At 73.0% G+C, this 57,671-nt stretch carries 44 protein-coding genes and 1 pseudogene (2 of these 45 running past the window's edge); 28 read left to right on the forward strand and 17 right to left on the reverse strand.

Annotated features, from left to right (window positions below; genetic code table 11):
* The 6 genes in view from ACFYX3_RS08490 to ACFYX3_RS08515 are tightly spaced (at most 37 nt apart) and all read left to right on the forward strand, a layout consistent with a single transcriptional unit that may run on beyond the window.
* A protein-coding gene (locus tag ACFYX3_RS08490) for a DUF6603 domain-containing protein (RefSeq protein ID WP_389009727.1) crosses the window boundary here: on the forward strand, positions 1 to 1,365 show its 3' portion. The gene continues 1,302 nt to the left of window position 1, outside the view; 1,365 of the gene's 2,667 nt are visible here — the last part of the coding sequence; its start codon lies beyond the left edge, outside the window; the stop codon is at positions 1,363 to 1,365.
* The gene (locus tag ACFYX3_RS08495; protein WP_389009731.1) at positions 1,362 to 4,907 is read left to right on the forward strand and encodes a hypothetical protein; all 3,546 of its coding nucleotides are present in this window, start codon (positions 1,362 to 1,364) and stop codon (positions 4,905 to 4,907) included. The genes ACFYX3_RS08490 and ACFYX3_RS08495 overlap by 4 nt, the downstream gene beginning before the upstream one ends.
* 14 nt (positions 4,908 to 4,921) lie before the next feature.
* The gene (locus tag ACFYX3_RS08500) at positions 4,922 to 9,586 is read left to right on the forward strand and encodes a hypothetical protein (RefSeq protein WP_389009734.1); all 4,665 of its coding nucleotides are present in this window, start codon (positions 4,922 to 4,924) and stop codon (positions 9,584 to 9,586) included.
* A 2-nt stretch (positions 9,587 to 9,588) separates the two neighbouring features.
* Entirely contained in the window at positions 9,589 to 11,310 is a 1,722-nt protein-coding gene (locus tag ACFYX3_RS08505) for a hypothetical protein (RefSeq protein WP_389009737.1), read from the forward strand.
* On the forward strand, positions 11,310 to 12,398 hold the full coding sequence (locus ACFYX3_RS08510) for a WD40 repeat domain-containing protein (protein WP_389009740.1): 1,089 nt from the start codon (positions 11,310 to 11,312) through the stop codon (positions 12,396 to 12,398). Before ACFYX3_RS08505 ends, ACFYX3_RS08510 begins: the two co-directional genes overlap by 1 nt.
* A gap of 37 nt (positions 12,399 to 12,435) precedes the next feature.
* Positions 12,436 to 13,836, forward strand: coding sequence for an Ig-like domain-containing protein (locus ACFYX3_RS08515; RefSeq protein WP_389009744.1), 1,401 nt, complete (start codon positions 12,436 to 12,438; stop codon positions 13,834 to 13,836).
* On the opposite strand, the gene ACFYX3_RS08520 is transcribed toward ACFYX3_RS08515, so the two are convergent.
* From ACFYX3_RS08520 to ACFYX3_RS08530, 3 genes are all read right to left on the reverse strand, one after another.
* Positions 13,803 to 14,129 (reverse strand): hypothetical protein, encoded by a 327-nt coding sequence (locus tag ACFYX3_RS08520; protein WP_389009746.1) that lies wholly within the window; start codon positions 14,127 to 14,129, stop codon positions 13,803 to 13,805. The genes ACFYX3_RS08515 and ACFYX3_RS08520 overlap by 34 nt on opposite strands.
* Positions 14,116 to 15,330, reverse strand: a complete 1,215-nt coding sequence (locus ACFYX3_RS08525) for a neprosin family prolyl endopeptidase (RefSeq protein WP_376586671.1) — start codon at positions 15,328 to 15,330, stop codon at positions 14,116 to 14,118. The genes ACFYX3_RS08520 and ACFYX3_RS08525 overlap by 14 nt, the downstream gene beginning before the upstream one ends.
* 251 nt (positions 15,331 to 15,581) lie before the next feature.
* Entirely contained in the window at positions 15,582 to 15,980 is a 399-nt protein-coding gene (locus ACFYX3_RS08530; protein ID WP_389010558.1) for a hypothetical protein, read from the reverse strand.
* Between ACFYX3_RS08530 and ACFYX3_RS08535 the strand changes: the two genes are divergently transcribed.
* Positions 15,868 to 16,965, forward strand: coding sequence for an MFS transporter (locus tag ACFYX3_RS08535; RefSeq protein ID WP_389010536.1), 1,098 nt, complete (start codon positions 15,868 to 15,870; stop codon positions 16,963 to 16,965). The two genes, ACFYX3_RS08530 and ACFYX3_RS08535, sit on opposite strands and share 113 nt — an antisense overlap.
* A gap of 53 nt (positions 16,966 to 17,018) precedes the next feature.
* Positions 17,019 to 17,809, forward strand: a pseudogene (locus tag ACFYX3_RS08540) (IS5 family transposase).
* 52 nt (positions 17,810 to 17,861) lie between these two features.
* On the opposite strand, the gene ACFYX3_RS08545 reads toward ACFYX3_RS08540, so the two are convergent.
* The 4 genes from ACFYX3_RS08545 to zapE form a co-directional block, all read right to left on the reverse strand.
* Complete coding sequence (locus ACFYX3_RS08545) at positions 17,862 to 18,098, reverse strand: hypothetical protein (protein WP_389009750.1); 237 nt, start codon at positions 18,096 to 18,098, stop codon at positions 17,862 to 17,864.
* 182 nt (positions 18,099 to 18,280) lie between these two features.
* Positions 18,281 to 19,645: a M1 family metallopeptidase gene (locus ACFYX3_RS08550; RefSeq protein ID WP_389009753.1), complete on the reverse strand. Its 1,365-nt coding sequence runs from the start codon at positions 19,643 to 19,645 to the stop codon at positions 18,281 to 18,283.
* 44 nt (positions 19,646 to 19,689) lie between these two features.
* Complete coding sequence (locus ACFYX3_RS08555) at positions 19,690 to 23,598, reverse strand: Pls/PosA family non-ribosomal peptide synthetase (RefSeq protein ID WP_389009756.1); 3,909 nt, start codon at positions 23,596 to 23,598, stop codon at positions 19,690 to 19,692.
* 307 nt (positions 23,599 to 23,905) lie between these two features.
* Positions 23,906 to 24,997: a cell division protein ZapE gene (gene zapE, locus ACFYX3_RS08560; RefSeq protein ID WP_389009760.1), complete on the reverse strand. Its 1,092-nt coding sequence runs from the start codon at positions 24,995 to 24,997 to the stop codon at positions 23,906 to 23,908.
* Positions 24,998 to 25,476: 479 nt separating this feature from the next.
* Between zapE and ACFYX3_RS08565 the strand changes: the two genes are divergently transcribed.
* Entirely contained in the window at positions 25,477 to 26,079 is a 603-nt protein-coding gene (locus tag ACFYX3_RS08565; protein ID WP_389009763.1) for a hypothetical protein, read from the forward strand.
* Positions 26,080 to 26,143: 64 nt separating this feature from the next.
* Here ACFYX3_RS08565 and ACFYX3_RS08570 read toward each other — a convergent pair whose 3' ends face one another.
* On the reverse strand, positions 26,144 to 26,719 hold the full coding sequence (locus ACFYX3_RS08570; RefSeq protein ID WP_389009766.1) for a TetR/AcrR family transcriptional regulator: 576 nt from the start codon (positions 26,717 to 26,719) through the stop codon (positions 26,144 to 26,146).
* Between the two features lie 128 nt (positions 26,720 to 26,847).
* Here ACFYX3_RS08570 and ACFYX3_RS08575 point away from each other — a divergent pair, with 128 nt between their 5' ends.
* The 7 genes from ACFYX3_RS08575 (at position 26,848) to ACFYX3_RS08605 (ending at position 35,283) form a co-directional block, all read left to right on the forward strand.
* Complete coding sequence (locus tag ACFYX3_RS08575; protein ID WP_389009769.1) at positions 26,848 to 27,693, forward strand: SDR family NAD(P)-dependent oxidoreductase; 846 nt, start codon at positions 26,848 to 26,850, stop codon at positions 27,691 to 27,693.
* 314 nt (positions 27,694 to 28,007) lie between these two features.
* Positions 28,008 to 28,775: a GntR family transcriptional regulator gene (locus tag ACFYX3_RS08580; RefSeq protein WP_352026420.1), complete on the forward strand. Its 768-nt coding sequence runs from the start codon at positions 28,008 to 28,010 to the stop codon at positions 28,773 to 28,775.
* Positions 28,776 to 28,901: 126 nt separating this feature from the next.
* Complete coding sequence (locus ACFYX3_RS08585; protein WP_389009773.1) at positions 28,902 to 29,129, forward strand: ferredoxin family protein; 228 nt, start codon at positions 28,902 to 28,904, stop codon at positions 29,127 to 29,129.
* Positions 29,130 to 29,143: 14 nt separating this feature from the next.
* Positions 29,144 to 30,490 (forward strand): ABC transporter substrate-binding protein, encoded by a 1,347-nt coding sequence (locus ACFYX3_RS08590; RefSeq protein ID WP_389009776.1) that lies wholly within the window; start codon positions 29,144 to 29,146, stop codon positions 30,488 to 30,490.
* On the forward strand, positions 30,487 to 31,446 hold the full coding sequence (locus tag ACFYX3_RS08595; protein WP_389009779.1) for an ABC transporter permease: 960 nt from the start codon (positions 30,487 to 30,489) through the stop codon (positions 31,444 to 31,446). Before ACFYX3_RS08590 ends, ACFYX3_RS08595 begins: the two co-directional genes overlap by 4 nt.
* Entirely contained in the window at positions 31,443 to 32,183 is a 741-nt protein-coding gene (locus ACFYX3_RS08600; RefSeq protein ID WP_389009782.1) for an ABC transporter ATP-binding protein, read from the forward strand. The genes ACFYX3_RS08595 and ACFYX3_RS08600 overlap by 4 nt, the downstream gene beginning before the upstream one ends.
* A 136-nt stretch (positions 32,184 to 32,319) precedes the next feature.
* Complete coding sequence (locus tag ACFYX3_RS08605; RefSeq protein ID WP_389009785.1) at positions 32,320 to 35,283, forward strand: fumarate reductase/succinate dehydrogenase flavoprotein subunit; 2,964 nt, start codon at positions 32,320 to 32,322, stop codon at positions 35,281 to 35,283.
* 30 nt (positions 35,284 to 35,313) lie between these two features.
* Here ACFYX3_RS08605 and ACFYX3_RS08610 read toward each other — a convergent pair whose 3' ends face one another.
* Entirely contained in the window at positions 35,314 to 36,267 is a 954-nt protein-coding gene (locus ACFYX3_RS08610; protein ID WP_389009788.1) for an immunity 49 family protein, read from the reverse strand.
* 204 nt (positions 36,268 to 36,471) lie between these two features.
* Between ACFYX3_RS08610 and ACFYX3_RS08615 the strand changes: the two genes are divergently transcribed.
* Both ACFYX3_RS08615 and ACFYX3_RS08620 read left to right on the forward strand, forming a co-directional pair.
* On the forward strand, positions 36,472 to 36,651 hold the full coding sequence (locus ACFYX3_RS08615; protein ID WP_389009791.1) for a hypothetical protein: 180 nt from the start codon (positions 36,472 to 36,474) through the stop codon (positions 36,649 to 36,651).
* A gap of 642 nt (positions 36,652 to 37,293) precedes the next feature.
* Positions 37,294 to 37,908 carry a hypothetical protein gene (locus ACFYX3_RS08620; protein ID WP_389009794.1) on the forward strand — a complete coding sequence of 205 codons (615 nt, stop codon included), beginning with the start codon at positions 37,294 to 37,296 and terminating at the stop codon, positions 37,906 to 37,908.
* A gap of 97 nt (positions 37,909 to 38,005) precedes the next feature.
* Here ACFYX3_RS08620 and ACFYX3_RS08625 read toward each other — a convergent pair whose 3' ends face one another.
* Positions 38,006 to 38,152, reverse strand: a complete 147-nt coding sequence (locus ACFYX3_RS08625) for a hypothetical protein (protein ID WP_389009797.1) — start codon at positions 38,150 to 38,152, stop codon at positions 38,006 to 38,008.
* A 354-nt stretch (positions 38,153 to 38,506) separates the two neighbouring features.
* Between ACFYX3_RS08625 and ACFYX3_RS08630 the strand changes: the two genes are divergently transcribed.
* A complete protein-coding gene (locus ACFYX3_RS08630) occupies positions 38,507 to 39,568 on the forward strand; it encodes an NAD-dependent epimerase/dehydratase family protein (protein WP_389009800.1) in 1,062 nt (353 codons plus the stop codon).
* A gap of 6 nt (positions 39,569 to 39,574) precedes the next feature.
* On the opposite strand, the gene ACFYX3_RS08635 is transcribed toward ACFYX3_RS08630, so the two are convergent.
* Both ACFYX3_RS08635 and ACFYX3_RS08640 read right to left on the reverse strand, forming a co-directional pair.
* Positions 39,575 to 40,687 carry a sensor histidine kinase gene (locus ACFYX3_RS08635; RefSeq protein ID WP_389009803.1) on the reverse strand — a complete coding sequence of 371 codons (1,113 nt, stop codon included), beginning with the start codon at positions 40,685 to 40,687 and terminating at the stop codon, positions 39,575 to 39,577.
* Positions 40,684 to 41,412: a response regulator transcription factor gene (locus ACFYX3_RS08640; RefSeq protein ID WP_389009806.1), complete on the reverse strand. Its 729-nt coding sequence runs from the start codon at positions 41,410 to 41,412 to the stop codon at positions 40,684 to 40,686. The genes ACFYX3_RS08635 and ACFYX3_RS08640 overlap by 4 nt, the downstream gene beginning before the upstream one ends.
* A 115-nt stretch (positions 41,413 to 41,527) precedes the next feature.
* Between ACFYX3_RS08640 and ACFYX3_RS08645 the strand changes: the two genes are divergently transcribed.
* Genes ACFYX3_RS08645 through ACFYX3_RS08655 form a run of 3 tightly spaced genes read left to right on the forward strand, consistent with a single transcriptional unit; the run spans position 41,528 to position 43,544 of the window.
* Positions 41,528 to 42,223 (forward strand): glycosyltransferase family 2 protein, encoded by a 696-nt coding sequence (locus ACFYX3_RS08645; RefSeq protein WP_389009809.1) that lies wholly within the window; start codon positions 41,528 to 41,530, stop codon positions 42,221 to 42,223.
* On the forward strand, positions 42,220 to 42,882 hold the full coding sequence (locus ACFYX3_RS08650) for a DUF2064 domain-containing protein (RefSeq protein WP_389009812.1): 663 nt from the start codon (positions 42,220 to 42,222) through the stop codon (positions 42,880 to 42,882). Before ACFYX3_RS08645 ends, ACFYX3_RS08650 begins: the two co-directional genes overlap by 4 nt.
* The gene (locus tag ACFYX3_RS08655) at positions 42,879 to 43,544 is read left to right on the forward strand and encodes a class I SAM-dependent methyltransferase (protein ID WP_389009815.1); all 666 of its coding nucleotides are present in this window, start codon (positions 42,879 to 42,881) and stop codon (positions 43,542 to 43,544) included. Before ACFYX3_RS08650 ends, ACFYX3_RS08655 begins: the two co-directional genes overlap by 4 nt.
* Here ACFYX3_RS08655 and ACFYX3_RS08660 read toward each other — a convergent pair.
* Positions 43,517 to 43,939 carry a hypothetical protein gene (locus tag ACFYX3_RS08660; RefSeq protein WP_389009818.1) on the reverse strand — a complete coding sequence of 141 codons (423 nt, stop codon included), beginning with the start codon at positions 43,937 to 43,939 and terminating at the stop codon, positions 43,517 to 43,519. The genes ACFYX3_RS08655 and ACFYX3_RS08660 overlap by 28 nt on opposite strands.
* The gene (locus ACFYX3_RS08665) at positions 43,936 to 45,111 is read right to left on the reverse strand and encodes a molybdopterin-dependent oxidoreductase (RefSeq protein WP_389009821.1); all 1,176 of its coding nucleotides are present in this window, start codon (positions 45,109 to 45,111) and stop codon (positions 43,936 to 43,938) included. Before ACFYX3_RS08665 ends, ACFYX3_RS08660 begins: the two co-directional genes overlap by 4 nt.
* A gap of 113 nt (positions 45,112 to 45,224) precedes the next feature.
* On the opposite strand from ACFYX3_RS08665, the gene ACFYX3_RS08670 reads away from it, so the two are divergent.
* Positions 45,225 to 46,625 carry a glycosyltransferase 87 family protein gene (locus ACFYX3_RS08670; protein ID WP_389009824.1) on the forward strand — a complete coding sequence of 467 codons (1,401 nt, stop codon included), beginning with the start codon at positions 45,225 to 45,227 and terminating at the stop codon, positions 46,623 to 46,625.
* Between the two features lie 22 nt (positions 46,626 to 46,647).
* Here the strand turns inward: ACFYX3_RS08670 and ACFYX3_RS08675 are convergent, their stop codons facing one another.
* Positions 46,648 to 47,589 carry a PucR family transcriptional regulator gene (locus ACFYX3_RS08675; protein ID WP_389009826.1) on the reverse strand — a complete coding sequence of 314 codons (942 nt, stop codon included), beginning with the start codon at positions 47,587 to 47,589 and terminating at the stop codon, positions 46,648 to 46,650.
* Between the two features lie 365 nt (positions 47,590 to 47,954).
* On the opposite strand from ACFYX3_RS08675, the gene ACFYX3_RS08680 reads away from it, so the two are divergent.
* The 4 genes from ACFYX3_RS08680 (at position 47,955) to ACFYX3_RS08695 (ending at position 54,481) form a co-directional block, all read left to right on the forward strand.
* Positions 47,955 to 49,496 carry a flavin-containing monooxygenase gene (locus ACFYX3_RS08680; protein ID WP_389009829.1) on the forward strand — a complete coding sequence of 514 codons (1,542 nt, stop codon included), beginning with the start codon at positions 47,955 to 47,957 and terminating at the stop codon, positions 49,494 to 49,496.
* Positions 49,497 to 50,157: 661 nt separating this feature from the next.
* Complete coding sequence (locus ACFYX3_RS08685) at positions 50,158 to 50,340, forward strand: SflA family class IV lanthipeptide (protein WP_352026561.1); 183 nt, start codon at positions 50,158 to 50,160, stop codon at positions 50,338 to 50,340.
* Between the two features lie 2 nt (positions 50,341 to 50,342).
* Complete coding sequence (gene lanL / locus ACFYX3_RS08690) at positions 50,343 to 52,880, forward strand: class IV lanthionine synthetase LanL (protein ID WP_389009832.1); 2,538 nt, start codon at positions 50,343 to 50,345, stop codon at positions 52,878 to 52,880.
* A gap of 92 nt (positions 52,881 to 52,972) precedes the next feature.
* Positions 52,973 to 54,481, forward strand: a complete 1,509-nt coding sequence (locus ACFYX3_RS08695; protein WP_389009835.1) for a DUF4246 domain-containing protein — start codon at positions 52,973 to 52,975, stop codon at positions 54,479 to 54,481.
* A gap of 81 nt (positions 54,482 to 54,562) precedes the next feature.
* Here the strand turns inward: ACFYX3_RS08695 and ACFYX3_RS08700 are convergent, their stop codons facing one another.
* Positions 54,563 to 55,225 carry a deoxynucleoside kinase gene (locus ACFYX3_RS08700; RefSeq protein ID WP_376586608.1) on the reverse strand — a complete coding sequence of 221 codons (663 nt, stop codon included), beginning with the start codon at positions 55,223 to 55,225 and terminating at the stop codon, positions 54,563 to 54,565.
* A gap of 350 nt (positions 55,226 to 55,575) precedes the next feature.
* On the opposite strand from ACFYX3_RS08700, the gene ACFYX3_RS08705 reads away from it, so the two are divergent.
* Positions 55,576 to 57,366, forward strand: a complete 1,791-nt coding sequence (locus tag ACFYX3_RS08705; RefSeq protein WP_389009838.1) for an alpha/beta hydrolase — start codon at positions 55,576 to 55,578, stop codon at positions 57,364 to 57,366.
* Positions 57,367 to 57,385: 19 nt separating this feature from the next.
* Here the strand turns inward: ACFYX3_RS08705 and ACFYX3_RS08710 are convergent, their stop codons facing one another.
* A protein-coding gene (locus ACFYX3_RS08710; protein ID WP_389009841.1) for a CPBP family intramembrane glutamic endopeptidase crosses the window boundary here: on the reverse strand, positions 57,386 to 57,671 show its 3' portion. It continues 488 nt past the right edge of the window; the window shows 286 of its 774 coding nt (coding positions 489-774); its start codon lies off the right edge, out of view; its stop codon occupies positions 57,386 to 57,388.

Genomic DNA, 57,671 nt, shown 5'->3' on the forward strand with positions numbered 1-57,671 from the left:
CTGCGGATCGCGCTGCCCGCCCCGCAGGCGCCGGTGATCGACCTGCGGGCCTCGGTCGCGGGCGTCATCGACGCCGCGAACGGCCTGGTCGAGATCAACGCGAACCTCGCCGGATCCCGGCTGCTCACCGCCTCCGTGGAGGGGGGTCTCGCGCTGCGGGCCAAGTCGGGGCAGGACGCGACGTTCATCCTCAGCGCCGGCGGCTTCCACCCCCGCTACACCCCTCCCGCGGGCTTCCCGACTCCGAAGCGCCTGACGATCCCGATCGCGGACAGCCCGTTCCTGAAGGTCGTGTTCTCCGGCTACTTCGCCCTCACCCCCGGCACCGTCCAGGCGGGCGCGGAGTTGTCCGCCGTCATCGGGACGAGCGGCACCGGCGTGTCCGGGCGGCTCTCCTTCGACGCGCTGGTGCGCTGGGAGCCGAGTTTCGGCGTGATGCTCGACCTCAGCGGCTCGTTCGCGCTGCGCGTCGCCGGGGAGACCCTGTGCTCCGTCGGACTGCGCGTCCACGTGGACGGTCCGACGCCGTGCTGGCACATCGCCGGACGCGCCAGCGTGTCCTTCTTCTTCTTCGACGTCAGCTTCCCCTTCGACGAGCACTGGAACTGCACCGGCCGGGCGGTCGCCCCGACGCCTCCGGACGTCTGCCGGGCGCTGGAACAGGCCCTGGACGATCCCCGCAGCTGGGAGCCGGTCCTGCCGGACGGCGTGCGCACGATGGTCTCGCTGCGCGCCGACGGCGTGGCCGCCGGCCGCCTGCTGCATCCGCTGGGGCGGGTGCGGTTCAGCCAGCGCACGGTGCCGCTGGGGATCGAGGTGGTCCGTTTCGGTCCCGGCCGGCTGCCCGAGCCGAAGGCGTTCGACGTGGCCGTCACGTTCCCCACCGGGGCCGGGACCTCGCAGCCGGTCACGGAGGACTTCGCGCGGGCCGACTTCTTCGACCTCACGGACGATCAGAAGCTGACCCAGCCGGCGTTCGAGCGGTTCCGCTCCGGGTCCGAGCTGACCCCGCCGCCCACCGCGGGCAGCGCCACCCGGACGACGGTGCCGGTCGAGTACGAGACCAAGTGGCTGGGCGGCACGGCCCCCGCCCCTCCCTGGCTGATCAGCGACGCAGCCCTCGAGGCCGCCCTCGCCCACGGTGCCGTCGGCCGCAGCCTCGTCCACGAGCTGAGCGCCCGTTACACCGTGCCGCCGCGACAGCCGGTGCTGAAGGAGCGCACGTACGCGATCGCGAGCCGCGACACGCTCAAGGCGCAGACCGGCTCGTTGAGCACCTTCACCGAAGCCGCCGCCAGGCTGGGGGACACCGCGGGCGGGTCCCGGCTTCTCCAGGTCGTGCCCGCGTACGAGGTGAGGCCATGACCGTGTACACCTTCGCGTCCTGGGACCGGGCGGGCGCCGCCGCCTGTCTCACCGACGCCGACGACCTGTCCCGTACCACCCCCGTACGGGGGTCGCTCGCGGCCACCGCGTCCGTGAACGGCCGTCCCGGCCGACCGGTCCCGGTGCCCGCGCTCCAGCTGTACGGCCCCGGGGACGTCCGGGCGATCGACCCCAAGGAGATCGTGCGGGTCTTCCCGCTGCCCGGCACACCGGACGCGGAGCCGACCCGGTTCCCGCTGGTGGAGTTCGAACGCACCGAGCTGCCCTGGCTGTTCACCCCGCTGCGAGCCGGCGCGACGGGCGAACTGCGTCCCTGGCTGACCCTCGTCTGCGTACCCGTCTCGGCGGGCCGCCCGCAGCGCGAACCCGGTGTGCCGCTGCCGGTCCTCCGGGTCCCGGGCAGCGAGCTGCCCGATCCGAGCACCCTGCACCTGTGGGCGCACGCCCAGACCCTCCCCGGCCACGAGACCGACCCGCGGCGGTCGGTCTCCCGGCTCCTCGCACCCCGCCGGCTCGAGCCGCACACCGCGTACGCCGCCTGCCTGGTCCCCTCCTTCCTCGCCGGAAAGCTCGCCGGACTCGGCAAGGCCGCCGACGGCGCGAGCCTGGCCCCCGCGTGGGACTCCGGCGCGACCGTCCGGTGCGAACTGCCCGTCTACTTCTCCTGGGTGTTCTCGACCGGCGAGGCCGGCGACTTCGAGACCCTCGCGGCGCGTCTCCAGGCCCACCCGCTCCCCCCGCACGCCGGCCGCCGGCCGCTCGACGTCAGCCGCCCCGGCCTGTTCGCGAACGGCCCCGGGCCGGTCGTCCAGGAGGTGGAGAGCGCCTTGCGTCCTCCGGGCGACCGGCCCCGGGACCCGTGGCCCACCGGCGCGCAGAGCGCGCAGTGGCAGCAGCGGCTCGCGAAGGCGCTGGTCCCGGTCTCCGACGGCACCGGCGATGAGGACCCCGACGTCCTGCCCCCGCTGTACGGAGGCTTCCACGCCCTGCGCAAGAGCGCCGATCCGGCCTCGGCGGGCTGGCTCGACACCCTCAACCTGGACCCGCGGTGGCGGGTCCCGGCGGGCCTGGGCGCCCGGGCGGTGCAGGCCGACCAGGAGGCCCTCATGGCCTCCGCGTGGCGCCAGCTGGTGGACGTACAGGCGGCCAACCGGTTCCTCGACCTGGCCCGGTTCGCCCGGCTGGTCTCCGGCCGGCTGCACCTGCGGCACGTGAAGCCGCTCTCCGCCGACGAGGTGCTGCGCCTCGCGACCCCCCTGCAGAGCCGGATCCCCCTGACGGCGAACACCACCCTGTGGTCGTCGGTCCGGGCGAGCCTCCTGCCGAACGCCATGGCCACCACGGTGTTCCACCGCACGGTGCGCCCCATGGGCGTCCTCAGCCGTCGGGTGGGCCTGATCGCCGGGCGGGCGGCGGACGCGCCGGAGCCGCCGCCGTTCGCGACGGTGCTGACCTCGGTCGCCTCCTCCCCCACCGGACTCGCCGTGGCCCGCCGCGACCCGGACGGCACGGTGGCCTTCTCCGTCGCGCCCGAGCGGGTCGTCGGCGCGGAGCGGCTCGACGCCGTACGGAAGGTGTTCGCGCCCGAGGACGGGGCGGCCGACGCCTGGCAGAAGGTGGCGGCCGACGCGATCGCACGCTCCCAGCAGCGCGCCGTCACCACCGCGGAGCTGGCCGCCAAGGCGCCGCTCGCCGCTTCCGGACTCAACCGTTCCTTCCGGCTCGGCGCACTGCCCGAGGTGGAGGCGCCCGAGGACTTCCTGGCCAGGACGAGGGTGGACCCGCACGGCGATCTGGTCTTCCCCACCGAACGGACCGGACCGGCCGGACTCGACCTGTTCACCGGCGCGGTGGGCACCGGGACGGCACCGGGAGAGTTCACCGGCGCCTGGACCGGGCCGTGGGACACCGTGAACGGCGGCAAGGGCGAGCCGGCCGGCGGCTGGCGGGGCACCTGCTCGGGCACCTTGCGGATGGGCCCCGAGCGGTCGGGCACCTGGCAGGGCGCCTTCCACGGCAGCTGGAGCAACAACAGCGGCACCGGCGGCGCCGACCCCACCTGGCTCGCCCTCTACACCGGCACCTGGGAGTCCGGCGGGGAGCTCGGGGTCTGGCGCGGGGTGTGCACCGGCACCTGGGACCCCTGGAACTCCTCCTCCGACGGCGTCTTCACCGGGACCTGGAGCTCCGAGTCCCACCACGGCACCTTCCGGGGCACGTGTCCGGGCGACTGGGACTGGGACGCCGCCAACGGCTACACCGGCGAGTGGAGCGCGGACTGCTACGGCGAGCTCCGTCTCCTGGGCGAGGGCCCCGGCGCGCCGCAGGACCCCTGGGACCCGGAGGCCCTCAAGGGGCTCGTCGACCGCTGGCAGTCCACCGGCACGCTGCCCCTGGACGTCTTCACCGGCGGCGGTCTGCTCGCCGGGCAGCAGGACCGGCTGCCCGCGCCCGCCGTGCTCGGCGCCAGTCCGGAGAACCTCAAGGACATGGTCGTCTCGGCGCACGACCGGGTCCTCGGCCCGTCGGACGCCCCGCCGATCCCGCACCGGGACCCCTTCCCGACCGGCACCTCGCAGAACGGCATCGTGGCCCTGACGGACCCGTCGGTGACGGTGCCCGCGGTCGTGGCCTCCCGGGTGGAGCGGCCCGAGGGCACCGACCCGGAGGCACCGGTGCAGTGGGCGCCGGTCTTCCAGGACGCCATGTGGCCTCCGCTGTCCAGGCAGTCCGACGAGTGGCTCTTCGGCGGCCTCGAACACGTCCCCGCCGACTCGGCGGTCCTCGCGCTCACCAACGCACCCTTCGTGGCCTCCTACATGGTCGGCCTCAACCACGAGTTCGCCCGCGAGCTGCGCTGGCGCGAGTACCCCACCGACCAGCGCGGCACGTACTTCGCCTCGTTCTGGGGGTACGGGAAGGACCTGCCGGAGCTGCACACATGGCAGCGCGACCTCCCGCTGGGAGCGCATCTGACCGCCCCGCCCGACCGGGTGGTCCTGCTGCTGCGCAGCGCCCTGCTGCGCCGCTACCCCGGCGCGATCATCTACGCGGCTCCGCTGCACGGCACGGAACCCGACGAGGCACACGCCCGGCATCCCCTGTTCCGCGGCGGTCTGGACCCCGACACCACCATGGTGGGCTTCGACGTCACCGAAGCCGAACTCAAGGCCTCGCCCTGGTGCTTCGTGATCGCCGAGCAGCCGACCGAACCCCGGTTCGGGCTCGACGACCCCGACCCCGACGCGCTCACCACCCCGCCGCCCGCCGGCGCCTGGGGCGGCCCGTACAACCCGCCGAACACTCCCAGCGAGGCGGACGACTGGAACGAACTGAAATGGAGTCACCTCTTCGACTCCAAGGACGCCTACCTCGCCGCGACGTACGCGCCGGGAACCCTGCGGCCCAACGTCTCGTACGGCGGCCTGGTCTGGGGCAGGAGCGCGGCCGGAACGGCCCGCCAGTGCTTCCAGCAGCCCGTCAGGGTCATCCTGCCCGCCGAACGGCTCCTGGCCCCCTGAGGAGAGAACACCCGATGAGAGATCTCGGCGCACTGCGCCAGGACGTGGCCGAGGCCGAGGAGCACCGCGCCCTGCTCGGCGCCGGGGCCACCGACGCCGAACGCAAGGCCGCTTTCGCCCGCCTCGGCAGGGCCCGGCGCGCGGTCGACGAGGAGCTGCGCGCCCGCACCGGCGACGGTTTCGCCCCGCTGCTGCGCCAGGTGGACCCCGAGGTGCCGCTGATGCTCCTGCCGGTACGGCTCGAGACACGGTTGCGCCTGGACGGTCCGGGACCCGACGAAGTGCTCGTACGCATCTTCCCCGACGACATCCACGTCGAGTCGCACGAGCCGCACCCGACCGACGGCGAGGTCCAGCAGGCCCGGCGGTACTGGCGGACCGTGTGGCGGGCGGGCCGTGCCGACGACGCGGACCAGGACCGCGAACGGCTGCTGCTCGCCGCCTGGGGCCAACTGACGGGGGCGGTCGGCGCACAGCGGGCCCGGTGGCTGGTCCGGCTCATGAAGCCGGTCTCGGACACCCGGCCGCCGACGCCGGTGCCCGACGCCGAGGCGGTGCCGGAACCGCAGTGGCCCGAGGTGCCCGTCCGGGGCCGCGGCTGGAACCGGGCGGCGACCGCATCGACTCTGCCGGACATGTTCGTCGTACGGGCCTACCAGGGCGACCGCCTGGTCGCCGAGCGGTCCGGCAAGGCGGTCCCCGACGTCGTGCACGTCGGCCCCGACCCGGACGCCGAGCCCGCACCGGGCGGACCGCACCTCGATCCGGCGCTGCTCTGGCTGAAGCAGTACGACACGGCCGAGCAGAACGGGCTCGCCGTCACTCTGAGCCTGCTCCCCGAGAACGGGTACGAGCCGGCACGGGAGCCGCTGCTGACCCGCGTGGTCGTGTTCGGCGTGTCGGCCTCGCTCGACCCCGAGGGGGCCGCGACTCGCGTCGCCGGCCTCCTGTCGGGCCGGGACGGGGACGGCGAGGCGGCGTTCGTCCCGCAGGGCATGCCGACCAACAACCTTCCCGACGCCGAGGTCCCGCCGCCCGCGCCACCGGACGTCGACCGGCTGCTCGGCGCCGTCCCGACCGCCCCGGCCGACGCATGGGACAACGGCACCCGTACCGCCGCCGCCCTCGGCCTGCCGCCGGGCGGCCTCGACGCGCTGCCCGGCGCCGACGATCCGGAACAGGCCGACGCGCGCAGCCTGCAACTCGCCCTCTGGAGCGCCACCGGGGACTTCTTCCTCGACGAGCTGATGGATCAGGACAGGGGAGGCGGGCAGCTCGACGTCGACCGGGAGTGGCTGCGCCGCCATCACTACGAGAACGTACGGGCCCGGGGCCCGCTGCCGGTCCTGCGGGTCGGCAGGCAGCCGTACGGGCTGCTGCCCGTCACCGCGACCGCGCGCTGGCGGGCCGACGCCCCGGAGCACGAGCCGTCCGGACTCGCGGGGCTGCACCGCGTCCTGGGCGTCCTGCGCCCGTTCTGGGAGGTGGGTGTCGGCACCCTGCCCCGTGTCGGCGGACCCGACCAACCCGGAGAGACGCTCCCCGTGCCCAAGCCCGAGCGGGACGTGCTGCGGGCCCTCGGCATGGCGCCCGTATCCGCGACGGTGCAGGTGCGGTCCGTCCAGGGCGGCATGCTCGCCTGCTTCCGGGACCTCGGCCTCGGCATCCTCGGCTCCGGCTTCAGCACCGGGGAGCAATGCATGGAGAGCACGCCGGAGGACCGGCAGTCCCGGGCCCTCAACGAGGCCCTTGGCATCCACTACCGGCCGCGCATCACCTACCAGATCAACGGCCGGGCCACCCGGCTCTGGCTGCCGTACGCACGGCCGTACCTGCCTGACGGCACGGATCCGGTGCAAGCACTCTCCGGCTTCCTCGACAGCGTCGTCGAACGCTTCGAACTGCGCAACCTGATCGTCGGCAAGGAGGAGGCGCGCACCCTCCTGGAGGCGCTGCTGCGGCACAGCGCCAACCTGGAGTACGGGCGCGCCGCCGCCGGGGCGAAGGACCCGTCGGCGTTCCGGCCCCGGCTGCGCTTCGCCGAGGTGCTGCTCAACCCCGACATCGCCTCGCAGACGATCGGTTCCGCGGGGCTCAAGGCGAAGCCCTTCACCCTGGGCAAGATCATGCAGTCGCCTGCCGGGGGAATCGGCGGGACGTCCGGGAACGGCACCCCGACCGGCGGCGAGCACGGGACCGACCGGGGTCCGACGGTGCTCCAGGCCATCGTCGACGCCCGCCTGTCCCTCGCCGGGCAGATCTCGGACGCGGCGGTCAACCGCAGGGGCGTCTTCCTGACGCTGGGCACCGAACGCCCGTGGAGCGTGCGGCTCGCGGAGATGGACTCCGCCCTCCAGTACCTCGCCGGGCGGGTGAAGGCGTGGGACAGGCGCGGGGACGCCTTCGGGCCCGTCGAACGGCTCCTCGGCGAGTCCCTCGACCTCGTGTCGCACCGGCTGGACGCGTGGATCACCTCCCTCGCCACCGCCCGGCTCCACGCCCTGCGGAAGCGACGCCCGGCCGGTGTGCAGCTGGGCGCGTACGGGTGGGTGGAGAACCTGTCGCGGCACCCCGGCAGGCGCAGCCGGGGATGGGTGCTCGCGCCCTCGATCCCGCAGGCGGCGACCGCGGCCATCCTGCGCAGCGGGGCCCTCTCCCACCCGACCGACCCCGGGGCCTTCGCCGTCGACCTGTCCTCCCGCCGCATGCGCGTGGCGATGACGGTCGTCGACGGGATGGCCCAGGGCCAGCCGCTGGGCGCGCTGCTCGGCTACCGGCTCGAACGGCGCCTGCACGACGAACGCGAGCGCGCCGACGCGCCGCCCACGGAGCTGGACCGGTTCATCGCGCCGCTGCGTGCCAAGTGGTCGGTGCAGCCCGCGCAGCACCCGGGCGCGGGGGCGCAGGAGTTCATCGGCCCCCACGACGTGACGGACGGCGCGCGGCTCGCCGAGGTGCCGGTCCAGCAGGTCGTCGACCATCTGAAGACGCAGGCGGGCACCACGGCGATGTCCCACGACGAGGAGGTCGTCGTACGGCGGCACCTCGAGGCCCTGCGCGACGATCTCGACGCGGTGGCGGACCTCCTCCTGGCCGAGAGCGTCCATCAGCTGGCCAACGGCAACCCCGACCGGGCGGCCGCCACGATGGAGTCCCTCGCGGCGGGCGGGCAGCCGCCGCCCCGGCCGCAGGTGCTCGACACCCCGCGGCGGGGCGTCCCGGTGGGCCACCGGGTCCTCGTCGTCGTACCGGAGGGGACCGCCCGGGCGGCGGGGTGGGACGGAGCGCAGCAGGTCGCACGGCCCCGCGCGCTGGCCGAACCGCGGCTCGACGCGTGGGCCGGGCACCAGTTGGGGCCGACGGGCCGGATCCGACTGCGGGCCGCCTGGGTACGGCCGGGCCAGGACCCCGGGGCCGGGTCGGCCACGGTCACCGAGCACACCTGGCCGCTCGCGCGGCACTGCGCCCTGGACGTGGTGGCGCTCGCCGCGGCGGGCCGGCTGCGGGCGGTGCTGGAACAGGCGTTGACCGACGAGCGGCCGGCGAACGTGCCCGACGACGCCCTGCCGGTCCTGCGCACCAGCAGGGCCTCGGCCTGGGCCCGTACCACCGTCGGCATCACCCAGGTCGAGGCGCTGGGCGCGGCGGTAGCCTCGGTGCTCGCCTCCGGCAGGGCGGGCACGGCGGCCGATCTGACCGCGGCCCACAACCCCCCGCAACCCGCCGCCGACCAGGAGCTGACGGACCGGGCGGACACCGCGCGCGGCGGCCTCCGGGCGGCGCTCGCGGCCAAGGACCTGGAGGCGCTCGCCGCGTACGGGGTGACCGGCCCGCCGTCGGGCTCCGCCGCGGAGCTCGAGGACCAGCTGGCCGGCGCCCTCCGCAAGGGGCAGGAGCGGCTCGACCGGGCCGACGAGGAGGCGAAGCGGAAGGACCCGGGGGCCGCGGCCGCCGTCCTGGAGTCGGTGTTCGGCGCCGGGTTCCGGGCCGTGGGCCTCGTCCAGGCACCGGAGGCCGACGTGCTGGACGCCTCGTTCGGGTCCGGACTCGACCGGGGCGGCGACGACCGGCTCGTCCCGGGCGACTGGGTGGAGCAGATGGGCACGGTCCGGCCCGGCACCGGCGCCCTGGCGGACCTGCTGCTGCACACCCAGGCCGCCGGGACGGGGGCCGGCCAGGCCCTGCGGATCGGACAGGTCCCGTTCACGAAGGGCGACCGCTGGGTCGGCGCGCGCAGGACGCCCGAGGACGAGAAGAAACCGGCGACGGGCCTGGTGGTGCACGGGTCCGCCCAGCCGTTCGCGACGCACCGGGCGGCCGTCCTCGTGGTCGACGAGTGGTCGGAGCTGATCCCCGCTCAGCGGCACACGGCGGGCGCCACCTTCCACTACGACGCGCCGGGGGCGCGGGCTCCGCAGGCCGTGCTGCTCGCCGTACCACCCGAGGTGGGGGTGGCCTGGACGCCCGACGTCCTGGCCGCCACCGTCGACGAGGCGCTCGACCTGGCCAAGCTGCGGCTCGTCGACCTCGACGCGCTGGGCTGGCTGGGACGCTACCTGCCCGCGGCCTATCTGCCCGACACGGCGCTGCCCTCGGCCCCCTCCGTGAACATGAAGGACCTCATGAAGCGGGCCGAGCTGGAGTCCCTCGTCACCCTGCTGACCGACAAGGAGTCCTGACGGTGTTCGATGTCATGTCCTTCGGCCAGTTCCACCGCGTGGAGCCGGTGGTCAGGCCGAGCGGTACGGGCGGCCGGCTCGACGACGCGCTCGCGGCGCGGGTCGCCGACCCCCTGTTCCTGCTGGCCCGGCAGTGGCAGGTCGCCGAGTTCGCGGGCGAGGACGGCGGCTCGCCCGTCTGGTGCACCCTCAGTACCGAGAGCACCCCGCTCGGTTCCTTCCGTCCGTCCGCCGACGGCACGGCGGTGCCCCTGCCGAAGGGCGTGCCGCTGGAGTTCCTGGCGGAGGCCGGGGCAGCGCCGGGAGAGACCGCACGACAGCTCACGCTGCGCGCCGCCGCCCGGGCCGGCGGGCGGTTCCTCGCCACCCTCCGTACCGTGAACCTGCCCGACGGCGTCCTGGACGACATCGACGAGGCGGTCCTCGCGAAGGCACCGCTGCCCGGACCCGGAAGCGATCCGGAGCAGGACCCGCTGCGCCGCGACCCGGCCGGGCGTGTCCTGCGCGAGGTCCTCGCGGGCCGGGCCCCCGACGGGGCCGCGCTCGCCGGCCATCTCGCCGACGGCTGGCGGCCGCCGGGGCTCACCGGCCCCCAGCGGACCGCCTTCGACAAGGCGGCCGACCTCTGGCTGACCTGGTTCGGCGAGCAGTACCGGCCGCCGGTGACGTCGAGCTGGGCGCGGGAGCGTCTGGAGCACCGCTTCGCGGTCACCGCCGCACCCGGCGGCCGGACGGTGACGCTGACCGCTCCCGAGTACACCGGCGGCGCCGCCGACACGTACCACTTCGACCTCGACACCGGCGGCGGCGCGCTGCCCGCGCCGGCCGGCGGAACACCGGTGGGAGTGCTGCCCACCCGGGTCACGTATCCCGGCATGCCGGCCGAACGCTGGTGGGAGTTCGAGGACGCCACCGTCAATCTGCCCCACATCGACGCGGGCGTCACGGACCTGGCCCGGCTCCTCGTCGTCGAGTTCGCGAACGTCTACGGAAACGACCACTGGATCGTCCCGGTGGAGCTGGCCACGAGCGCGCTGCACCGGATCGCCTCGCTCACGGTCGTCGACACCTTCGAGGAGACGACCGTGATCGAGCCGGCCGACGACGACCGCTGGTCGGTGTTCCGGCTGACGGACGCCGCGACCGGCGCGCCGGCGCCTCCCCTGCTTCCGCTGCTGCCGACGGCCTCGGCCCGCCTCGAAGGCGCCCCCGTCGAGGAGGTCCTGTTCGCCCGCGACGAGATGGCCAACCTGGGCTTCGCGATCGAGCGGATCGTGCAGAGCGCCACCGGCAGACCGCGCGTCCGTGCCGACGAGCCGCCGGACGACGAACCGCAGGTCTCGCCGGCCGATCCCGCGGCGCTCGCCTACCGCCTCCTGACGCCGGTCCCGCCGCACTGGATCCCCCTGGTGCCGGTGCCGCTGGAGCAGGGCGCGGCGGCCATCTGCCTGCGGCGCGGACAGATCCCCCGCTTCAGCGCGGACGGCAACCGGCTCCCGCAGGTGAAGGCGGCCGGCCGAGTCCTGGAACCGGAGGTGAAGCGGGTGTTCTTCCGCGACGAGGAGGTCCCGCGCGCGGGAGTGACCGTCAGCCGCGTGCCGGTCGTGGCGCGCGGCGAGGACGGCCGGATCCACCAGTGGGTGGGCCGCCGTGTCCGGGCCGGCCGGGGCGAGGCGTCCAGTGCCCTCGCGTTCGACGGGGCCGTACCGCCGAAGGGGGCGTGATGGACGCGGAAGCCAGGACGAGCACGTACGCCGGGACGGGCGTGCCGGACGAGGGGGTCGGACTCGGACCGCGCGGCGAACGCCTGCGGCGCGGATCCACCGCCGTGAGGAGCGCCACCCGGGCGGTGGGCGAGATCACCACGCCCAGGGAGTTGATGGTCCTCCACCTGACGTCGGACGATGCCGAGATCGTCGGTGTGGACTACATCGGGTACGTCCACCGCTGGGACAGACTGCTCGGCCGACCGCTGTCCGACCCGGTCCAGGTGCACACACGGACCGTCTTCGCGATGGTGCTCACCCCCGACGACCACGAGATCGTCATCGGCGGCGGCGACGGTGTGGTGCGCCGCTGGGACCGGGTGAACGGCACCCCGCTGGGCGAGCCCCTCATCGGCCATCAGCTCCGTATCCGTGGCCTCGCCGTCACCCGTGACGGGCGGGAGCTCGTCTCCGCCTCGCAGGACGGCACGGTACGCCGCTGGGACCGGGCGGCCGGCTCCCGGCTCGGCGAACCCCTGCGGGGGCACGCGGGAACGGTACGGGCGGTCGCCCTCAGCGCCGACGAGGACGTCGTCGTCACGGCCGGGCAGGACGGCACCGTACGGCGCTGGAACCGGTCGGCCGGCACCCCGATCGGCGAGCCGCTCCTCGGCCACAGCGGTCCGATCCAGGCGCTCGCGGCCGCTCCCGACGGACGGATCATCGCCTCCGGCGGCAGGGACGGCACGGTACGCCGCTGGGACCTCGGCTCGGGCCGGCCGGTGGGACCCCCGCTCGTCCTCGACTCGCCCGTGTGGTCGGTGCTGCTCACGAGCGACGGCGAGATCGCGGCGGGCAGCGCCCACGGCCTCCTGCACCGCTGGGACCGCACGGGACAGCGCATCGGTGCGGCCGTCGCGGCGCACACCTGGGGCGTGCCGTCCCTCTCGGTCACGCGGGACGAGTCCGAACTCGTCACCTGCGGCTGGGACAGCAGGATCCGCCGCTGGACGCGCGTCACGGGGGAGCCCACCCGGCCGGCCCGGAAGGAGACCCGGATCGAGCTCGTACCGCGTCTGGAGATCACCGGCACGACACCGTTCTGACCCCCTCCCCCGCACCGACGACCGATCGGGAGAGCCGATGCCGGCCATCACCATCGACACCTCACAGCTCACGTTTCCCCTTGTCGCCGTCGTCGACGCCGGATACGGGGCCGCGGACGGATCCGCCCCCGGGCAGGCGGACGGGACCGGTCACGTGACGCCTTCCGGGTACGCGGCCCCTTCCGGGCACCCGGCCGCTTCCGCGTACGGCGCCCGGCCCGGGACACGGTTCCTCGACGGGGCGGCCGACCCGCCGCCCGAGGTCTCGCTCCCGCCGCGTACGGGCTACCGCCTGCGGCTCGCCGACGACGCCACGGCCGCCGTCACCTTCGACGTGCGCGAGGACGGCACGCTCGACTTCGACCCGGAGTTCGACGCCTTCCTCGGCGGCCGCGGCGGACGACGGCTGACCGTGCGCGGCGTCCTCGTCGCCGTCGACGCCCGGGCTCTCGACCATCCCCTCGTCCCGGACCTGCCGGACGCGGAACCTCTGGCGCCGGACCAAGTCCACAACCTCAATCTGCTGCCCGCCTCGGGTTACCGGCTGCGGGTCGCGGCCGGCACCGCCGACGGCGGCCTCGGCTTCTCCGTGTCGCCGGACGGCCGGGTCCGGCTCGCCCCGGAGGCGGCGGGCTTCGCCGAAGCCTCCGGGCACACCCTGACGGTCCACGGGCACACGATCACCATCGACGGCCGCGCGCTCTCCCACGGCCTGCTGCCCGTCGGCGCACCTGCCTCCGGCACCGGCTTCCTGCCCCGCGCCTCGGCGCACCGGCTCACGCTGCTGCCGGCCTCCGGGTACCTCCTCCAGGCGGGTCCCGGGGTGACCGCCGATCTCGCGTACACCGTCCGGCCCGACGGCACCGTCGACTACGAGGAGTCCTGCGACACGTTCCTGACCGGGCGCGGCACGGACACGCTGGTCGTGGGTGGGTTTCCGATGGTGCTCTCGACGGTCCGGGCGGACAGCGACCTCGTCGGTCTCACGGCTCTGGACTCCCTGCCCCAGACCCCCCGCGAGCTGACGGCCGTCCTCGCCCCGGCGACGGGCTACCTCGCGCGGACCGCGCACGGCCTGTGCAGCGCGTTCGGGATCGACCGCGAGGGCGCCTTCGCCATCGATCCGTCGGCCGCCCGCTCCTTCACCACCCGGCCGGCCCTGGCCACCGGGTCGCACACGACGTTGACGGTACGGGTCACGCCGACGGTCCCGGGCGGTCGCCCGCCGCGCGGCGCCGTCACCTTCAGCACGGACGGCCGGGTGCTCGGCACGGTCCTCCTGGACGAGGTGGGCATGGCGACGCTGCGGACCGCCGACCTGCCGGCGGACGGGGCCGGGATCGACGTGGCGTACGAGGGCGACGACGACCACGGTCCGTGCGGCGTGACCGTTCCCTTTGGGTCTCAGGGGGACGGCGGCGGCGACGCCGCCCCATGAGCCGGCGGCTCCTCCGGATTCCGGGTGGCCGGAGAGTCGGTGACGACCCGTTTGCCGTCCAGCGTGTAGTCGCGGCGGCGGCGCCGGGGCACGTACCCCTCGGGGCAGAGCCGCACGCCCCGCCCCGGCGGCGGGTGCTGGTCCTGCGGGGGCGGATGGGGCGGCGGCTCCGCCGCGCCGCCCGCCTTCTCGATCCGGACGCACTCGACGTCCGGATCGACCTCGGAGGGGATGACCTCGGGCCGGTCGTCCTCGGGCCGGTCGTCCTCGGCCGGGAGGTCACTCGACTCCACCCGGGCCTCCCCAGTAGAAGTTCGAGCCCCAGGTCGTCGTCCCGGAGAAGTCGGTCGCGATCCTGTAGGCGTTCGGGTTGGTCTCGTGGGTGTAGCCCTGCATGTTGACCATCGTTCCGGAGGGGTCGGACTGATAGGCCAGGTTGCGCATGTAGGCCGCACGGCTCCAGCCCTCGAACGGGAAGTGGCCGCTGCCCATCCAGGTGGCCGTCGGCCCCGGGTGGCTGATCTCGTCGACGACCTCACCGCCCCAGTCGACGGACTGCGCCTGGTTGAGCAGCCCGGCGGCGTTGAACAGGCTTGCGCGGTAGTACCCCATCCACTCATTGCCTATCCGGATCCACCAGTTGCCGTTGAAGAGCGTGACCTTGATGGCGAGTTCGTACTGGTCTCCCCCGTAGACGCTCTCCGCGAGGCGGACGGTCGGGTAGACCGAGGTCGACACCTGCTGCCAGCCGGCCACGTCGGTGTTGTAGCCGCCGATGTTGGCGCCGCTGGCCGTGTAGTTGTTGGTCGTGTAGAAGATGAACAGGTGCGGGTACCAGTCCCCGTAGAGGTCCTTGTAGGTCTGCGCGCCGACTTCGACGGTCTGCCCGTCGGTCGTGCCAGGCGCGAAGCTGCCCCGCACCACCCATTCCTGCCCGAGGGAGAACTCGTCCGACCACTGGACGTAGGGCCGCCAGGTGTTGATGACGCCTTCCGTGCCGTAGTTCGTGACCTGCTGGACGGCGTGCGCGTACTTGTGGGGGGAGACGGCCGGGGGCGCGATGCCGGGATCGTCGGGCGGTGTCACGACCTTCGCCCGTGTCCCCTTGGCGAGGTAGTCCTGGAGCGTGCCGGCGGCGGTGATGCTGTCCAGCTGCTTGCGCACCAGGGGGACAGTGCCGGGAGGGCCCGTCCGGGCGCTGTCGGCTGCCGCCTCGAAGGGTTGGGGGGACGCGGGACGGTCGCTGGTGCCGGGGCGTTCCGGGTACTCGAGATCGGGTGGCTCGGCATCGGCCTCGCTGGGGACCCAGTCGAGGTCCTCTCCGTACGGGGTGGTGGTGCGGGCGACGACGTCGCGTCGCGCGTACAGGTCCTTGAAGTACTGCCGGATCTCGTCGAGCCGTTCTGCGGCCTCGCGTTCGATGTCCCGGCCCGCTCGCGGTGGCGGCGCCGACTGCGGCGCCTCCGGGTTGCGTTCGACCCTGCCCGCTTCCATGGTTGCCTCCTTCAGGTCTTCCGGAACGACGGCCCGTCGGGGGCCGACACCGAACTCGACGTACCGGGGCTCGATGCGGTCGAGGGTCGCGGCGTCGTCGAGCCCCGGGGGAAGGCGGGGCCGGGCTGCGAGTGTTCGGACACAGGTTCGTCACCTGATGGTCCGGAGACAGGGGGTTCGTACGCGTCACCGGTCACGGGAAACCTCTTGGCGTCGGATGTGGGCGACGATGTCGCGGCCACACAGCCCCGCTATCTCCCATCCTGCCCCCACACGGGGGGCGGCGCAGCTCGACGGCAAGGACCCGGTCGTTGGTGTCGGGAATCCGCCAGAGGATGGCGCCCGTTCCTGCTGGACTGGTGGACACCTTCTGCAGGTGACGCCCAACTCAGGACGGGATTCATGTCCACAGCAACCACCACTTCTGTCCCCTCTCCGGCACCGTCGGAGCGCCCGAACTTGATTTCCTGGCTGGCTGTGATCTCGGTGATGCTGGGAATCTTTTCGATCGTCACCACGGAAATCCTGCCGATCGGACTGCTGACCTCGATCGGTTCGAGTTTCACCATCTCGGACGGAATGGCTGGTCTCATGATGACCATGCCGGGATTCCTGGCCGCGATTTCGGCACCCTTGGTCACGGTGGCCACGGGACGTATCGACCGGCGGGTCATGCTGGGTGCGTTCACCCTCTTGCTGGCGCTGGCCGATTTCCTGGCCGCTGCGGCGTCGAACTACTGGCTGGTCCTGGTCTCCCGCGTCATGGTGGGGATCACCATCGGCGGCTTCTGGTCCATCGGTGCCGGGCTCGCCGGCCGGCTGGTGCCTGCGCGATCCGTGGGCCGCGCGACCTCGGTGATCTTCTCCGCGGTACCGCTCGGCTCCGTACTCGGGGTACCACTGGGCACTTTCATCGGTGACACCGCCGGCTGGCGGACCGCGTTCCTCGTCATGGGCGGCTTCACGCTCGCCGTCCTCGCCCTGCTGCTCCTGGTCGTCCCGCCGCTCCCCTCCGACCGGGCGACACGCCTCGACGCCCTCGGCGGCATGCTCCGGAGGGTCGACACCCGCTTCGCCCTGGCGATGACCTTCCTCGTCGTGCTCGCTCACTTCGGCACGTACACCTACGTCACCCCCTTCCTGGAGCAGGTGACCCAGGTGAGTTCGGGTCTCATCACGGTCGGTCTGCTCGCCTACGGAGCAGCCGGAATCGCCGGCAACTTCCTCGGCGGATCGACTGCGGGGCGCCATCCGCGGGCCACTTTCGCCGCGGCCGCCGCGTTGATCGCCGGTGCGACCCTGCTCCTCCCGGTCCTCGGCCGGTCGGCCGTGGGAGCGGTGGCACTGCTGATCGTCTGGGGCGTCGGCTACGGAGCCGTGCCGGTCTGCTCGCAGACCTGGTTCGCCAAGGCTGCACCCGACTCCCCCGAGGCGTCCTCCGTCCTCTTCACCGCCTCCTTCCAGGCCACCATCTCCATCGGAGCCCTGGCCGGAGGGGCCGCCCTCGACCGCTCCTCGCCCTCGACGGTCATGGTGCTGGGCGGTTCGGCAGCCGTCCTGACGGTACTGGCGGCCTGGTCCCACCGGGCAGGGAGGCCCCTTGGGGCGATCGGCCGCCGACCGGGGAGGGACTAGGTCGAGTTTCGAAGTGGGCGCTATCCCGCGCCCTGCGGCGTGATGATCTCGGCGTGGGGCGAGGGAACCTCTCTGACGAGCAGTGGGAAGTGCTGGAGCCGTTGCTGCCGGTGGCAGTGCGAGGCAGACCATCGGTGGGACGACGGCGATTGACCGATGGGATTCGGTGGCGGGTGCGAACCGGTGCTCCGTGGCGAGATCTGCCGCAGGAGTACGGGGCCTGGCAGACCGTCTACGGGCTCTTCCGTCGTCGGCGGCGGGATGGCACCTGGTCAGTGTTGCCGACCGGCCTGCAGGCGCGGGCAGACATGGCCGGGCTCATCACGTGGGAGGTCAACGTCGACTCCACGATCTGCCGGGCCCGCCCACACGCTGCGGGCGCCCGCCGTGACGGCCAGGGTCGGAAGGAGCCGCCGGGCGGCATCCGCACCGAGCCGGACGACCACGGTCTGGGTCGGTCCCGTGGCGGCTTCTCCACCACGGTCCATCTGGCCTGCGAGCAAAGCCAGCGGCCGCTGTCTCTGCTGGTCAGCACGGCGACAGCCCTCGGTTCACATCTGTCCTGGAAGACATCCGGGTCCCTCGCGCCGGGCCCGGCCGTCCCCGTGTCCGCCCGCTGCGAGTGCGGGGCGACAAGGCGTGTTCCTCCCGCGCCAACCGGGCCTGCCTGCGAAAGCACGGAATCCGGTGCACGATTCCGGAGCCTGCCGACCAGGCCCGGCACGCGGTCGAGTGCGGGATCAACCGCCTCAAGCGCAACCGGGCGGTCGCCACCCGGTTCGACGAACTCGCCGTCCGCTTCGAGGCCCCCGTCCTTGTCGCCGCGATCGGCGAATGGCTGTGACGGGCGGAGCTGTCGATGTTGCATGGTCGCGCCGGCCGTACTCCTGCGGCGATCAGAGCCAGCCCGCCCAGCCGAAAGTGAGGAGGTAAGCGCGCGTGACTGCGGCCCGCCCGCGGCGCCCGCCACCGACAACCATGATCAGGGCGACGGCAAACCAGAGCGCAACCGCTCCACCAACGATCAGAGCCCACGCGGCGCCACCGATGACAGCGAACAAGAAGACGACGAAGACCGTTATGGCGAGCCCGGCATGGGCGCCGCCGACACTCACACGGAGCATCTCGCGCACGACCCGACGGTCCTCTGCGAGAACCCGCTCATACGCGTCCAACTCTCGCCCCGGACCGTCCTGTTCCCCCATGCCCTGCTCCACAAGCCCCCCTCGACACAGCTTGGCCAAGCTGTGTCCGACATTCCTGTGGACGCACCAGCCCGCCACGACGTTGCCTCTCAGCGGCTTCGAAACACGACCTAGGACATCCCGCCCGTCCCTCCCGGGACGACATCGCGCGGCGGGGCGGGCAGCGGGGGGAGGGAGGGCTGATGGAGCCAGGACGTGAGCAGGCCGTCCAGCGGCTCCGCCGCGTAGCGGGCCACGTGGGCGGCGAAGCTCGCGGTGGTCACCACGCCGTGGCGGTGCACGCCGGCCCAGTCGCGCAGCATGCGGAAGAACGCCCCGTCACCCAGCGCGCAGCGGATCGCGTGCACCGCGAGGCCCCCGCGTTGGTAGAGGCGGTCGTCGAACATCAGCTTGCGGCCGGGGTCGGCAAGGACCAGGTCCTGCGGCTGCGAGGCCAGCAACCGGTGGGCGGCAAGGGCCAGTTCGTGTGCGGTGCGACCGCCGGACCGCTCGGACCAGAGCCATTCGGCGTACTTCGCGAAGCCTTCGTTCAGCCAGATGTGCCGCCAGTCGGCGATGGTCACGCTGTTGCCGAACCACTGGTGGGCGAGCTCATGGGCGATGAGCCGCTCCGAACCCCGTACGCCGTCCACGTGGTTGGTGCCGAAGAGGGACAGCCCCTGTGCCTCCACCGGCACGTCCAGATCCTCGTCGGCGACGACGACCGCGTACTCGCCGAGGGGGTAGGGGCCGAACAGTTCCTCGAAGAGCCGCATCATCGCGGGCTGCCGGGCGAAGTCCCGGGAGAAGTTCGGCAGCAGGTGCGCCGGTACGTGGGCGCTCTGCGGGACGCCGCCGAGTCCGGGGTCTCCGAGCAGCACGGTCTGGTACATGCCGATGGACAGGCCGACCAGGTAGCTGGAGGTCGGGGCGGTCTGCTCGTACACCCAGGTGGTCGTGGAGGACTTGGTCGTCCGTGTCAGCAGTCGGCCGCCGGCCACCACCGCGTACGCGGAAGGGGTGTTGACCGAGAGCAGGTAGGAGGCCTTGTCGGCGGGACGGTCGTTGCACGGGTACCAGGAAGGCGCGCCGACCGGCTGGCTCGCGACGAGCGCGCCGTCCGTCAGTTCCTCCCAGCCGAGGCCGCCCCAGGGGCTGCGTACCGGCTTGGGGTTGCCCGACCAGTGCACCTCCACGGTGAAGGCGGCGCCGGCGGGGAGGGGCTTGGCCGGGCGGATGCGCAGTTTGCCGCCCCGGTGGCTGTAGTGGGGCGCCCGGCCGTTCACCTGGACCCGGCCGACCTTGAAATCGGCCAGGTCGAGGGCGAAGTCGGTGAGCTGCGCCCGGCCGGCGATCGCGCTGAGCCGCGCCGTCCCGGCCAGCCGGTTGGGGCCGGGACGGTAGTCCAGGGCGATCTCGTACCGGTGCACGCGGTATCGGGGATCGCCGCTGGCCGGAAAGTACGGGTCCGACGCCGTTGTCCTCTGGCCGCTCACTGCCGCTTCCGCTCCCTGCGCTGTGCTCGTACGCCGTAGCCCCTTCAGGACCGCCACGCCTCGATCGGATTGCCCAGCCAGCGGGTGTCGGCGGGGACGGATTCCCCGGCCATCACGAGCGAGGCCGGTCCCAGTGTGCTGCGGGCCCCGACCGTGCTTCCGGGCAGGACGATTCCGTTCGGGCCCAGGGTGGCGCCCTCGCGAAGGATCACAGTATCCGTCCTCAAGATCCGGTCGTGGAAGAGGTGCGTCTGCAACACACAGCCGCGGTTCACGGTGGCGGCTTCGGCAAGGGTCACCAGGTCCGTCTCGGGAAGCCAGTAGCTCTCGCACCACACGCCCCTGCCGATCCGGGCCCCCAGACCACGCATCCACAGTGTGAGGAGCGCGGTCCCCGGCACCGATCCGGCGAGCCAGGGCACGGCCAGGACCTCGACGAACGTGTCGGACAGTTCGTTGCGCCACACGAAGCCGCTCCACAGCGGGTGCTCCCCCGTCCGGTGCCGGCCCACCAGCAGCCATTTCGCGGCCACGGAGACCACCGCGGCGGTCGCCCCGGCGGCGAGCAGGACCGCTCCGGACAGCAGCGCGGCCCCCATCACCCCCACTCCGCCGGTCGCGGTCAGGGCGCACAGCGCGGCCACGGTCAGGACGGCGAGCGCGGCCGAGCAGAACACCGGGACGAGCCGGCACAGCTCCACCAGGCCACGGGCCCACAGCAGGTGCGCGGGCGGGTCGTAGGTACGGCTCCGGTCCGCGTCGGCCGCGGACCGCGGCAGCTTGACCGGCGGCAGGCCTAGGTAGGAGCTGCCCTTCTTGGCCTTCTTCGGGGTGGCCGACAGGACACCGACCAGCCCGTCGTCGGGCACGCTGCGGCCCGGCGCGGTCATTCCGGAGTTGCCGAGGAACGCCCGGCGGCCGATCTCGGAATGTCCGATGCGGACCCACCCTCCGCCCAGTTCGTACGGAGCGGTCAGGGTGTCGTCGGCGAGGAACGCGCCGTCGCCCACGGTCGTCAGGCTCGGGAGTGCGAGCACCGTGGACACCTCGGCGCCCCGGCCGATCCGCATGCCGAGCAGCCGGAGCCACACGGGGGTGATCAGCCCGGCGTACAGCGGGAACAGGGTCTCCCGGGAGAGGTCCATCAGCTGTGTGACGGTCCAGGCCTGCCAGCCGACGCGGCTGTGCGTCGGGTGGGTCCCGGTCCGCAGCCCGAGGCTGAGCAGACGCACCGAGACGAGCAGCAGCAGCGCGTACGCGAACCCGAAGGCGAGCGCTCCGGGCACCACGGCCGTCAGCGCGCCGCGCAGTGCCTCGGCGAGCCCGGCGTCGGCGGGTACGAACAGACTGACGACGAGCAGCGCCGGCAGGGCGGCGAGCACCGGCAGGGCCGTGAGCCAGAGGCCGCTCGCTCCGTACAGGGCGCGCCAGCGGACGGCACGCGGCGGGCGCTCCTTGGGCCAGTTCCGCTTGGCCTTGCCGAGCTTGACGGCGGGCACTCCGGCCCAGCGCTGGCCGGTCGGGATCTGCCCGGTCACGGCGGAGCCGGGGGCCACCTCGGCCCGCTTGCCGACCCTCGCGCCCGGGAAGAGCACGCTGCGGGTGCCGACGACGGCGCCCGCGCCGACCTTGACCGGGCCGATCTCCAGCCGGTCCCCGTCCAGCCAGTGTCCGGAGAGATCCACCTCGGACTCCACGGCGCAGCCGCGTCCGAGCTTGAGCATGCCGGTCACGGGAGGCAGGGAGTGCAGGTCGACCTCCGGGCCGATCTTGGCGCCGAGGGCCCGCGCGTAGCGCTCCAGCCACGTCCCGGTGAGGGAGGTCGCGCCGACGAGGTCGGCCAGTCGTTCGGCCGTCCACAGGCGCAGGTGCACGCTTCCGCCGCGCGGGTAGTGGCCGGACTCGACCCCGCGCAGCAGGAGGCGGGCGCCACCGGCCGCGAGGGCCAGCCGGCCCGGTGGGCTGTAGAGCAGGGCGGCGCCGGCGGCGACGAGCCACCAGGAGGCGGTGGGCGCCCAGGGGTAGGGCCCGAACCGGTGGAGGACGTTGCCCAGGGCGAGGAGTGCCACCGTCCAGCGCAGCCCGACCAGGGTGAACAGCGGGAGCAGGAGCAGCGCCTGAACCACCTGGGACCGGAGCGGGACGGGGGCGACGGTCCGGGCCTCGCCGCCGTCCTGGACGGACCGCTCCAGGTGGCGGGCGAGCTTGCGCAGGGTGGGCTGCTGGTAGATGTCGACGACGGCCGCGCTCGGGTAGCGGGTGCGGAGCCGGGTGGTGAGCTGGGCGGCGGCGAGGCTGCCGCCGCCGATCGCGAAGAAGTCGTCGCCGGCGCCGGTGACGGGCACGCCCAGGGTCTCGCTCCACTGCTCGGCGAGCCAGGCCTCGGTGCCGTAGAGCTGCTCGGCGGGGCCGGTGGTCTCGAGTTCGGGCAGTGGCCAGGGCAGCGCGTTCCGGTCGACCTTCCCGGAGGTACGGGTCGGCAGCTCGGCGACCGGCGCGAGGAGCGGCACGAGGGCCGCGGGCAGCTCGGCGCGGAGCCGCTCGACGGCCGCGGCGTGGTCCCATCCCTCCTGGGTGACGACGTAGCCGACGAGGAGCTCGTTGCCGCCGCGCGCGGTGCGGACCGCGGCGGCCGCTCCGGCGACGCCGGGCAGGGCCTGGAGTGCGGCGTCCACCTCGCCCAGTTCGATGCGGCGGCCGCCGAGCTTGATCTGCTCGTCGCCGCGGCCGAGGAAGACGAGGCCCTCCGGCTCCGCGCGGACGAGGTCGCCGCTGCGGTAGGCGCGCTGCCAGCCGAGGGAGGCGAGCGGGGCGTACTTCTCGGCGTCCTTCGCGGGGTCGAGGTAGCGGGCCAGGCCCACGCCGCCGATCACGAGCTCGCCGCTGCCGCCCACGGGCACCGGCTCGCCGGACTCGTCGGCCACGACCAGTTCCCATCCGTTCAGCGGGAGACCGATGCGGATCGGTTCCTCACCGGTCAGGAGCGAGGCGCAGGCGACGACGGTGGCCTCGGTGGGACCGTACGTGTTCCAGACCTCGCGGCCCTCGGTCACCAGACGCTGGGTCAGTTCGGGCGGGCAGGCCTCCCCGCCGAAGATCAGCAGCCGGACCTCGCCCAGGTCCGCGGGGTCCCAGAGCGCGGCCAGGGTCGGCACGGTGGAGACCACGGTGATCTCCTGTTCCACCAGCCAGGGACCGAGGTCGGCGCCGCTGCGCACCTGGGAGCGCGGGACGGGCACGAGGCAGGCGCCGTGGCGCCAGGCCAGCCACATCTCCTCGCAGGAGGCGTCGAACGCGACCGACAGTCCGGCCATGATCCGGTCGCCGGGTCCGATCGGTTCCTCGGCGAGGAAGAGCGCGGCCTCGGCGTCCACGAAGGCGGCGGCGCTGCGGTGGCCGACGGCGACGCCCTTGGGCACTCCGGTGGAGCCGGAGGTGAAGATGATCCAGGCGTCGTGCTCGGGCCCGGGGCGGGCGGCGGGGGCGTGGCCGGGCTCGGGATCCGCGGTGACCTCGACGGACCGTCCGGCGCCGAGAACGGCGCGTACCCCGGCTTCGCCGAAGACCAGTTCGGCCCGCTCGTCCGGGTCCTCGGCGTCGACCGGCACGTAGGCGGCGCCTGCGGCGAGCACGGCGAGGATGGCCACGTACAGGTCGTTGGTCCCGGAGGGCACGCGTACGCCGACGCGGTCGCCGAGTCCGACGCCGGTCGCGGCGAGGGTGCGCCGCAGCCGCTCGACCTCGGCAGCCAGCTCACGGTACGTCAGCTGGGCGGAGCCGTCGTCGAGCGCGGGTTCGTCGGGGTGGGCCAGGACGGTCGCGTCGAGGATGTCGACGAGCGTACGGGGCGGGGCGGCGGGCCCGGCGGAGAACCGGGCCGCTTTCCCGGAGTCCTCGTACGTCTCCCCGTCGTCGAGCAGAGTGAGTTCACCGCGCTCAGGTGTGGCTGACATCGGCCCTCGTGTCTCGCGCCCGGAAGCGTCCGGGTCGCCGGTGGAGCCCGGGTCTGCCCAGGTTGTTCCGATCCGGCGCCAAACAGCCCGTCAGTCTAGTGCGCCCGACCGGGATTTCCTTGTCGAATGCCTTGCGCGTTGCCGATCAAATCCGATAAAGGGGCAGCTGAGGGTGAGACCGGCACCCGCGACGGGCGCCGGTCCGCTGCCGCCGTGCAGGACCAGTCCGCCGCCGTCGGCGTACGCGTCGCCGTCCCTCACGGCGAAGCCGCCGAAGAGCACACACTTCTGTCCGGCGGCGTCGTGGTCAGGGTGAGGTGCGAGCTCGGTTCGTCCGCTGAAGCATGGCGAGGCGGCTGGCTGTGCGGTCCAGGTCTCGGGTGAGGACCTGGTCGGCGGGGAGGGCGGTCAGGGGGTCGGCGCCGATGAGGACGAGCCGTATGTCGCGGTCGCAGGCGACGTCGACGAGGTTCGCGAACCGCTGCCGTCCGTCCGCGGAGGCCTCGGCCAGCGGAGGCACTCCGTCCAGCACCAGGGTGGGGAACCGTTCGGCGAGCGCCAGGTAGTCGGGCACCCCCGTAGCGGCCTCGCACAGGGCGTCGAAGGCGAACCAGACCACGTCACCGCGTACCGCGCGGGCCGGCAGCTCCCGCAGGTGGGCCTGGACGGGGGTGGCCTCCGCGGGCTCCGGGGCGGTGAGGCCGAGCGCCTCCAGGCCGCTGCCGCCCGCGGGCAGGCACAGGCCCGTGGCGAACCTGCGCCCGCCGTCCGCCGTCGCGGGCGCCTCGACGCGGCGGAAGTCCACCGGGCCCGTGACGTCGAGGACGTCCATCCGCTCCTCGATGAGCTGGATGGTCGGCTCGAAAAGGTGGTGGTAGAGCGGGTCCGGCATCAGTCCGGCAGGCGGGTAGTTCGAGGTGGTGACCAGGGTGATGCGGCGGTCGAGCAGCGTACGGAAGAGGCGTGCGATCAGCATCGCGTCGCCCGCGTCGTGAGCGTGGAACTCGTCGAAGACCAGGACCCGGCTGTCGCCGATCAGCTCGTCGAGGGCGCTGTCGACGGCGCTCTGCCCGTCGTGGCGGGCGCCCGGCCTGGTCACCCCGTCGTGCAGCCGGCGGAAGAAGTCGTGGAAGTGCAGGCGGCGTTTGCGTTCCGTGGGCAGCCCTTCGTAGAAGGTGTCCACGAGCCAGGACTTCCCCCGGCCCACCGGGCCCCAGACGTACAGGTCACGCGGCGGCCGGGGGAAGGTCCAGGCCGGACGGGCGAGTTCGGCCGCCATGCGTGCCAGCCTCTCGACGGCGGCCTCCTGCGCGGGGGCGACCGAGAAGCCGCGTCGCGCGGCGGCCTCGTGGAAATGGCGGCGCATGGCCTGGGCGTGCTGGGGCACCGGTCGGTTCATCCGTTCGTACGTCGGGGTTCGGTCATGCTGTCGGACCAGGGATCAGGCGTCGGGTCCGGGGGCCGTCCCGCCCGCCGTCCGATCCGCGGTGCGGCGCCCTCCAGGGACTCCAGGGTGCCCGCACACCTTGACGGGTGGCGGTCTCGAGCATGTGGCGGCGTCGACGGAAGCAGGGGCCGCCTCCGACTCCCCCAGTGCCGCCAGGTCCCCTCCGCATCCGCGGCAGGACCGTCCGACGGCAGCACGAACTCCATGCCCTGATCCCCCTACTCGGCCTCCGAGAACAATCATGATCACATCAGAGACGGCCATACGGACAGCCCTGTCCCCTGACGGCGTGATGCCGGTGATGCCGACATCCGAGCAGTGGGAGGCAGGTCGGATGCCTCTCCCGACCCTGACCGCGACTGCGGGGGTACCGGGGGTGCCTCAGGGCTGTCCCCGATGTGTCCGGTGTGGCCCACGAGCATGATCGTTCCATGACGAACACGACGCGCCAGTGGGCCTGTTTCACCATCGCTCCGCTGTGCATGACGGCCTACGGAGTCATCCGCCTCACCGATTCCGCCCACGGCCCCGGCGTCTCCTGGAGCCTCGGCCATCTCGCGCTGCTGGCATCCGTGTCGGCCTTCGCGCCGGTGATGTGGCGCCTGAGACGGTGGGCGACGGCGGGGCGTGGGCTGGCTGCAGGCCTGTTCGCCGGTTTCGCGGCCGCCGCGGGGCTGCTCGGAGCGGTCGCGGCGACCGCGCAGACGGTGATCGACCTGGCGGTGGGGTTCCTGTGCGCGGACCGGGAGGCCATGGACATCATGTTCGACGAGGTCCGGAGTCACCCGGGCGTCACGCCTGCCGTCTACACGATCGGTCCGCTGCTCTTCCACGTGGGCCTGATCCTGCCCACGGTTCAGCTGGCGGCCATCCGGCGCATAGCGGTCTGGCGGCCGCTCCTGGTGGTCGCGGGCATCGCCGTCACGGCGATGAGCCTGGACTTCCTGCCCCTGGGCGGCCTGTTGCTGCTGCTCGCCCTTGCCCCCCTTGAGCGACAGCGGCGGCTTGCCATACCCGACGCGGCCCAGGGCTGACGTGCCAGCGCCCGCGGCACCGCGGCTGCGGGGCGTGGACGGGGCCGCCTGCGAGCGGCGGCGGCTACCTGTCCGTCCCGTATCGCAGTCCGTCGAGGATCAGGTCGAGCAGGCGACCGGAGCGTTCGCGCTGGGCGGGAGAGCTGGTGATCAGCGCGACACCGGCGAGGCTCAGACCGACGTCGAAGGCGTCGGCGTCCGAGCGCAGGAGTCCGGCCTCGGCTCCGGCGCGCAGGAGGGAGTCGATCGCCGCGCTGAGCTTGTCGAGGGTCTCGGCGAACGGGTCCGCGCCGGACGCGACCGCGGCACGCAGCGCGTCCGCCATGCCCTCCTTGGCGGCCAGGTAGTCGATGAACCTGTCCATCCACCGGCGTAGCGCCCGGTCCGGCGGGAGGTCGGCCAGCAACTCGGCGGCGCTGTCGCAGACGCGGGCCAGCTCGTTGCGATAGGCCGCCTCGACCAGCGCCTCGCGCGTGGGGAAGTGACGGTAGAGCGTGGCCGAGCCGACCCCGGCGGCCTTGGCGATCGCGTCGATCGGAACGTCCGCACCCTTCTCGGCGAACGCACGCACGGCCGCTTCGAGGATGCGCTCCCGGTTGCGGCGGGCATCCGCGCGCAACACGCTCGGTTGCGTGGTCAAGGCTGCTCCCTTCGTCAGGATCCAGTCTATCTGGACAACCGGGGAACCCCCCGGTTAGCCTCTCGATTAAATGGGGAGTTCCCCGGTTACCGGCCGGCGCTCCGTTCAGACAGGCAAGGAGACCCTTGATGGCCAGCGAAAAGACCGTTCTGATCACAGGCACCTCGTCCGGCATCGGCCTTGCTACCGCCGTGGCCGCCGCCCGGGCCGGCTGGACCACCATCGCCACCATGCGCGACACCGGAAAGGCCGAGGCCCTGCTCAAGGCCGCAGCCGAGCACGCGGTCGCCGACCGCATCCGGGTCAAGCGCCTGGACGTCGCCGACGCCGACAGCATCGCCGCGTGCCTCGACGAGGTGATCGCCGAGCACGGCCGCCTCGACGCACTGGTCAACAACGCCGGGGCCGCCCAGGTCGGCACCATCGAGCAGATGAGCCTCGACGACGTCCGCGCCACCATGGAGGTCAACTTCTTCGGCGTCGTCGCCACCACCCGCGCCGCCCTGCCCCACCTGCGCGCCTCCCGGGGCCGGGTGATCACCGTCACCAGTGTGGGCGGGGCCGTCGGGCAGCCCTTCAACGAGGCGTACTGCGCGGCCAAGTTCGCCGTCGAGGGCTTCATGCAGTCACTCGCCCCCGTGGCCGACACCGTCGGCGTCGACGTCACCGTGGTCGAACCGGGCGCGGTCGCCAGCGAGTTCGTCTCCAACCTCGGCCTGGACGTCCCCGCCCTGCTGGCCGCTGCCGGACCCTACGCCCCTGCCCTCAATGCCTACATCGCCCGCACTCAGAAGTCCTTCGGGAACGCCCAGACGCCGTTCGAGGCCGCGGCCCCGATCATCGAGGCCCTGACCGCGGAACACCCCCCGTTCCGCGTCCAGACCTCCGACTGGGCCCGCGAGTTCGTCGGCACCACGCTCACCGACCTCGACGGCTCCGCCGTCCAGACCCTCACCCGCGCCTGGCTCGGCTGAAGCACTCCACGTCGACCGGCTGGGACATCGGCGCGCACGACGCACGCGGCGGGCCTGGCCGCCCGCCGGGGAGCCCGGCCCGCGGGCTCTCACTGTGAGATCACGTTCCCACTGATGACGGCCGGCGGCTGAACGCACCCGCGCACGAACCGGCCGCATCGTGGGTGGCCGGTGGTCCACGTGGTGGACGCCGATGTGGCGGATCTTGCCGTATCGGCGACGAAATCGCAGGTCAGGGCGGTTCGTACGAGACGTCAGGTGGCGCAATACTGCGGCAACACCATCGGCGGCACTCCACGGGTACGTTCCCTGCCATGCCAGCCGAACCCACCCCCGCAGCCCGCCCGGTCGCCGCCGCGCGCCGTCGTCGACTGCGTGCGGACCGGGCGCGACAGCTCGCCGATCTGCTGCGCCACCAGATCCTCTCGGGCGGCTTCCCCCAGCGGGTCCTCCCCCTCGAGGACGTCATCGCCGCGGACTACCGGGCCAGCCGCAACACCGTCCGACAGGCCCTGGACCTGCTGCGCGGTGAGCAGCTCGTCGAGCGGCAGCCCGGTGTCGGCACCGTGGTGGTGTGCGAGAAGTACCCGCACGGCCTCGACCGTCTCCAGGGCCTGGCCGAGACCCTGCACGAGCACGGCCGGGTCACCAACGAGGTCCGTACCGTCGGCCCGGTCTCCGCCCCGGGTCCGGTGGCGCACCGACTGGGACTGCCCGACCACAGCGATGTGCTCTGTATCGAGCGGCTGCGCCGCCTGAACGGACTTCCGCTGTCCTTGGACCTGTCCTACCTGCCCATGGACGTGGGCGGTGAACTCCTCGGCTGCGACCTGGAGAACACGGATGTGTTCCGGCTCCTGGAATCGCTCACCGGCGGTCCGCTCGGGCATGCCGAGATCACCCTGGAGGCGGTCACCGCCGACGCGCACTCCGCCGCGGTGCTCCAGGCCCCGCGAGGCGCGGCCGTACTGATGCTGGAGCGGCTCACCTGCCTGCCCGACGGGCGCCCGGTGGATCTGGAGTTCATCCGGTTCCGCGGCGACCGCATCACCATGAGCGGCGTGCTGCGCCGGTCACTGTGACGCGGGAAACCGCCACCGGCTCCTGGCTCCTGGCTCCTGGCTCACAACCCCCGGTTCCTCGCTGGTTTTTCGCCTTCCTGCCTTCCTCATTCCCCGTTCTTGCCCCTTCGGGTCTTGGAGACCGCCATGCCTCTTGTTCCACAGCGCGCGGACGTGCCCGTGACCATCGACGAGTCCAAGTGCATCGACGGCTGCACGCTCTGCGTCGACATGTGTCCGCTCGACTCGCTCGCCATCCGCGAGGACGACGGCAAGGCGTACATGCACGTGGACGAGTGCTGGTACTGCGGCCCGTGCTCGGCGCGCTGCCCCACGGGTGCGGTCACCGTCAACATGCCCTATCTGCTCCGCTGAAAGGCCGGCCTTCCATGCCCAGCAAGAGAATTCGGCTCCTCCCGCTCCTGGCCACCGCGCTGCTTCCCCTCGCCACCGCCTGCGGTGGCACGGCAGGCGCCGACAGCGACGACGCGAAGAGCGTCACGGTGACCGTCGGCTACCAGTCGAAGACCATCAACACCGTCACCGCCGGCACGCTGCTGCGCTCCCTCGGCTACTTCGAGGAGGAGCTCGCGGCGCGCGGGAGGAAGGACGGCGTCTCGTACAAGGTCGTGTGGCAGGACTACGCCACGGGTGCGCCGATCACCGCCCAGATGACGGCCGGGAAGATCGACATCGGGTCGATGGGCGACTTCCCGCTGCTCATCAACGCCGCCAGGGGCAAGCAGCTGGGTCAGCCGACCCGGCTGGTCTCGGTCACCGGGTACAACCTGCGCGGCGGGCTCAACACCGTGGTGACGGCCCCTGGTTCCTCCCTGAAGTCGCCGGCCGACCTGCGCGGCAAGAAGGTGTCCACCAGTGTCGGCTCGGCCGCCGACGGCACGCTCGTACGGGCGCTGGAGCGAGCCGGTCTCGACCCGCAGACGGACATCCGGAAGCTCAACCAGCAGCCCAGCGTGGGCGCGTCAGCGCTGACCTCCGGCAGTGTCGACGCGCTGTCCCAGTTCGTCGCGTGGCCGGGACTGCTCGCCTTCGAAGGCCGGGCCAAGGCCCTGTACGACGGCGCGGTGCTCGACCTGCCGACCTTCCACGGGGTCACCGTACGGCAGAAGTTCGCCGAACAACGGCCCGGCGTCCTCGACGACTTCCTCAAGGCACAGCGCCGGGCCACCGACCACCTGCGCACCCGGCCCGTCGCGGCGGCCGAATCCGTGGCGAAGGCCACCGGGCTGCCCGCCGAGGTGGTCTACCTCTACAACGGCGCGAACGGCATCTCCACCTTCGATCCGCAGCTCCGCCCGGAGCTGGTCGCCGCGCTGAAGGAGGACGTGCCGCTGCTGAAGGCGGCCAAGCTGGTCGGCGACGTCGACGTGGACGCCTTCGTCGACCCGGCACCGCTGAAGCGCGCCGCGTCGAGCCCGGCGTACCCGAAGGCGACCACGGCCAAGCCTGAACTGTGGCTCAAGGGTCAGGCCACCACACGTTCCTTCGACAGTCCCGAGGAGCTGCTGAAGGCCGCCAAGGGCGCCGACGTACGGGCCGCTTATGTGCCGGACGCGCTGACCGGCACCCTGTGGTTCGCCGACAAGGCGGTGTGGGTCGCGGACGGCGAACGGCTGCGGGCCTTCGTCACCCCTGCCAATGCGCAGACGTACGTCTCCAGGCATTCCGGCGCCCGGGTCGTGGGCTACGCGGACGCCGTGCGGCTGGCGTCATGAGCGCGGGCCGCCGTCTGGTCCGCGCAGGTTCGCTCGCCGCGGCTCTTCTGCTCTGGCAGCTGCTGACCTCGCTGGACGTCGACCTGTGGCTGCGGTTCGAGCAGTTCCCCACGGTCGTCGAGGTGGCCTCGGCCTTCGCGGACCGGGTCGGCACCGCGACGTACTGGCAGGACCTGGGCCACAGCCTGGGCCGGATCACGGTGGGCTTCCTGCTGGCCGCGGTCCTGGGGGTGGCGGCGGGCACGGCCGTCGCCCGCTCCCGCTGGGCCGCCGACCTGCTCGGCCCACTGGTGGAGGTGGTACGGCCCGTGCCGGCCATCGCCCTGGTCCCGGTCGCCATCCTGCTGCTGCCCACCAACGAGCAGGGCATCGTCTTCATCACGTTCACCGCCGCCTTCTTCCCCGTCCTGGTGTCGACCCGGCACGCGGTCCGCGCACTCACTCCGGCCTGGGAGGAGGCCGTGCTCACGATGGGCGGCGGTCGGCTGCGGGTGCTGCGCTCGGTGGTGCTGCCGGGCGCCCTCCCGGGCGTCTTCGGCGGGCTGTCGGTGGGCATCGGCGTCGCGTGGATCTGCGTGATCTCCGCGGAGATGATCTCCGGCGAGTACGGGGTCGGCTACCGGACCTGGCAGGACTACACCGTCGTCGACTATCCAGGGGTGTTCGTCGGCATGGCCACCATCGGCTGCCTCGGTTGGCTCACCTCGACGGCGGTGGAGTTCCTGGGCCGTCGCGCGACGTCGTGGCTGCCCCGTCCGACGGCGGGCGGCGCGGCCGACACCTCGCGCGCGCTGTTCCGCCGGGCCGCACGGGTGGCCCGTACGACACCTGAGTTCCCCGCTCGCGGCCATACGGACGCCGACGCCGACGTCCACACCGACGCGGGGGCCAAGGCCGGCGCCCTCGGCGACGCCGCCGCACCCACCGCCGTTCCACGGAAGGAGCCGGTTCCATGAGCCTCGCACCCGCGCCCGCCGGCGCCGAACTCACCCTGGACGCCGTGCGGCTCGGCCACCCGGACGGCGCCGCCATACCGGGCACCGTGACCCTGAGCATCCCTCCCGGGGAGCTGCTGGCCGTGGTCGGCCCCTCCGGCTGCGGCAAGTCGACGCTGCTGCGTACCCTCGCGGGACTGCTGCCCCCGCGGGAGGGAACGGTCCGCCAGGACGGGGAGCCGATCGACCGGCCCGCCGCCGACCGGGCCCTGGTGTTCCAGCACGACGCACTGCTGCCCTGGCGGACCGTCCGCGCCAACGTGGAACTGCCACTGGCGATCCGACGTGTCCCCCGTGCGGAGCGGCGGCGCTCGGCCGCCGACTGGCTGGACCGGGTCGGCCTCGCGGACCACGCCCACAAGCTGCCCCACCAGCTGTCCGGCGGCCAGCGCCAACGGGTCCAGCTGGCCCGCGCCCTGGCCGGACGCCCCCGCGCGGTCCTGATGGACGAGCCCTTCGGTGCACTGGACGCACACACCCGGGCCGGGATGCAGGACCTGCTGGTCGAGATCCTGCGCGGTACCGGCGCCACCGTCGTCTTCGTCACCCACGACGTGGACGAGGCCCTGCACCTCGGCGACCGGATCCTCCGACTCGGCTCGGGGCAGGTGATGGACGTTCCGCACCCTCGTGAGCGCGACGCCCGAACGGCCCCCGGCACCGAAGAAGCGCGCCGCCGCATCCTCGAATCCCTCTGAGGTCTCCCCCGAGCAAATCCCGAGCCCATTCCGGACATCCATCCCGACATCCATCCCAGACCTGCATCCCGATATCCGGCCCAGACCTCCACCTCCATCCCGACATCCATCCGAGCGTCATCCGAAAGGCACCCCCGTGGACACCCTGGTGGACACCCCTCCCGCCATCCCCTCGCTCGCCGACGCGACCGAACTGTCCTGCGACGTCCTCGTCATCGGCGGCGGTACCGCGGGCACGATGGCCGCGCTGACCGCCGCCGGACGCGGCGCGTCCGTGCTGCTCCTGGAGAAGGCGCACGTCCGCCACTCCGGCGCCCTCGCCATGGGAATGGACGGGGTCAACAACGCGATCATCCCGGGCCGGGCCGAACCCGACGACTACGTCGCCGAGATCACCCGCGCCAACGACGGCGTCGTCGACCAGTCCACCGTCCGGCAGACCGCGACCCGGGGCTTCGGGATGGTCCAGCGCCTGGAGTCGTACGGGGTGAAGTTCGAGAAGGACGAACACGGCGAGTACGCGGTCCGCCAGGTGCACCGCTCCGGCTCGTACGTGCTGCCGATGCCGGAGGGCAAGGACGTCAAGAAGGTCCTCTACCGGCAGCTGCGGCGGCGGGAGATGCGCGAGCGGATCCGGATCGAGAACCGGGTCATGCCGGTGCGGGTGCTCACGCACCCGGACGACGGACGGGCGATCGGCGCGGCGGGATTCCACACGCGTACGGGCGACTTCGTGATCGTGCGGGCGGGAGCGGTGATCCTGGCCACCGGCGCGTGCGGCCGACTCGGCCTGCCCGCCTCGGGCTACCTCTACGGCACGTACGAGAACCCGACCAACGCCGGCGACGGCTACGCCATGGCCTACCACGCGGGGGCCGCGCTCACCGGGATCGAGTGCTTCCAGATCAACCCGCTGATCAAGGACTACAACGGGCCGGCGTGCGCGTACGTCGCGAACCCGTTCGGCGGGTACCAGGTGAACCGGCACGGCGAGCGCTTCGTGGAGTCGGACTACTGGTCGGGACAGATGATGTCCGAGTTCGCGACCGAACTCGCCTCCGACCGGGGGCCGGTGTATCTCAAGCTCAGCCATCTGCCGGAGGAGACCGTCGGCGCCGTCGAGTCGATCCTGCACACCACGGAACGGCCCACCCGCGGCACGTTCCACGCGAACCGCGGCCATGACTACCGCACCCACGACATCGAGATGCACATCTCGGAGATCGGGCTGTGCGGCGGACACTCCGCCTCCGGGGTACGGGTGGACGCCCAGGCCCGGACGACGGTGCCCCGGCTGTACGCGGCGGGCGACCTGGCCTGCGTCCCGCACAACTACATGATCGGCGCGTTCGTCTTCGGCGATCTGGCCGGAGAGGACGCGGCCCAGTACCACGCGTTCGAGGGCGAGTTGCCCGCAGAACAGCTGGCCGCCGCCCACGAACTCGTCTACCGGCCGCTGCGCAATCCCGACGGACCGCCGCAACCGCAGGTCGAGTACAAGCTGCGGCGATTCGTCAACGACTACGTGGCACCGCCGAAGACCGGGGCCAAGCTGTCCCTGGCGGTCGAGGCGTTCACCCGGATGTCGAGCGAGATCGACGGCATGGGGGCTCGCACGCCGCACGAGCTGATGCGGTGCGCCGAGGTCTCCTTCATCAGGGACTGCGCGGAAATGGCCGCCCGGGCCTCCCTGGCCAGGACCGAGTCGCGGTGGGGGCTGTACCACGAGCGACTCGACCACCCGGGTCGGGACGACGCGGGCTGGCTGCACCACCTCGACCTGCGCAAGTCCGCCTCGGGAGCGATGGAGTTCACCGCGCGGCCGGTCGAGCCGTACGTGGTGCCGGTGCCGGAGTTCGCGCCGGCACCGGGACCCGAGCGGCTACTGGGCGAGGTCGCGCTGGTGCCGGTGGCCACGGCGGGTCCGCGGGAGGCCGCCCCTGCCGCCGCGACGACTGCGGTCGCCGCCCGTCCGACCGCTCCTGCCGCCGCCACGAGCACGCGCGCCGCGCGCCCGACCGCGCCGGTGGCTGCACCGGCGGCGGCTCCGGAAGCGGTTTCGTCGGCGACCGAGGCCGGAAAGGACACCGCTGCTGCGGTCGCCGCGACCCGGGCCGATGACCACGACACCTTGCCAGAGGCACAGGTCCCGACAGCGCCACCGACAGCCGCCGAGGACGCCGCAACCCCCGGAACGGCCCCGGCAGAAGCCACTGCGCCCAACCCGGCCCTGCTCCGCCTCCTCACCCTCGCCGAGGAGTCCGCCGAGCTGGAGGAGTTCCGTCCGTACCTCGCCGACGCCGATCCGGCGGTGCGGTCGGCCGCCGTGGCCGCCCTCGGCGAGACGGCGCCGGCCGGCGCCGGGCCCGTCCTCGCCGCCCGCCTGCTGGACTCCGCACCCCAGGTCCGGGCCGCCGCCGCGGCGGTGCTGCGCGAGCTGGTCGAAGTACTGCCCGCCGAAGCCGGGTTGGGCACCGCGCTGAAGGCGGCGTCGGCCGTCGCCGACCCGGCCGTCCGAGCGGCGGCGCTCGACGTATCGCGCGCCTTGCGGCTGGGCGATGCCGCGGTCTACGCGGCCGCGCTTGCCGACGACGACATCGAGGTACGCATCATCGCGGTGCGGGCCCTGGTGTCCGTGGACGCGGTCGACGAGCTGGCGGTGGCCGCCGACGACCCGGCCCGCGAGGTGCGGGTCGCGGTGGCCCGCGGTCTCGCGGCCGTGTCCGCCCCGGCCCCGGCCCCGGCGACGCTGGACGGGCTGATGGACGACCCGGACCCCCTCGTCAGGGGCGCCGCACTCGGCGCGCTGGCCGCGACCGGCTGCCCACGGCCGTACGCGGCGCGGGCCGCGGCAGCCCTGGCCGATCCCGCCTGGCAGGTCAGGGCGGGCGCCGCGAGCGCGCTGCGGGCGGCCCCGGCCGCCGAGGCCGTCACCGCCCTCGCGCGAACCCTGGCCGACCCCAACGCGGATGTCCGCAAGGCCGCGGTCCTCTCCCTCCTGGAACACCGCACCGACCCCGGGGCGCGGACCGCCCTGGCCGCGGCCACCCGCGACCCGGATGCCGACGTCCGCGCCTACGCCTCCCGCGCGACCGTGTGACCGCGTGACGTCCGTGGCCCGAAGGTGCGGCTACCTGGCGTGCCAGTGGCCGAGGTCGTTCCGCTCGCTGTCCCCGGCTCGTCGGAGCACGTCGGTGCGGCCGACGATGCCGCGGGGCAGGTAGCCGGAGCGGACGCGCAACTCCCACCCGTGCACCTGGACGGCCAGGGCGGTCAGGGCGAGGGTGTCCAGTGGCAGCAGCGTCCTCGGGGCGGGGTCCGCGCCCACGCTCTCGCGGTGTGCGACCAGCCGGGTCACGAGGGCATCCTCGAAGGCGACCTGGTCGTCGTCGAGCAGGACGCGCAGCAGCTGCTGGTCCGGCGTCAGCCCGCCGGCCGCGTCCAGCCGCCGAACGGAGTCGACGCGCTCCTCCGGGTCGGGCTTGCGCAGGGGTACGGTCGGCCAATCGCGGGGGAGGTGCCCGCTCTCCTCGGTCAGATAGCCGCACAGCGCCTCCATGGCCGCCAGATCGGCCGGCGTCGACACCGACGTCAGCCGCGAGTACGGCACGCCGTCCCGGATCGCGGACGCGAAGTCGTCCCGCAGCAGCAGCCCGGTGACCCGCCGCCATTCCCAGACGAGGCCGCTGACCACGACGGCCGCGAAGGTGTCCAGCCACGTCCGTGCCGTGGGGGCCTCGTCGACGACGTCCCGGAAGGAGATCTCCTCGCTCGTCAGCTCCTCGCGGACCAGCGGAAGCCTGATCTCCTGGTCGCCGTCGGGGAAGCAGCCGAGGCTGATGACCCCGAGCGAGCACTCCGCGGCGGTCAGCAGCGGGACGCGGGACGCGTCGTCGAGCTCAGGTGCGCTCAGGCTGCGCGCGGCGACGTGGTCGAGCAGCTCGTCGCCCAACTCCCGCAGTCCGTCGAGGCGGAAGGAGCCGTAACGCATGCTGTGCCAGCGGCCGAAGGCCCTCCCCTCGATGTCGTCGAGCGCTTGGGCCATGCGCTCGTCGTTCACCTCGTGATGTGCCACTTCCTGCACGGCTGCCGTCCTTCCATGATCGATCCGGCCGGGCAGCGGCACGCTATCAACGAGCTCGGACATCCCTTCCCGCATGCCCCGGCACGGCCGCTCACGACGCCTGCGCCGCCCCACGCGAGCCCGGCCGTCGGGCGACCCGTACGTCAGGGCCGTGGACTAGCGTGAACGTCCCCAAGCCCTGGGCCATCTCCCGGAGACACCCTGATGCACCCTGACGTGGAACGGCTCACCCACCTCGTCCCGCCGCCGGCGGAGCGTCGGCCTCGGGCCTGGCCCGAGGTCGAGGGCCGCCTGGGCAGCGCCCGGCCGGAGGACTTCAAGGACCTCGTCGACGCCTACGGCGGGGGTGTCTTCGACGAGACGATCTGGATCCTGGGCGGCTGACGTGCCCTCGGCGCGAGCGACTCGGGGCGCCTCCGCCGTCGGCGCCCCGAGTCGTCACGCCAGGTTCTTCTCCACGGCTGCCGCGCGGTGCAGGCGGTCCTCGGAGGTCTTGTTGCAGGAGGCGGTCAGAAGCCGGTCGCAGGTGCGGGGCTGTCCGCCTGCAGCCGTGGCTGCTCCAGGTACATGCGGCAGCCCGCGGGCATCGCGGGTGCACCGCCGAGGCCGTGTCCGGTGAACCACACGCTATGCGGGAACCGGTGCGGTTCCCGACTCCCACAGCCCGGCCGATACGCGGGACCGATCCCTCGCCACCCGGGCGGACCGGGGCGCTCACGACAGGTGCGCTCGGATACAGCCGCTGATTACCGGACCGACCCCGGACCCGGTCACCCCGCAGGCGCGTCTGCCGGAGGCGGCCCTGACACCCGTCTGAGGGCTGCGTACGACACGCGCCACGTGGGCCGTGGCGCCGAAGCGCGAGATCCGCGACCTGCCCCCCGGCCCGCTATATGTTCCGAAGAGCAGGACGGCGACAAGCACTCCGCACTCGAACGTAAGGGCCCTTGAACCGTGACCGGACGCATCCCCGAGCCAACCGAGAGATCGAGTCCGCACGGGCCCGTCGGTGAGCACCGGTGGCCGATGGCCGCGGCCGTCGTCGCCGCCATGGCGCTCACCCTCCTGCTCCCCGACGACCTCCGCCTGGCGCCTCGCTGGGTGCTCCCGGCCGTCGAGGGACTGCTTCTGCTCGCGCTCATCGCCGGCGACCCGGGACGGATCGACCGGCGCTCGACGGTACTGCGCACCATGTCGATCGCCCTGGTGGGCGTTCTCGCGCTCAGCGCCGTCTGGTCCACCGTCCGGCTGGTCGACGACATCCTCCAGGGCGGCAAGGAGACGGCCTCCGCCACCAGTCTGCTGCAGAGCGGCAGCACGGTGTGGGCCTGCACGGTTCTGGCCTTCTCCATGCTCTACTTCGAGCTCGACTGCGGCGGTCCCGCGGCGCGCGCCCACCACATGCCCGCAACGCCCGCGCTCGCCTTCCCCCAGCAGCTCAGCCCCGAAGTGGCGAGGGCGGACTGGCGGCCCCAGTTCGTCGACTACCTCTACCTCGCGCTGACCAACGCCACCGCGTTCAGCCCCACCGACGTGATGCCCCTGGCGCCGTGGGTCAAGCTCACCATGGGCGTCCAGTCCCTCGTCTCCCTGCTCATCCTCGGTCTGGTCGTCGCCCGCGCCGTCAACGTCCTCGCCTGACCCACGGCGCAGCGGGCGGCGGCGTGTCGGTCATCGTGACGTCCGCACCTCTCGCGGAGCCCGCTATCGGGCGGCCGTGCGCGAGGCGTTCGTCCAGTCAGGCCTGGAGGCGGTCGGCCTCCCGCTGCACGGGCTCTCCGTCGTGGAAGGCGTCGGACAGGGTCGCCACGCCCTGGCTGAAGGCCAGGACGTGCATCGCGAGGTCGTCGGCCTCGACGGCGAGGCCGAGCTCCTCGAACCGCACCCGGAGCCACGTACGGAACAGGTCGAAGACGGCGACCGCCTGGGGCGCGCGGGATGACCGGGTTCGGCGAGCCCGTTCGTGAGGGTCCCGACCGGGCAGCCGAAGTTCTGGGTGTCCGCGCCGTTGGTGATGACGATCTCGACGAACCGCCGCACCCGCTCAGCGGCGCCCTGCTCGTCCCGGTCCCACTCCGCGAGCATCGCGCGCGTGCTCTTGGGACGAGCGTCCTGGCGCTTGGCGCGAGTACAGGACGGGCGTCCTGGCGCTTCTGCGTGTGTCGTGACCGATGACGGAAGTCTTACGGACCGGCGCGGGCTCCCGCTGATCCCGGATCCGGTCCGTAGCGTCGCTCCCATGCGTGTACTCGTCACAGGAGGAGCCGGGTTCATCGGCTCGCACATCGTCACCGCCCTCACGAAGGCCGGGCACGAGCCGGTGGTTCTCGACGCCCTGCTGCCCAGCGCGCACGGCGCGACCCCGGAGGTGCCGGCCGTGGAGTTCCTCCACGCGGACGTCCGGGATCGGCTCGCGGTCCGAGCCGCACTGCACGGGGTGGACGCGGTGTGCCACCAGGCCGCCATGGTCGGTCTCGGCAAGGAGTTCGCCGACGCGCCGGAGTACGTGGGCAGCAACGACCTCGGCACGGCGGTCGTGCTCGCCGCCATGGCGGACGTCGGCGTGCGGCGGCTCGTCCTCGCCGGGTCGATGGTCGTGTACGGGGAGGGGCGGTACGAGTGTCCCGCGCACGGTGTCGTACGGCCCGGCGCCCGGCTGCCCCAGGACCTCGCCGCCGGCCGCTTCGAACCGCGCTGCCCCGACTGCGGCGCCGAACTCGCCCCCGGTCCGGTCGCGGAGGACGCCCCCGTCGACCCCCGCAACGTGTACGCGACCACGAAGCTCGCCCAGGAGCACCTGGCGGCGGCATGGGCGCGCGTGGTGAGCGGCACGGCGGTCTCGCTGCGCTATCACAACGTGTACGGGCCCGGGATGCCCCGCGACACCCCGTACGCCGGTGTGGCCTCCCTCTTCCGCTCGGCCCTCGCCCGGGGCGAGGCGCCCCGCGTGTTCGAGGACGGCGGTCAGCGTCGGGACTTCGTGCACGTACGGGATGTGGCGGCGGCGAACCTGGTCGCGCTCGAGGCGGCCGGCGGCCTGCCGGCCGGCGGGCTCAGCACCTACAACACCGGCAGCGGTGAGCCGCACACCGTGGGCGACATGGCCTTCGCGCTCGCCCGGGCGTGCGGTGGTCCGGAGCCCGTGATCACGGGCGAGTACCGGCTCGGCGACGTCCGGCACGTCACCGCCGACTCGTCGCGGCTGCGCGGCGAGCTCGGCTGGCGACCCGTGGTCGGCTTCGCCGAGGGCATGACGGAGTTCGCCGGGGCCGGGCAGCGGGCCTCGGCCGGCCTCTCCTGACCTCGGTCAGCCCGCCGCAGCCGGCAGGGTGACCTCGAAGCGGCAGCCGCCGGGGACGTTGCGGACCTCGGCGCGGCCCGCGTGGGCCTCGACGATGCCGCGGACGATGGCGAGGCCGAGCCCGGCGCCGGCCGGCGGGGTGCGGGCCTCGGTGCCGCGCCAACCGGTGTCGAAGACGCGGGTGAGGTCCTCGTCGGGGATGCCGCCGCAGCCGTCGGTGACGGACAGGACGACGGCGTCCTCGCGGTGTTCGGCCGCGACCGCGACGGTCCCGTCGGCCGGCGTGTGACGGATCGCGTTGACGAGGAGGTTCGCGAGGACCCGGGTCATCTCCTTGCCGTCCACCTCGACGGGCACGGCCGCGACCTCCTCCCCCACGAGCCGCACCCTGTGCTCGCGGGCCAGCGGGTCGGCGCCGCTCAGGGCGTCGCCGACCAGGTCGTACACGGACATGCGGCTCGGGCTGAGGGTCAGGGCGCCGGCGTGGATGCGGGAGAGTTCGAAGAGGTCGGTGACCATGGCGGTCAGGCGCTCGACCTCGGTGCGGATCTGCCGGTGATAGCGGGCTGGGTCGTCGACCATGCCGTCCTCCAGGGCCTCCGCCATGGCGCGCAGCCCCGCCAGCGGGGTGCGCAGATCGTGGGAGATCCAGGCGACGAGCTCGCGGCGCGAGGCTTCCAGGGAACGCTCGCGCTTGCGGGACGCGTCGAGCTTGGCGCTGGTCGCGGCCAGTTCACGGCTGAGCGCGGCGAGTTCGGCGGTGGCGGCGCCATCGGGCGCGGAGAAGCTGCCGCCGTCGCCGAAGTCGCGTGCGGCGCGGGCGAGGGCCCGGCTGCGGGCCACCACCCAGCGGCCCAGGACGAGGGCGGTGCCCAGCGAGACGAGGGCCGCCATGGCGACGACGACGGTCACCACCCACAGGTCGTGCCCCGACAGGAACATCGCCTGCGCGACGGCGAGCGTCCCGGCGAGCATCGCCGTCACCGTGACGGCCGCGACCACCGTCAGCGAGACGACGACCGAACGGTGCCGTACGAGACGGAGGACGATCGCTCCGGCGAGACCGGCGCAGACGGCTCCCGCCAGGGCGAGAACGGCGATCAGCAGGACGTCCTTCATGACACTCCCCCGTCTTTCCTCGGCTCGAAGCGGTATCCGACGCCCCATACGGTCTGGATGAGCCGGGGCCGCGCCGGATCGTCCTCGATCTTGGCGCGCAGACGCCGCACATGGACCGTGACCGTGGACAGGTCGCCGAAGTCCCAGCCCCACACCCTGCGCATCAGCTCCTCCCTGGTGTGCGCGGCGCCGGGCCGTTCCAGGAAGTACGCGAGGAGGTCGAACTCCCGCAGCGTGAGGGCGAGTTCACAGCCGGCGCGGGTGGCCCTCCGGGTGACCGGGTCGACGGTGAGGTCCGCGTCGCGCAGGACCGACCGGCCGGCCGTCGACCCCGCTCCGCGACTGCGGCGCAGCACGGACTCGACGCGCAGCACGAGCTCGCGCGGGCTGAACGGCTTCGTGACGTAGTCGTCCGCGCCCACCTCCAGGCCCGTGATCCGGTCCTCCTCGTCGCCCCGTGCGGTCAGCATGATCACCGGTACCGGCCCGGTCCCCCGCAGCCGCCGGCACACCTCGAGACCGTCGAGACCGGGCAGCATCAGGTCGAGCACGACGAGGTCCGGCCGCCGTTCCTCGGCCCGCAGCAGGGCGTCGGGACCGTCGGCCGCGTGCTCCACGGCGAACCCGGATCTGCCGAGGTATCCGGTCACCACCTCGGCCACGGTCGGATCGTCGTCGACCACCAGGATCCGGGCCGGGGGCGGCGGGGCGCTGTGCTCGCTCATGCCGCACAGCGTCGCATCCGCCCACCGGGCGGTCACGGCCACTCGGGCGTACGGCGGCGGACGTTCGCGTTTCGTAAGGAGTGGAGCGGCCCCGGAAGGCCCTGCGGTTCCTACGGTGAGGCATGTGACCCCCGTGACCGTAGATGTCGTCCTTCCCTGCCTCGACGAGGCGGATGCCCTGCCCTGGGTCCTGGCCCGCGTGCCGGCCGGATGGCGGGCGATCGTCGTCGACAACGGCTCCTCCGACGGATCGGCGGCCATCGCCGCCGCCCTCGGCGCCACCGTCGTGCACGAGCCCCGGCGCGGCTTCGGCTCCGCCTGCCACGCCGGACTGCTCGCCTCCGACGCCGAGTTCGTCTGCTTCTGCGACTGCGACGCCTCCCTCGATCCCGGCTTGCTGCCCGGCCTCGTCGGCGCGGTGGCCGACGGCTCCGCCGACCTTCTGCTGGGGCGCAGGCGCCCCACCGGGCGCGGCGCGTGGCCGGCCCACGCCCGAGCCGGGAACCTCGCCCTGTCCTGGCTGCTGCGCCGGCGCACCGGGCTGCGGCTGCACGACCTCGGCCCCCTGCGGGCGGCCCGCCGCGAGGCGCTGCTCGGCCTCGGTCTCGACGACCGGCGCAGCGGCTACCCGCTGCAGATGGTCGTCCGGGCGGCCGACGCGGGCTGGCGGGTGCGCGAGGTCGACGTTCCGTACCTGCCCAGGACCGGCCGGTCCAAGGTCACGGGCACGTGGAAGGGCACGTGGCAGGCGGTCCACGACATGCGCAAGGTGCTCGACGAACCGGCGCCGGCGGGCGGTGGCCGCCCATGACGACGCCCCTCGTCACCGCGTCCCTCGTCACCACCCTCCTCGTCATCGCCAAGGAGCCCCGGCCCGGCCGCGTGAAGACCCGGCTCACTCCCCCGTTCACCCCCGAGGAAGCCGCCGCGCTCGCCGAGGCCTCGCTCGCCGACACGCTCTCCGCCGCCGCACGCGTCCCCGCGGACCGGCACGTCCTCGTGCTCGACGGGCAGCCGGGCCCGTGGCTTCCGCCGGGCTTCGCGGTCGTCCCCCAGACGGGCGGCGGGCTCGACGTGCGCCTCGCCGCCGCGTTCGCCGGCTGCCCGGGGCCGGCCCTGCTCATCGGCATGGACACTCCGCAGGTCACACCGGAGCTCCTGGCCCCCGCCCTGTGCCGGGACGCGTGCGACGCCTGGTTCGGTCCCGCCGCCGACGGCGGCTTCTGGGCCCTCGGTCTCGCCCGTCCCGCCCCTTCCCTCCTCCTCGGAGTCCCCATGTCGACACCCGACACCGGGGCCGTCCAGTACGCCCGTCTGCGGGCGGCCGGGCTCCGCGTCGGCGCCCTGCCCGTCCTGCGGGACGTGGACACCGCGTCGGACGCCCGGCAGGTGGCGGCCGCCGCGCCGGGTACCCGTTTCGCGGCCCGGTACGCCGAGCTGACCACCGCGACCACGGGAGCGGGCCGTTGACCACGACGACGGCGTGGCGGGCCGACCCGTACGACTGCGCCCTGCGTACCGGCAGGGGCCCGCTGTTCCTGCGCCGGCACGACGGCTGGCTCCTGCCCCTCGAGATCGAGCGCTGGTGCACGGCCCCCGACAGCGCCGACCGCTCCGTGCTCGACCGCTGTCGGGGCACCGTCCTCGACATCGGCTGTGGACCGGGGCGGCTCGTCGCCGCGCTGGCCGCCGAGGGCCGGCGCGCCCTGGGGGTCGACATCAGCCCCGAGGCCGTCGCCCGCACCCTGCGGATCGGCGGGTCGGCCCTGTGCCGGTCGGTCTTCGAACCGCTGCCCGGCGAGGGGCGCTGGGACACCGCGCTGCTGATCGACGGCAACACGGGGATCGGTGGCGACCCGGCCGCCCTGCTCCGCCGGCTCCGGCACGTCGTGTCGCCTTCGGGGCGCCTCATCGCGGAGTGCGCGCCCGTGGACGTCGACGAGTGCTGCGAGGTACGGGTCGACGACGGCCGGGGCGGAAGCGGGGCGCCGTTCCCCTGGGCCCGGGCGGGCAGCCGCGCCCTGGCCTCGCACGCGCGACGTGCCGGGTGGGACGTCTCCGAAGACTGGACCCTGGAAGGGCGTACGTTCCTGTCGCTCACCCCTCAGTCGTCCGCCGGCACCCGCCCCTGACGGCGTTCCCGCCGGCGCTGTCCGGCGATCAGCACGCCCGTCACCACCGTCACGGCCGCCAGGACGATCGCGAGGTTCCGCCCGTACGGGAGGGGCAGCGCCGAGGGGTTGGGCGGCGCTCCCGGCCGTACGAGAAGAGGGAGCGCCACAAGGACCACGCTCCCCGCGACCAGCAACGCCCCACGCAGCAGTCCCCGCCGGCGCCGTCCCACGAGCAGCAGTCCCACGGCCAGGACGAGGGGGGCGAGGATCCCGTCGTGCAGGACGAGTGCGCCCGCCAGCCACACGAACACGCCGAGGGGATCCGGCTGGTCCACCACCAGCCACGCTCCGAGCCCCACGAGGGCGACGCCCAGCATCCCGAGTCCGTACCGCAGCACGCTCACCGTCCTCACAGCACCTCCAGCCTGTGCACCCATTTCGTCTGCAGGACCCCGGGCCGGCCGGGGGCGATGATCCGCGCCGGAAAACCGTGGTCGAGCGTGAGCTGCCGCCCGTTGAGAGCGAGGGCGAGGAGGGTGAGCGGATCTTCCACGTACTCCGCGCCCATCTCCATCACCCGGTAGGCCCCGCTCACCTCGAGCGACGTCACCCGCACGGCGTCCCGGCCGGGCCGTCCGCCGGCCCGTTCGATCAGGTCGCGGAGGCGTACCCCGCCCCAGTCGGCACCGACGCTCCAGCCTTCGACACAGGCGATCGGCAGCCGGGCTCCGGCTCGGGGCATCGACCCGAGGGCGTCGAGCGTGAGGACGTACGGGCGGGGTCCCGCGACCTCCAGACGCCAGCCCGCCAGACGGCGCGCCGTCACGCCGGCCGCGGCGGCGGTCCGGTTCACGGGCAGCCCCTGCGGGCCGTGGTCGGGGTGCCGGGGCGCGAGCAGGTCGAACGCCTTCAGGGGCGTGAAGGACTGGCCGACGGTCGTCAGCGTCACCACGCCGACGGCGCCGCCGGTGGCGAGGAGCAACGAGCGCCGGTCGACGGCGTCCTGGACCGGCAGGACTTCGGTGCCCGCCGAGTGACGGCTCCAGTGGTCCCTGATCTCGGGGGCCTTGACGGCGATGTGCAGCAGGATCGAGCCGGTCGCCACCCAGGCGACGGCGAAGTGGACGGGTACGAAGGCGAAGGGCCACGGGTACCACTCGACGATGTTGAGCAGCCCCGTCAGCACCTCGAAGACGGCCGAGGCCACGAGGACCGCGACGGACAGGCGCTCCAGCGCGTGCCGCACCGACCGCACGGGCGGCCACACGAACAACCTGGGGTACACCGCCCACAGTTTGACGAGCAGCAGCACGATCGCCGCCAGTCCGGTGGCGACGTGGAGGCCCTGGGTGAACGCGTACCCCCACACCGGCCGGGCGGGCAGACGATCGGCGAGCCGGTCCGGCGGGTGTTGGAGGTAGTGGCTGACGAGGCCGGTGACGAGGCAGACGGCGAACGCCGCGCCGAGCCACCGGCCGACGGACGTCGCGGTTCTGGCGTCGTGAAGGCGCCCGGTGAACGCGGGCGGACGGACGGCCGGGGGCCGGAACGCGGGGCGCGGCAGCCGGGGCATGCGGAACGTCATGCCGTCCATGACACCGCCGCGAGCGGCGCCGTGGACGGTCCGACACCTTACGAAACCCGAACGCCCCGCCGGGTCTCCTCCGCACCCGTCGTGCGCGCTGCCAGTCTGCGCCCATGACCCGCGACCGCCGTCTCCCGCTCCCCGTCGTCGTCACCACGCTTCTGCTGTCGCTCCTGACCGCGTCGCTGGCCCTGCTGCTCCGCGCGGACGCCCACGGGACCGGTTTCCTGGCCGGGTACGCGGGCGCGTGGGCGGTGTTCGCGGCGGCCGCGGTCGCCCTGCGGCGCGTCCCCCGCCGGCACGTCGTCCCGCTCGTCCTCGCCGGAGCGGTCGCGGTGACGGCGACGGGCCTGGTGGCGGCCCCGCGGACGAGCACGGACTCCTACCGGTACGCGTGGGACGGCCGGGTCCAGGCATCGGGCGTCTCGCCGTACGATCACGCGCCCGCGGACCCGGCGCTCGCCGGACTCCGGGACGACTGGCTCTTCCCCCGCGCCGAGGTCTGCGAGCGGGACGGCGCCGCCCTCGCGTCCCTCGGCGACGGCCGGTGCACCCGGATCAACAGACCTGCCGTCCACACGATCTACCCACCGGTGGCCGAGGGCTGGTTCCTCCTCGTCCACGCCCTGTCGCCGGAAGGCGTCCGCCACAAGGGGCTCCAGGCGGGCTCGGCCGTTCTCGCCCTGGCCGTCAGCGGCCTCCTGCTCGGCGTTCTGCGCCGGCGAGGGGATCCCCGCCTGGCCGCCCTGTGGGCGTGGTGCCCGGCGGTCCCCGTCGAGGCGGTCGACAACGCCCACGTCGACGTCCTGGCCGTACTCCTGTCGGTCGGCGCGCTCGCTCTGGTGGCACGCCGCCGTCACGTCATGGGCGGAGTGCTGCTCGGTCTGGCCGTCGCAGCGAAGCTGCTGCCCGCGCTGCTCCTGCCCGGCGCGCTGTCCGGAATCCGACGGGCCCGGACGGTCGCGGCCCTGACGCTGACGGCCGCGGCGACAGTGGCGCTGACATACCTGCCGTACGTCCTCCTCTCCGAGGGTTCGGTCCTGGGCTACCTGAGCGGATACGTCCGGGAGGAGGGCTACGACGACGCGGGCGCGGGCGGCCGCTACGCCCTGCTCCGCCTCGTGCTGCCCGACACGTGGGCGCCGCCCGTGGCGATGCCGGCCATCGCGGCGGTGTCGGCGGCGGTGTGGTGGCGCGGCGACCCCGAACGACCCTGGCACGGCGCCCTGTCGACCACGGGCGCGACGTTCCTCCTGCTGACTCCCGGCTACTCCTGGTACGCCCTGCTGCTCATCGCCCTCGTCGCCCTGGACGGTCGCTGGGAGTGGCTCGGCGTCGCCCTGGCGGGCGCGGTGGCGTACCTCGCCGGCCCGGTCGCCGGCGCCGTGGGGGTGACCACCGCGTACGGGGCGGCGGGGAGCCTGGTCGCCGCCCTGTGGTGGACGCGGCGACGGAGCGCCGGACGCCGCCCGATGAGCGTCGAGCCGCGAAGCGTGTCCGCTCCCACGAGGTGACGCTCAGCGCGCTTCGGCGATGTCAGGGGTGTCCGCGCCACTGGAGGACCTTGAGGGCGGTGCCGACCTCGATGGTGTGCTGGGCGAGCGGGCGCGGAAGGAGCTGGTCGGCGCGGGCCAGGCGCCGGAGCAGGGTGTTGCGGTGGGTGAACAGCCGGGCGGCGGCCCGGGTGGCGTTGCACTGCTCGGCGATGAAGACGCGCAGCGTCTCGGTGATCTCGGGCGGCGCGGTCTCCAGCTCGCCGAGGGTGCGTTCGACGAACCGGTCGGCGCCTTCGGGGTCTGCGGTGAGCAGGGCGACGAGTTCCACCTCGTGGTGGAAGGCCAGCCGTGAGGGTGAGGTGAGACGGGTGAGCATCTGCTGGGTGGTCAGGGCGTCGAGGTGGCTGCTGCGGAAGCCGTCGACGCCCGGTGCGGTGGAGCCGACCGCGATCCGCACGTCCGGCAGCTGGTCCAGTGCGGCGCGCGCCCGGTCGCCGTCGGGTCGACCGTGCACCCACAGCCAGCGGGTGGCGGTGCTGGCGATGACGCTCAGGGGGCGGAGCTGTCCGGCGGCCTCGGCGAGCGCGTCGGCCGCCCGGTCGAGCCGGCTCAGGTCGGCGTCGGGGGCTTCGGTCCAGACGATCGCTGCGGTGTGCGTCGGCTGCAGCCGGTAGCCGAGCCGGCTCTCGGCGCGCTCCCGGGTGATCGGCGCCCCTTCAAGGAGCAGGGTGACGATCTCCCGGCGCTCCGCGTGGGTGCCGCGGGTGAGCTCGTCCCGCTCGGCGCGCATCCGGGCCGAGATCGCGCCCACGGTGTCGTCGACGAAGGCGGAGATGGAGCGCAGGGACACGTCGAGGAGTTCACGCAGCTCCTGTGGATCGCCGGTGAGCGAGCACGCGATCTGCGTCCGCATCCGCACGGCGACGCTCTCGCCGACCCGGTAGGCGTCCAGGGCGGATTCGTCCAGGCCCCGCCGGATCATGTCCCGGGCGACGGCCAGTGGTGCCTCCGTGTCGTTGGCCGGGACCGGCTCCCCCGGCGCGCGGACGTTGGAGGCCGCCCAGAACAGCAGGTTGGAGCGGTTGGTACGGCGCGTCCCCGCGGCCAGTACCGGATCGGCCGCGATCTGTCGCCTGGCTTCGCCGGACAGGGTCGCCGCGTCCAGCTCGGCGAGCCAGTCGGCCGAGGGCGTGAGCGCGATCTCGGCGCCCCCGGCGGATCAGCTCCCGCACCCGGGGCGAGGGTGACTGCCACGACATGCGCCCATCGTACTGGTGCAGATCGCCACCCTCGCCGGATCAGGACGGTGCTGTTTGCACGTTGGTGCCGGGCCGTGGCGGCACCACCATGGACGCACCCTTCCACCACCACTGCCGGGAGCTGCCTGTGTCCTCGTCCCCTGCCAGGTCCGCCGTCGAACACCTCGACGTCCTCATCGTCGGAGCCGGGATCTCGGGCATCGGCGCCGCGCGGTACCTGAGGACCGAGCTGCCGTCGAAGAGCTTCGCGATCCTCGAAGCGCGCGAGGCGTCCGGCGGGACCTGGGACCTGTTCCGCTACCCGGGCATCCGGTCGGACTCGGACCTGCACACCTTCGGCTACGAGTTCAAGCCCTGGCGCGACGAACAGTCCATCGCCGACGCGCCCCGGATCCTGGACTACCTGCGGCAGGCGGCCGCCGAGAACGGCCTGGAGGCGCACACCAGGTACCACCACAAGGTGCTCGGCGCCTCCTGGTCGACCGACGGCGCACGGTGGACCGTCGAGGTCGAGCGCACCGACACCGGCGAGCGCTCCACGCTGACCTGCGGCTGGCTGTTCTGTGCGGGCGGCTACTACCGCTACGACGAGGGCTTCACGCCCCGGTTCGAGGGTCTGGACCGGTTCCGGGGTCCGGTCGTGCACCCGCAGCACTGGCCGGAGCGGCTCGACCACGCGGGCAAGCGCGTGGTGGTGATCGGCAGTGGGGCGACCGCGGTCACCGTGGTGCCGGCGATGGCGGACACCGCCGCGCACGTCACCATGCTGCAGCGCACGCCGACGTACGTCCTGCCGATACCGCGCGCCGACGTCGTCGCCAACATGCTGAAGAAGTACCTCGGTCAGCGGCGCGGCTACGCACTGGCCCGGCGCAAGAACATCGTCCAGCAGCGCCTGATCTGGAGCTTCTGCCAGAGGTTCCCGAAGGCGGCACGGCGCCTGATCCGATGGGTCAACACCCGCCAACTGCCGGCCGGTTACCCCGTCGACCTGCACTTCAACCCGCCGTACGACCCCTGGGACCAGCGGCTGTGCGCGGTCCCCGACGGCGACCTGTTCCGGGCGATCCGCGAGGGCCGGGCCTCGGTGGTCACCGATCGGATCGCCACGTTCACCGAGCAGGGCATCGTGCTGGAGTCCGGCCGTGAGCTGGCGGCGGACGTCGTCGTCACCGCCACGGGGTTGAACGTGCAGGCGTTCGGCGGCGTCCGCCTCACCGTCGACGGCCGGGAGGTACGGCTGCCGGACACCCTGGCCTACAAGGGCATGATGCTCTCCGGCGTGCCGAACTTCGCCTTCGCCATCGGCTACACCAACTCCTCCTGGACGCTGAAGATCGGCCTGCTGTGCGAGCACTTCTGTCGTCTCCTCGCCCACCTGGACGCCCACGGGTACGACATCTGCCGACCCGAGCCGGCGGACCCCGGGATGCCGACCCGTCCGTTCCTGGACTTCGGGGCGGGATACGTCCGGCGCGCCGTCGACTCGCTGCCCCGCCAGGGGGACCGGATGCCGTGGCTGACCTCGATGGGCTACCGGGACGACGTCAGGCTGCTGCGGTCCGGCAGCGTCGCCGACCCGGAACTGGTGTTCTCCCGGGCCGCCGCCCGGGCGGGAGTGACGGCGTGACGGGCAGGGACGACGGCGTGGCAGCCGCCGCCGTGACCGGCGGCGCCCCGGCGGCCCCGGAAGTTCGGCGACCGGGACGCCGACCGGTCCAGCCCGGATCGCCGCGCCGCCGCCGGGCCAGTACGCGGACGCGTGCGGACGTTCCGCGCACGACTACCCGCACCTGGTCGCCGCGGCCACCGGCCACGAGCCGGCCGACGTGACCTGCGGCGGCGCCACCACCGACACGGTCACCGCCTGGAGCCGTCGGTTCAACACCCCCTGGCGGTGGGGGACATCGACTGCCTGCGCTACGCGGAACCCTCCCTGAACGCCGCGCTCGCCCCCCAGGCCCAGGCCGACCGGGCGACCTTCGTCGGCACCTGCGTGGTCACCGGGTCCGGAAAGCCCCTGCACCCCCACCAGTACGGGCAGATCGCGATGGCGGCGACGGTGCAGCGGGCACTCGGCCGATTCCGAGGACGGTGCTCCACGCTTCGAACGCGGGATCCGCCGCCCGTTTCCGGAACGCGGGAGTCCTCCGGAGTGGCCTCTGCGGCCCTCTTGCCAGCGCGTTCGCCCGCTCCCTACCTTTGTGCAGCGAGTCCCGGCCCAGCGGGTCCACCGGCCCGCGTCGGCCATTGTCCGCTCCTCAGTGCACGACACACCATGGAGGCGTCACATGCCCTTAGCCGTGCCGGATCTTCTGGAAACCGACGGATTCCGCGACGCGGGTCCGCTGGAGATCGACGACGAGGCGATCGCGTTCGAGGACGACGACCGCGGTGACCGCGAGCACACGGCGTGTCTCGCCGACCCCTGGGTGACCGCCACCACCCGCTTCGCCTGTGACCTGAACTCGTAGCGGTGGCCGTTTCCATCGCCGGCCGCAGCGGCTGGTCCGACGGCACATGGTCGTACCTCAACGATCCGCGGATGCCGGCGATGGAACACGGATGGAAGCTGCACGTCTCGGCGCGTCCCGGCGACCTCGACGCCGTGACCCGACTCGTCCTGCCGGTGCTGGCCCGGTACGTCTGCCACGCGAAGTTCGCCCGAGACCCGGAGACACTGCGCCGCCTCAACTCCGGGGTGGTGAGCGCCGGAGCCGTCGGCAAGGCGATCACCGTCTACCCCGCGGCCGACGCCGTGGTCGACGTGGCCCGGGACCTCGCCGCCGTACTGCGCGACCGGGAGGGCCCCCAGGTCGTCAGCGATCGGCGGGTCGACCCGAGGGCCCCCGTCTACTACCGCTACGGCCCCTTCACCGGCGACTACCGCACCGGCCGGAGCGGGCGCCTCGAGTCCGTCATGACCGGGCCGGACGGCCGGATCTTCGACGGCCTGGCCGTCGGCCGCTACCGGTGCCCGCCCTGGGCCGAGGACCCCTTCGCGATCGGCTCCGGACCCGGTGACGAGCCGGCCGCCGCGCCCGGCTTCGGCGGCGGACGCTACACCGTCACCGCGGGCATCGCGCGCGCACCCCGCGGCAACGTCTACCGCGCGGTCGACCGCACACACGGGCGGCCGGTGGTGGTCAAACAGGCGAGGGCCTTCGTGGGCGAGGACGAATCAGGTACGGACGCCCGCCACCGGCTCCGCAACGAACGCACGGTCCTGACCGCGCTCGACGGCGTCACCGGCGTGCCGCGCGCACTGGACTACTTCGCTCACCGGACGGACGAGTACCTGGTGATGAGCGACTGCGGCACGCGAGACCTGCGCAGGGACGTCCTGCTGAACGGCCCCTACCGGGCCGACGGCACCCGGGCGGCGCGCGCCCTCTCCACCCTCGCTTCCCGGCTCCTGCTCATCCTGGATGCGATCCACGGCCGGAACGTGGTCGTCCGCGACCTCAAGCCCGACAACGTCGTACTCGACGACGCGGACCCCGCACGGTGCCACATGATCGACTTCGGGATCAGCGAGTGGAACGGCTCCGGCCCCGGAGGGGCGACCCCCGGCTACAACGAGCCCGTTCTGCCCACGACGGGACCGGCCTCCCCCGCCGACGACTACTACGCCCTCGGGGCGACCCTCTTCTTCGCCGCCACCGGTATGGACCCGGTGATCGTCGACACCGACCACGAGGTCAATCGGGACCGGACCCTGGCCTGCCTGGCAGGGGGACTCCCCGGGGACGTCCACCGGGGCATCCGGGCGTCGATCACCGGCCTGCTGAGCTTCGACCCGGCCGTACGGACCGTCTCGGCCGACCGTCTGCGCTCCGGCACGCCCGGAACCGTACGCGGGCCCGCGCGCCCTCGGATCGACGACGACCTGCTGGACGAGATCATCGCGCACACGACCGCCTTCTGCGTCGGCGAAGCGCGGGCGATCGTGGACCCGGAACGGGCCGCACAGCTGAACGTCCCCACCTCGATCGACGTCTACGGCGGCAGTTCGGGGCTCGGCCTCGAACTCCTGCAGCATGCACACCGTCCCCATGTACGGTCGGCCGTCACCGAGTTGGCGCGCTGGACCGCGGATCAGTCGAGGAACCTGGCGCCCGGCTTCTACACCGGGCGCACCGGCGTCGAACTCTTCCTCACGAAGGCGGAGGCGGGGACGGACGCCGAGGCGCGGTCGGGACAGCCCGTCCTGCCGGACCGCGCGCCGGACGGCGGGCCCCCGGAGGCGGACCTGATCGCGGGCGCCGCCGGAATCGGCCTCGGCGGGCTGCTCCTCGCCCGGCACGCCCTCGGGTCCGGGCAGCGGCATGCCGCGGACCGGCACCTCGCCGTCGCCGCCGACTGCGACCGGATGCTGGCGTCGGGCACCGCCCGACTGACCCCGACCGGTGCGGACACGGCCGGCAGTGCCGCGCTCCGCGAGGGCATCGCGCACGGCGAGGCGGGCGTCGCCTTGTTCCTGCTCGAGTACGGCGCCGCGACCGGGGACCCGGACGCGATCAGCCGCTCCGAGAAGGCCGCCGCGCACCTGGCCGCCCTGACACCGGACATCATCGCGGCGGCGGCCGCACCGGGGGCGACGCGCCGCTACGGCTCGTGGTGCCGGGGCCTGGCCGGCATCGGGTCCGTACTCGTGCGGGCCGCCGACCGCCTCGACGAGCCCGGGTACCTCGACCTCGCCCGGCGGGCCGCGCGGGCCTGCGCCGCACTGGCCCCGCGGATGCCGCTGGTCACGCAGTGCTGCGGGCTGGCCGGAGCGGGCGAACTGATGGTGGACCTCGCGGAGGCGTCCGCGTCCGAGGAGTTCCGGGACGCGGCCGAGACCGTCGCCCTGCTCATCCTGAGCCGCAGCGGCGGCACTTGGTCGCGGCCGGTGTTCCCGGACACCGGTCTCGTCCGGGCGAGCGCCACGTGGGCCGGTGGCTCCGCGGGCGTGCTCGCCTTCTTCCGGCGCCTGCACGACCTGGGCGGCCCGCGGCTCGGGTTCGCCTGAGTCGCACGGGCCCGCCTTCGTCCACCGAGGCGGTGTCAGTCGGCTGACGTATCCTTCCCGGCACCTCACACCGACTGGTAGGACCAAGACAATTGACTGACCTGTCCGCTTTCCCGCTGCCCTTCCACACGGCTCGTTCCCTGCCGTTCGCGGATCCCCGAACGCTGCGGGAACTTCAGATGATGCAGTGCAGCTCGCACCTCAGGGCGAAGCCCGGATGGTTCGACAAGATGAACGACGCCGACATCGTCGCCCGGTGGACGCGGGAAGCACTCGACCAGGGCCTCACCGAGGCGCAGATACGTTACGTGCTCGCCGAACTCGCGCACTACGCCGCGCTGCGGGACGAGCGAACCGGCATCGAGGTGTCCGCCGTCGACGGGGTGTGGCACTCGGACACCCTGGTCGACGACAAGCTCAGGAGCCGGCTGCGCGACGCGGTCCGGGTGCTGGAAGAGGTCCCCGAGGCAGAGCTCGACTGGCATCCCGGCTCCGACGGCCAGGTGCTGGACCTGGTTCACCCCTCCCTGTTCTGCCTCGTGAACGGGGTGAGCGGCGCTCCCGAACAGGCCTGGCGGAACCCGGCGAACCACTACTCGCGGTACGAGTTCTCGGAGAGGTTCCAGTGGCTGCCCACGGACGTCGACGTCACGGACGACGGCGACGTCGTCTTCCGGTCGTACGTCAACAACGTCCACCCCGAGACCCATGCCGAACTGGACGCGGTTCTACCGGACTTGTTCGCGCGCATGCGCCCGCTGTTCGAGAACGTGCTCACCGATCTGCGCCATCCTCGGCCCGCGCGGATCGAAGCCGATCCCTACGGATGGTACGGACCGGAGCCGGAGTATCCGGACAAGGCCTCCCACAGCGACGACGAGGCCTATGAGGAAGCCCGCCGCGCATGGAATCGGGCCCAGGACGAATGGTGGGAGAACCGCCGCCCGGTCGTTCCGGACGCCCCGGCCTACACCCCGCCCGAGTCTCCCGATCAGTCCGCCCGGATCGACCTGCGCGGGCGGAGCCTGCAGGTCATCGTCAAGCTCGCCACCATCCACCTCACGCCGGACAAGCCCGAGTACCAGGGCGGTTCCTGGCATGTCGAGGGGATGCTGAACGAGCGGATCGTCTCGACCGGCATCTATTACTGGGACAGCGAGAACATCACCGAAAGCAGCTTGAGTTTCCGCGCGGCGCTGGACGACCCGGACTACGAACAGAACGACGACGACGGTCTGCGTGACGTCTACGGTCTCGAGGACGAGGACGCGCTGAACCAGGTACTGGGATCCGCGTCGACGCCGGAGGGACGCTGCCTGGCGTTCCCGAACGTCCTGCAGCACCGCGTCGGCTCGTTCCGCCTCGCGGACGCCACTCGTCCGGGGCATCGCAAGATCCTCGCGTTCTTCCTGGTCGACCCGTCGGAGAGGATCGTCTCGACGTCCGACGTGCCGCCGCAGCAGCCGTGGTCCGACACGTCGACCATGACGCTGGAACAGGCCGAGGAGTACCGCGAAGAGCTCATGCGGGAACGCAAGTTCTTCGTCGACGAACACAACGAGCAGCTCTACGAACGGGAATTCTCGCTCTGCGAGCACTGACGGCTCGGGCGCGGCCGGCCGCGCGGCCTGAAGGGCCGCCGAAGCGGCGGGGGCGGTGTTTCCCCCCGCCGCTTCGACACCTCAGGCGCGGGACCTGGCGGCGACCAGCGCGTCCTTGACCTCCTGCGCCACGCGGGCGGCGTCGTCCGCGTTGTTCACCACGTCGGTGCGGTTCATGTCGATCACCAGGACCTCGCTGGCCGAGTAGTGCTTGTGCACCCAGTCGTCATAGCCGGACCACAGCGTCCGGTAGTACTCCACGAGGGCCTCGTCCTGCTCGAAGTCACGGCCGCGCAGCCCGATGCGCTTCAGCACGGTCTCGAAGTCCGCCTTGAGGTAGACCATGAGGTCGGGCGCCTTGCGGTACGGCAGGGCGTCGATCTCGCGCATCATCTCGTTCAGCAGGCCCTCGTACACCTGCATCTCGAGGGAGCTGATGCGGCCCAGGTCGTGATTGACCTTGGCGAAGTACCAGTCCTCGTAGATCGACCGGTCGAGGACGTTGTCGCCCTGCTTGTACGCCTCCTTGATCGACGCGAACCGGGTCTGCAGGAAGTAGAGCTGGAGCAGGAAGGGGTAGCGCTTCGCCTGGATCTCCTCGGGGCTCGCCGTGTAGAAGAGCGGCAGGATCGGGTTGTCGTCCACGCTCTCGTAGAAGACGTCGCTGCCGAGCTCCTTCGCGAGCAGCTCGGCCACGCTCGTCTTGCCGATCCCGATCATGCCTCCGACGCAGATCACCGACATACCTCACTTCTCCCTGGAGACTTCCGTTCGCGGGCGGGGACCGGGCTCCCCGCACCACTGTGACGCGTGGCGACGGCCACTCGATTCCCCAGGATCGTCATGATCGGTTTCACGTGGTCCGCCCGCCCCCTGAGGCCCGACCCGGACCGCCGTCCTCGGCGGGTCCGACCGGCCGCTTCGCGGGTGCCGCCCGGAGAGACGAGTCATCGCCCCCGGCCGCCTTGAAGCATAGATGACGAGTCGCCCCGGGTCGGCCCGGTGGACAGGGCCCTGGCCCTTCGGAACACACGGAGGAGTCACAGGTGGCAGGTCAGGTCGGGCCTTGGGATCATTTGTCCCGGAGGACAGCCATGGCTCCTGATGCGCACAAGTCTTCACCGGACGGCTCTCCGGACCCCGAGGACGCCGACGGCCCTGAACCGGCCGACGGTGCCGAGTCGACCGCCGATGCCGAACCGACCGCCGGCGCCGAGCCGGCCGAGGGTGCCGAACCCGCCGAGGGTGCCGGAAAGCGACGTTGGTCGCCGCGGCTCACGCTCCCCGGCTGCTGGGGCGCGCTGCTCCTCGCCTGTCTCTCCTTCACCCCGTCGCTGCTGCCCCGCGGCGGTGTGCTCCAGGGGTTGATCTGCGGCATCAGCGCGGCCATCGGCTACGGGCTCGGCGTGATCGCGGCCTACGTGTGGCGCGCGTTCGCCGACCGGGAGGCGCGACAGGCGTCGCGCAGGTCGTGGCAGGTTCTCATCGTCTGCGGGATCGCGCTGTTCGGTCTGTCCTTCGGATTCGGCCAGTACTGGCAGCACGAGATCCGCCGGCTCATGGGGGTCACCGAGTACAACGTCCCCGCCGCCGTCGCCTGCCCCTTCATCGCCGCGCTCGTCTTCTGGCTCCTCCTGCTCGCGGGCCGTGGGCTGCGGCGCCTGTACCGGTGGCTCGCCCGTATCCTCCGCCGCTGGATCGGGCCGCGCGCGGCCCGGGTCGTCGGCTGGGTCGTGGTGGCCGGCCTGGCGTGGTCGGTCGTCAGCGGGGTCCTGCTGTCCGGCTTCGTGAACGCGGCCAACGAGGCCTTCTCGGTGCGCGACACGACGACGCCGGAAGGCGTCCATCAGCCCACGTCCACGCTGCGGTCCGGCGGGCCCGGCTCGCTGGTGCCGTGGGACACGCTGGGCTACCAGGGCCGGGCCTTCGCCGGCAGCGGTCCGACGGCCCGGGACATCGGCGCCTTCACCCACCGCCCGGCCCAGGAGCCCGTCCGGGCCTACGCCGGACTCCAGACCGCCGACGACACGGAAGCGCGCGCCGAGCGGGCCGTCGCCGACCTTCAGCGGGCGGGCGGTTTCAAGCGCGCGAACCTGCTGGTCATGACGACCACGGGAAGCGGCTGGGTCGACCCCGCCGCCGTGGACTCGTTCGAGTACCTCGGCGACGGCGACTCCGCCACCGTGGCGATGCAGTACTCGTACCTGCCGTCGTGGCTCTCCTATCTCGTGGACCAGTCCAAGGCGCGCCAGGCCGGCCGGGAGCTCTTCGACGCGGTCTACGACGTCTGGTCCAAGCTGCCCCAGGACCAGCGTCCGCGGCTGTTCGTCGCCGGCGAGAGCCTGGGGTCCTTCGGCGGCGAGGCGGCCTTCAGCGGCGAGTACGACCTGCGCAACCGCACCGCCGGCACCCTGTTCGCCGGTCCCCCTAACTTCAACACCCTGTTCCGCGAGTTCAGTGACCACCGGGACGCGGGCAGTCCGGAGATCGAGCCCGTCTACAAGGAGGGGCGGACCGTACGGTTCACCGACGACCCGACCACCGGGATCACTCCGCCGGACAAGCCGTGGAACGGCACGCGGGTGCTGTACCTCATGCACCCGTCCGACCCGATCGTCTGGTGGAGTCCGGACCTGGCGCTTTCCGAGCCCGACTGGATCGGCGAGGCGCCCGGCAGCGACGTGCTGGAAGGGATGTTCTGGATCCCCTTCGTCACCTTCTGGCAGGTCACGGCGGACCTGCCGTTCTCCACGGGCGTACCGGACGGCCACGGCCACACGTACAAGGCGGCGTACGTCGACGGCTGGAACACCGTCATGCGGCCGTCGGGCTTCACGTCCCAGGACCTGGACCGGTTGAGGGACATCATCCACCCCGATCACTGAGCCCCGTACGGGCGGGAAGTCAGCGGAGCAGGAACCCGGCGACGTAGCCGAGCGCGTTGACCGCCCAGTGCAGGCCCATGGGCGCCAGCACGCTGCCGCTGCGGCGACGCAGCTCGCAGAGCAGGACGCCCGCCGCAGCCGTGAACAGCACCGCGCCCGTGATCGCGAGCACGGAGCCGAATGCGCTGTCTCCGACGACCGTGGTCAGCGCGGGCTTCGCGGTCGCGAGGCCCAGGGACGGCAGGATGTGCCACAGGCCGAACAGCAGACTCGACACGGTCGTCGCCCAGACGGGCCCCCGGGCC

The sequence above is a fragment of the Streptomyces sp. NPDC002463 genome (genome assembly GCF_042889835.1).
GTDB classification, from domain to species: Bacteria; Actinomycetota; Actinomycetes; order Streptomycetales; family Streptomycetaceae; genus Streptomyces; species Streptomyces nymphaeiformis.

Excerpts from the sequence above, each read along its gene's own strand:
- ACFYX3_RS08495 (WP_389009731.1), top strand. The coding sequence starts at position 1,362 with ATGACCGTGTACACCTTCGCGTCCTGGGACCGGGCGGGCGCCGCCGCC.
- ACFYX3_RS08500 (WP_389009734.1), top strand. The coding sequence starts at position 4,922 with ATGAGAGATCTCGGCGCACTGCGCCAGGACGTGGCCGAGGCCGAGGAG.
- ACFYX3_RS08510 (WP_389009740.1), top strand. The coding sequence starts at position 11,310 with ATGGACGCGGAAGCCAGGACGAGCACGTACGCCGGGACGGGCGTGCCG.
- ACFYX3_RS08515 (WP_389009744.1), top strand. The coding sequence starts at position 12,436 with ATGCCGGCCATCACCATCGACACCTCACAGCTCACGTTTCCCCTTGTC.
- ACFYX3_RS08525 (WP_376586671.1), bottom strand. The coding sequence starts at position 15,330 with ATGGAAGCGGGCAGGGTCGAACGCAACCCGGAGGCGCCGCAGTCGGCG.
- ACFYX3_RS08555 (WP_389009756.1), bottom strand. The coding sequence starts at position 23,598 with ATGTCAGCCACACCTGAGCGCGGTGAACTCACTCTGCTCGACGACGGG.
- zapE (WP_389009760.1), bottom strand. The coding sequence starts at position 24,997 with ATGAACCGACCGGTGCCCCAGCACGCCCAGGCCATGCGCCGCCATTTC.
- ACFYX3_RS08565 (WP_389009763.1), top strand. The coding sequence starts at position 25,477 with ATGACGAACACGACGCGCCAGTGGGCCTGTTTCACCATCGCTCCGCTG.
- ACFYX3_RS08575 (WP_389009769.1), top strand. The coding sequence starts at position 26,848 with ATGGCCAGCGAAAAGACCGTTCTGATCACAGGCACCTCGTCCGGCATC.
- ACFYX3_RS08580 (WP_352026420.1), top strand. The coding sequence starts at position 28,008 with ATGCCAGCCGAACCCACCCCCGCAGCCCGCCCGGTCGCCGCCGCGCGC.
- ACFYX3_RS08585 (WP_389009773.1), top strand. The coding sequence starts at position 28,902 with ATGCCTCTTGTTCCACAGCGCGCGGACGTGCCCGTGACCATCGACGAG.
- ACFYX3_RS08590 (WP_389009776.1), top strand. The coding sequence starts at position 29,144 with ATGCCCAGCAAGAGAATTCGGCTCCTCCCGCTCCTGGCCACCGCGCTG.
- ACFYX3_RS08595 (WP_389009779.1), top strand. The coding sequence starts at position 30,487 with ATGAGCGCGGGCCGCCGTCTGGTCCGCGCAGGTTCGCTCGCCGCGGCT.
- ACFYX3_RS08600 (WP_389009782.1), top strand. The coding sequence starts at position 31,443 with ATGAGCCTCGCACCCGCGCCCGCCGGCGCCGAACTCACCCTGGACGCC.
- ACFYX3_RS08615 (WP_389009791.1), top strand. The coding sequence starts at position 36,472 with ATGCACCCTGACGTGGAACGGCTCACCCACCTCGTCCCGCCGCCGGCG.
- ACFYX3_RS08620 (WP_389009794.1), top strand. The coding sequence starts at position 37,294 with ATGGCCGCGGCCGTCGTCGCCGCCATGGCGCTCACCCTCCTGCTCCCC.
- ACFYX3_RS08630 (WP_389009800.1), top strand. The coding sequence starts at position 38,507 with ATGCGTGTACTCGTCACAGGAGGAGCCGGGTTCATCGGCTCGCACATC.
- ACFYX3_RS08635 (WP_389009803.1), bottom strand. The coding sequence starts at position 40,687 with ATGAAGGACGTCCTGCTGATCGCCGTTCTCGCCCTGGCGGGAGCCGTC.
- ACFYX3_RS08640 (WP_389009806.1), bottom strand. The coding sequence starts at position 41,412 with ATGAGCGAGCACAGCGCCCCGCCGCCCCCGGCCCGGATCCTGGTGGTC.
- ACFYX3_RS08650 (WP_389009812.1), top strand. The coding sequence starts at position 42,220 with ATGACGACGCCCCTCGTCACCGCGTCCCTCGTCACCACCCTCCTCGTC.
- ACFYX3_RS08665 (WP_389009821.1), bottom strand. The coding sequence starts at position 45,111 with ATGACGTTCCGCATGCCCCGGCTGCCGCGCCCCGCGTTCCGGCCCCCG.
- ACFYX3_RS08670 (WP_389009824.1), top strand. The coding sequence starts at position 45,225 with ATGACCCGCGACCGCCGTCTCCCGCTCCCCGTCGTCGTCACCACGCTT.
- ACFYX3_RS08675 (WP_389009826.1), bottom strand. The coding sequence starts at position 47,589 with ATGATCCGGCGGGGCCTGGACGAATCCGCCCTGGACGCCTACCGGGTC.
- ACFYX3_RS08680 (WP_389009829.1), top strand. The coding sequence starts at position 47,955 with ATGGACGCACCCTTCCACCACCACTGCCGGGAGCTGCCTGTGTCCTCG.
- ACFYX3_RS08685 (WP_352026561.1), top strand. The coding sequence starts at position 50,158 with ATGCCCTTAGCCGTGCCGGATCTTCTGGAAACCGACGGATTCCGCGAC.
- ACFYX3_RS08700 (WP_376586608.1), bottom strand. The coding sequence starts at position 55,225 with ATGTCGGTGATCTGCGTCGGAGGCATGATCGGGATCGGCAAGACGAGC.
- ACFYX3_RS08705 (WP_389009838.1), top strand. The coding sequence starts at position 55,576 with ATGGCTCCTGATGCGCACAAGTCTTCACCGGACGGCTCTCCGGACCCC.